The sequence below is a fragment of the Campylobacter gracilis genome (assembly GCF_018374135.1).
GTDB lineage: Bacteria > Campylobacterota > Campylobacteria > Campylobacterales > Campylobacteraceae > Campylobacter_B > Campylobacter_B gracilis_A.
Genome location: NZ_JAHAFS010000002.1, coordinates 115,344 through 169,715 on the forward strand (window position 1 = coordinate 115,344; position 54,372 = coordinate 169,715).

General features: G+C 48.7%; 44 protein-coding genes and 2 pseudogenes (1 of these 46 cut by a window edge). 15 read left to right on the plus strand and 31 right to left on the minus strand.

Annotated features, from left to right (window positions below; translation table 11 throughout):
• Positions 1–395, minus strand: partial view of an alpha-2-macroglobulin gene (locus tag KH703_RS01650; protein WP_304293565.1) — the start only. Its footprint begins 4,777 nt before the window's first position; only the first 395 of its 5,172 coding nucleotides appear in the window; the start codon lies at positions 393–395; its stop codon lies beyond the left edge, outside the window.
• 47 nt (positions 396–442) lie between these two features.
• Positions 443–4,099: a transglycosylase domain-containing protein gene (locus KH703_RS01655; protein WP_304293567.1), complete on the minus strand. Its 3,657-nt coding sequence runs from the start codon at positions 4,097–4,099 to the stop codon at positions 443–445.
• 41 nt (positions 4,100–4,140) lie between these two features.
• Here KH703_RS01655 and KH703_RS01660 point away from each other — a divergent pair, with 41 nt between their 5' ends.
• Positions 4,141–6,195 (plus strand): ATP-dependent helicase, encoded by a 2,055-nt coding sequence (locus KH703_RS01660; RefSeq protein ID WP_304293569.1) that lies wholly within the window; start codon positions 4,141–4,143, stop codon positions 6,193–6,195.
• Between the two features lie 566 nt (positions 6,196–6,761).
• Here the strand turns inward: KH703_RS01660 and upp are convergent.
• From upp to KH703_RS01730, 14 genes are all read right to left on the minus strand, one after another.
• The gene (gene upp, locus KH703_RS01665; protein ID WP_304293646.1) at positions 6,762–7,388 is read right to left on the minus strand and encodes a uracil phosphoribosyltransferase; all 627 of its coding nucleotides are present in this window, start codon (positions 7,386–7,388) and stop codon (positions 6,762–6,764) included.
• 569 nt (positions 7,389–7,957) lie between these two features.
• The gene (locus KH703_RS01670) at positions 7,958–8,551 is read right to left on the minus strand and encodes a BON domain-containing protein (protein ID WP_304293571.1); all 594 of its coding nucleotides are present in this window, start codon (positions 8,549–8,551) and stop codon (positions 7,958–7,960) included.
• A gap of 378 nt (positions 8,552–8,929) precedes the next feature.
• Positions 8,930–9,703, minus strand: coding sequence for an SDR family NAD(P)-dependent oxidoreductase (locus KH703_RS01675; RefSeq protein ID WP_304293573.1), 774 nt, complete (start codon positions 9,701–9,703; stop codon positions 8,930–8,932).
• 251 nt (positions 9,704–9,954) lie between these two features.
• Positions 9,955–10,323, minus strand: a complete 369-nt coding sequence (locus KH703_RS01680) for a pyridoxamine 5'-phosphate oxidase family protein (protein ID WP_304293575.1) — start codon at positions 10,321–10,323, stop codon at positions 9,955–9,957.
• A gap of 98 nt (positions 10,324–10,421) precedes the next feature.
• Positions 10,422–11,102 carry a DNA alkylation repair protein gene (locus KH703_RS01685; protein ID WP_304293577.1) on the minus strand — a complete coding sequence of 227 codons (681 nt, stop codon included), beginning with the start codon at positions 11,100–11,102 and terminating at the stop codon, positions 10,422–10,424.
• A gap of 244 nt (positions 11,103–11,346) precedes the next feature.
• Positions 11,347–13,143 carry a Mur ligase family protein gene (locus KH703_RS01690; protein ID WP_304293579.1) on the minus strand — a complete coding sequence of 599 codons (1,797 nt, stop codon included), beginning with the start codon at positions 13,141–13,143 and terminating at the stop codon, positions 11,347–11,349.
• An 842-nt stretch (positions 13,144–13,985) separates the two neighbouring features.
• Positions 13,986–14,717, minus strand: a complete 732-nt coding sequence (locus tag KH703_RS01695) for an alpha/beta fold hydrolase (RefSeq protein WP_304293581.1) — start codon at positions 14,715–14,717, stop codon at positions 13,986–13,988.
• Positions 14,707–14,925: a type II toxin-antitoxin system Phd/YefM family antitoxin gene (locus KH703_RS01700; RefSeq protein ID WP_177389042.1), complete on the minus strand. Its 219-nt coding sequence runs from the start codon at positions 14,923–14,925 to the stop codon at positions 14,707–14,709. The genes KH703_RS01695 and KH703_RS01700 overlap by 11 nt, the downstream gene beginning before the upstream one ends.
• A gap of 60 nt (positions 14,926–14,985) precedes the next feature.
• Complete coding sequence (locus KH703_RS01705; RefSeq protein WP_304293584.1) at positions 14,986–16,017, minus strand: D-alanine--D-alanine ligase; 1,032 nt, start codon at positions 16,015–16,017, stop codon at positions 14,986–14,988.
• 23 nt (positions 16,018–16,040) lie between these two features.
• On the minus strand, positions 16,041–16,595 hold the full coding sequence (ruvA, locus tag KH703_RS01710) for a Holliday junction branch migration protein RuvA (protein ID WP_304293585.1): 555 nt from the start codon (positions 16,593–16,595) through the stop codon (positions 16,041–16,043).
• On the minus strand, positions 16,592–17,155 hold the full coding sequence (locus tag KH703_RS01715) for a hypothetical protein (RefSeq protein ID WP_005870378.1): 564 nt from the start codon (positions 17,153–17,155) through the stop codon (positions 16,592–16,594). The genes ruvA and KH703_RS01715 overlap by 4 nt, the downstream gene beginning before the upstream one ends.
• Positions 17,156–17,157: 2 nt before the next feature.
• The gene (locus tag KH703_RS01720; protein ID WP_177389034.1) at positions 17,158–18,087 is read right to left on the minus strand and encodes an MlaD family protein; all 930 of its coding nucleotides are present in this window, start codon (positions 18,085–18,087) and stop codon (positions 17,158–17,160) included.
• A 473-nt stretch (positions 18,088–18,560) separates the two neighbouring features.
• Positions 18,561–19,331 (minus strand): ABC transporter ATP-binding protein, encoded by a 771-nt coding sequence (locus KH703_RS01725; protein WP_304293589.1) that lies wholly within the window; start codon positions 19,329–19,331, stop codon positions 18,561–18,563.
• Positions 19,328–20,431 carry an ABC transporter permease gene (locus KH703_RS01730; RefSeq protein ID WP_304293591.1) on the minus strand — a complete coding sequence of 368 codons (1,104 nt, stop codon included), beginning with the start codon at positions 20,429–20,431 and terminating at the stop codon, positions 19,328–19,330. The genes KH703_RS01725 and KH703_RS01730 overlap by 4 nt, the downstream gene beginning before the upstream one ends.
• 80 nt (positions 20,432–20,511) lie before the next feature.
• Between KH703_RS01730 and murJ the strand changes: the two genes are divergently transcribed.
• From murJ to KH703_RS01750, 4 genes are all read left to right on the plus strand, one after another.
• A complete protein-coding gene (gene murJ / locus KH703_RS01735; protein ID WP_297997867.1) occupies positions 20,512–21,909 on the plus strand; it encodes a murein biosynthesis integral membrane protein MurJ in 1,398 nt (465 codons plus the stop codon).
• Entirely contained in the window at positions 21,896–23,326 is a 1,431-nt protein-coding gene (gene cysS, locus KH703_RS01740; protein WP_304293593.1) for a cysteine--tRNA ligase, read from the plus strand. Before murJ ends, cysS begins: the two co-directional genes overlap by 14 nt.
• A 1,011-nt stretch (positions 23,327–24,337) precedes the next feature.
• Positions 24,338–26,059 carry an ABC transporter ATP-binding protein gene (locus KH703_RS01745; protein ID WP_304293595.1) on the plus strand — a complete coding sequence of 574 codons (1,722 nt, stop codon included), beginning with the start codon at positions 24,338–24,340 and terminating at the stop codon, positions 26,057–26,059.
• Between the two features lie 525 nt (positions 26,060–26,584).
• Positions 26,585–27,736, plus strand: a complete 1,152-nt coding sequence (locus tag KH703_RS01750; protein WP_304293597.1) for an MFS transporter — start codon at positions 26,585–26,587, stop codon at positions 27,734–27,736.
• Between the two features lie 10 nt (positions 27,737–27,746).
• Here the strand turns inward: KH703_RS01750 and KH703_RS01755 are convergent, their stop codons facing one another.
• The gene (locus tag KH703_RS01755) at positions 27,747–28,937 is read right to left on the minus strand and encodes an MFS transporter (protein WP_304293600.1); all 1,191 of its coding nucleotides are present in this window, start codon (positions 28,935–28,937) and stop codon (positions 27,747–27,749) included.
• A 118-nt stretch (positions 28,938–29,055) separates the two neighbouring features.
• Here KH703_RS01755 and KH703_RS01760 point away from each other — a divergent pair, with 118 nt between their 5' ends.
• The 5 genes from KH703_RS01760 (at position 29,056) to recG (ending at position 36,795) form a co-directional block, all read left to right on the plus strand.
• On the plus strand, positions 29,056–29,976 hold the full coding sequence (locus tag KH703_RS01760; protein ID WP_304293601.1) for an SPFH domain-containing protein: 921 nt from the start codon (positions 29,056–29,058) through the stop codon (positions 29,974–29,976).
• The gene (locus KH703_RS01765; RefSeq protein WP_304293604.1) at positions 29,973–30,515 is read left to right on the plus strand and encodes an NfeD family protein; all 543 of its coding nucleotides are present in this window, start codon (positions 29,973–29,975) and stop codon (positions 30,513–30,515) included. The genes KH703_RS01760 and KH703_RS01765 overlap by 4 nt, the downstream gene beginning before the upstream one ends.
• Positions 30,508–31,557: a dehypoxanthine futalosine cyclase gene (locus KH703_RS01770; RefSeq protein WP_304293605.1), complete on the plus strand. Its 1,050-nt coding sequence runs from the start codon at positions 30,508–30,510 to the stop codon at positions 31,555–31,557. The genes KH703_RS01765 and KH703_RS01770 overlap by 8 nt, the downstream gene beginning before the upstream one ends.
• Positions 31,558–32,101: 544 nt before the next feature.
• On the plus strand, positions 32,102–33,361 hold the full coding sequence (locus tag KH703_RS01775; RefSeq protein ID WP_304293606.1) for a pitrilysin family protein: 1,260 nt from the start codon (positions 32,102–32,104) through the stop codon (positions 33,359–33,361).
• 1,778 nt (positions 33,362–35,139) lie between these two features.
• The gene (gene recG / locus KH703_RS01780; RefSeq protein WP_304293647.1) at positions 35,140–36,795 is read left to right on the plus strand and encodes an ATP-dependent DNA helicase RecG; all 1,656 of its coding nucleotides are present in this window, start codon (positions 35,140–35,142) and stop codon (positions 36,793–36,795) included.
• A 695-nt stretch (positions 36,796–37,490) separates the two neighbouring features.
• On the opposite strand, the gene ychF is transcribed toward recG, so the two are convergent.
• The 13 genes and pseudogenes from ychF to secA form a co-directional block, all read right to left on the minus strand.
• Positions 37,491–38,594 carry a redox-regulated ATPase YchF gene (ychF, locus tag KH703_RS01785; protein WP_304293608.1) on the minus strand — a complete coding sequence of 368 codons (1,104 nt, stop codon included), beginning with the start codon at positions 38,592–38,594 and terminating at the stop codon, positions 37,491–37,493.
• A complete protein-coding gene (locus KH703_RS01790; protein WP_304293610.1) occupies positions 38,595–40,055 on the minus strand; it encodes a leucyl aminopeptidase in 1,461 nt (486 codons plus the stop codon).
• On the minus strand, positions 40,030–40,647 hold the full coding sequence (locus KH703_RS01795; RefSeq protein ID WP_297960895.1) for a DedA family protein: 618 nt from the start codon (positions 40,645–40,647) through the stop codon (positions 40,030–40,032). The genes KH703_RS01790 and KH703_RS01795 overlap by 26 nt, the downstream gene beginning before the upstream one ends.
• Before the next feature lie 2 nt (positions 40,648–40,649).
• A complete protein-coding gene (locus KH703_RS01800; protein WP_291937052.1) occupies positions 40,650–41,198 on the minus strand; it encodes an adenine phosphoribosyltransferase in 549 nt (182 codons plus the stop codon).
• A gap of 3 nt (positions 41,199–41,201) precedes the next feature.
• The gene (locus KH703_RS01805; RefSeq protein WP_304293613.1) at positions 41,202–41,438 is read right to left on the minus strand and encodes a hypothetical protein; all 237 of its coding nucleotides are present in this window, start codon (positions 41,436–41,438) and stop codon (positions 41,202–41,204) included.
• A 650-nt stretch (positions 41,439–42,088) separates the two neighbouring features.
• A pseudogene (locus KH703_RS01810) lies at positions 42,089–42,331 on the minus strand (RpiB/LacA/LacB family sugar-phosphate isomerase); the annotation flags it as partial.
• 309 nt (positions 42,332–42,640) lie between these two features.
• A pseudogene (locus tag KH703_RS01815) lies at positions 42,641–42,805 on the minus strand (RpiB/LacA/LacB family sugar-phosphate isomerase); the annotation flags it as partial.
• Positions 42,806–42,814: 9 nt separating this feature from the next.
• The gene (gene lepB, locus KH703_RS01820) at positions 42,815–43,660 is read right to left on the minus strand and encodes a signal peptidase I (protein WP_304293615.1); all 846 of its coding nucleotides are present in this window, start codon (positions 43,658–43,660) and stop codon (positions 42,815–42,817) included.
• Positions 43,661–44,518 carry a bifunctional methylenetetrahydrofolate dehydrogenase/methenyltetrahydrofolate cyclohydrolase FolD gene (gene folD / locus KH703_RS01825; RefSeq protein ID WP_304293617.1) on the minus strand — a complete coding sequence of 286 codons (858 nt, stop codon included), beginning with the start codon at positions 44,516–44,518 and terminating at the stop codon, positions 43,661–43,663.
• 301 nt (positions 44,519–44,819) lie between these two features.
• A complete protein-coding gene (locus KH703_RS01830) occupies positions 44,820–44,954 on the minus strand; it encodes a membrane lipoprotein lipid attachment site-containing protein (RefSeq protein WP_304293619.1) in 135 nt (44 codons plus the stop codon).
• A 354-nt stretch (positions 44,955–45,308) separates the two neighbouring features.
• Complete coding sequence (locus KH703_RS01835) at positions 45,309–46,499, minus strand: ABC transporter permease (protein WP_304293621.1); 1,191 nt, start codon at positions 46,497–46,499, stop codon at positions 45,309–45,311.
• A 280-nt stretch (positions 46,500–46,779) separates the two neighbouring features.
• Complete coding sequence (locus KH703_RS01840) at positions 46,780–46,995, minus strand: hypothetical protein (protein ID WP_304293622.1); 216 nt, start codon at positions 46,993–46,995, stop codon at positions 46,780–46,782.
• A gap of 270 nt (positions 46,996–47,265) precedes the next feature.
• Positions 47,266–49,884 carry a preprotein translocase subunit SecA gene (gene secA, locus KH703_RS01845; protein ID WP_304293624.1) on the minus strand — a complete coding sequence of 873 codons (2,619 nt, stop codon included), beginning with the start codon at positions 49,882–49,884 and terminating at the stop codon, positions 47,266–47,268.
• Positions 49,885–50,006: 122 nt separating this feature from the next.
• On the opposite strand from secA, the gene lolA reads away from it, so the two are divergent.
• The 5 genes from lolA (at position 50,007) to KH703_RS01870 (ending at position 53,390) form a co-directional block, all read left to right on the plus strand.
• The gene (gene lolA, locus KH703_RS01850; protein ID WP_304293625.1) at positions 50,007–50,519 is read left to right on the plus strand and encodes a LolA-like outer membrane lipoprotein chaperone; all 513 of its coding nucleotides are present in this window, start codon (positions 50,007–50,009) and stop codon (positions 50,517–50,519) included.
• Between the two features lie 6 nt (positions 50,520–50,525).
• Entirely contained in the window at positions 50,526–51,086 is a 561-nt protein-coding gene (locus tag KH703_RS01855) for a low molecular weight protein-tyrosine-phosphatase (protein ID WP_304293627.1), read from the plus strand.
• Positions 51,087–51,151: 65 nt separating this feature from the next.
• Entirely contained in the window at positions 51,152–51,604 is a 453-nt protein-coding gene (locus KH703_RS01860) for an FxsA family protein (RefSeq protein WP_304293629.1), read from the plus strand.
• Positions 51,601–52,530, plus strand: a complete 930-nt coding sequence (hemC, locus tag KH703_RS01865) for a hydroxymethylbilane synthase (protein ID WP_304293631.1) — start codon at positions 51,601–51,603, stop codon at positions 52,528–52,530. The genes KH703_RS01860 and hemC overlap by 4 nt, the downstream gene beginning before the upstream one ends.
• A 95-nt stretch (positions 52,531–52,625) precedes the next feature.
• Positions 52,626–53,390, plus strand: a complete 765-nt coding sequence (locus tag KH703_RS01870) for a hypothetical protein (RefSeq protein WP_304293632.1) — start codon at positions 52,626–52,628, stop codon at positions 53,388–53,390.
• A gap of 181 nt (positions 53,391–53,571) precedes the next feature.
• On the opposite strand, the gene KH703_RS01875 is transcribed toward KH703_RS01870, so the two are convergent.
• A partial coding sequence (locus tag KH703_RS01875) for a hypothetical protein (RefSeq protein ID WP_304293634.1) occupies positions 53,572–54,372 on the minus strand: 801 nt, incomplete at its 5' end.

A 54,372-nucleotide genomic window follows, 5' to 3' on the forward strand; every position in this document is an offset into this window, starting at 1 on the left:
TGCGCGCGGTAAATTCTAGTCGCTTGCTGTAGCGCGTCCTTGCTAACCGCATCGTTAAATTTAATTGCCACTAACCCCGGACGCAGAAGCGCGATATGCTCGGTGCTAAAAGGCTCTGTCTCAAACTCAAAGCGCACCCCGCGCGCCTCGCACGAATAATTAACCCCGGCGCTAAGCATCGGCTTAGGATAGAGCCTGATTGAGCTCTCGCTCACGCTTTCGTAGGTGCCTGTGATTTTGGGAGTGCATTTTAAGATCTGCTTTTGCGTGACGCTAAATCCACTGCCGTCCACCCCGCTAATCTCGTAAGCCCCGCTAGCGTATTTGATCTCTACGCCTGCGGCAAAGCTAGCCAAAGCGCAAAATAGCGCTGCGCTTAGTAGTTTTGTCTTCATAAAATTCCTTTGCAAAAATTTTATGAAATTATATACAAATTAACCTTTTATTTTCTTTCATTTACTCTAAAATTTGCTTTAGCGAAATTTGCATTTTCATCCAAGCAGCCAAGCTCGAAATCCCCTGCGCCGAGGTTAAGCGTAAAAGCCTCGCCGTTAGTGCGCGCAAAATATTCTCCCGTTTTAACTTTAGAATTTGCAGGCGCTAGGCTTTGCGTAGTAAAATCTCGTGCCGTGAAATTTTGCTGCGAGGAATTTCGATCCGCGAAATTTTTCGCTGTGAAATTTTGAGCCTCCAAATTCTGCTCTGCAGAATTTTGCAAGATAGAATTCTGCGACATCAAATTCTGTGTAGCTGGATTTTTAGTTATAAAATTCCATCCCGCAGAATTTTGCTTCGTAAGATTTTGTGATTTTAAATTCTGTGGCGCTGAATTTTCTCGCATAGAATTTTGTGCTGTAGAATTCTGTTCTGCAAAATTTTGCTGTACTAAATTCCGCTTTAAATTATCTTGCTGCGCCGCGCTAGAATGCTTGGAATCCAAATCCGCGGAATTCTCCCCCGTAAACGCAGTGGAATTTAGCGCTATAAACTCCCGCGAACCGCCGCTTAGCCTGATATATACCCGCTCGCCGAAAACCGCCGTGCACTGCACCTTTAGCCGCAAAAAGCCGTCCGCGCCGGTCTCGTAGGTTTTGGCATTGATGTCGTTTAGCACGGGCTTTACGGCGGCAAATTTAGCCGCACACCTTCCTGCGCGTACCTTTTGCGGATCGACCAGCCCGTGTTTTAGCAGATAAAAAAGCTCGCTCGTGCCGTAAATTTCGCACTCCTCGTTGGGCTCAACCCCATCTATAGTAAGATCATCGGCACTTTGCGCACACTCCTTTTCGCGGTACGCGTCGGTGCATACCCGCCGCAAGCTCACGCCCGCGGGACGCGCAAACTCCACTTCGCCTAGCATGCCCGATTTATCGAGGAAGGCAAACATATTAAACGCCACTTTTGCGGCACTTACGCCGCCGCTAAGATCCCTGGTCTTGGAGCCGTCGAAGTTGCCGAGCCACACGCCGAGGGTAAATTTCGGCGTCAGAGCGACGGTGTAGAGATCGCGCGCATCGGCGCTCGTGCCAGTTTTAAACATCATAGGCGGCGCATTTAGGGTGTTTTGCCACACCGAGCCTAGGTAGGAGCGCGGCGCGTTTCTTAGCATCTGCGTTACGATGTAGACGCTCTGTGGGGTTAAAATTTTAGCATCGTCGCCGATCTTTGCGCCCGCTATTTCGAGCTTTCGTAGCTTTCCGCCATTTGCAAATGCACTGTAAAGGCGAGTAAGATCCATTAGGCTCATCGAAATGCTTCCCAGAGCGATACCTGCGCCGTAATAATCCTTGCTAAACTCCGTCAGATGCACATTTGATAGCATCTCATACAGCCCGTCGCCCTCAAGCATCAAATTTAGCTTCACCGCAGGGATATTCAGGCTAAGGCTTAGCGCGTCCGTCGCACTCACCGCGCCCATGAAGCCTTGGTTGTAGTTACGCGGCACGTAGCCCGCGAAGATTATCGGCGCGTCGATCAGCTTTTTTGAAGGGGTGATGAGCCCGTGCTGCAGGGCCTTAGCGTAGATGAAGGGCTTTAGCGTAGAGCCTACATTTTTTTGCGAGCGCACGCCGTCGTTTTGCCCCTCATTGGCACTAAAATCGTGGCTGCCGACATAGGCGATCACGCTCATGCTTTCGTTGTCGATCAGTACCGCAGCGCCATTTCTAACGCCCTTATCGCGCAGAGAGAGAATCTCGCTTTTTAAAAAGCCCTCAAGCGCGATCTGGGTTTTTAGATCTAAATTTGAATAAATTTTACCCTCGCTTAGGCGCACAAGCTCCTGCGCTCGCGCAGTTTGCTCCTGAGGCTGCGCGCCCCCTTTAAAGTTTTCGAAATCTTCCTGCGTCTTGGCGTTCGGATCGGAATTTATCTGCACCTGGGCGGCTAAAGCGAAATTTTGCGGCACCTTGGCGTTGGGAGCGGAATTCGCCTGCGATTCGGCGCTTGCAGCAGAAGCCGTCTGCATTTTGGCATCCGAAGCGGAATCTGTCTGAGCATTAGCGTTCGACGAAGCGAAATCCGTCTGCGCCCTAGTGTCCGAAGCGTAATTTATTTGCGTAATAAAATTTACACGCAACCGCTCGCCAGAGCTTGTATCTGCGCTAAAATTTTGCGGCAAACGCGCGGTATCTTGCCGATTGTTTAAATTTAGATCTTGCGAATTTTGCGGCTCTTGGTGCGGATGTGCGGCACCTATGGCATTCTGCCGCTTGTTTAAATTTATATCCGCACTCGGATTTTGCGGCGAATACTCGGTTTGCGATTTATTTGAATTTGTATCTGCGCTAAAATTTTGCGGCAAACGCTCAGCATCTCGTTGCTCGTTTAAATTTAGATTTTGTGGCGAATGCGCGGCATTAATTAAATCTTGCCTCTCATCCAAATTTGCGCCCTCTCGTTCATTTTGTTTTACGCTTTTTGATTCATTCGGTTTTGCGCCTGCCTGTGACTCTGCGACTTCGCGCTCGTTTAAATTTAAGCTCGTTTGTTCGCTTAAATTTAAACTCTTCGGCGCATTAGTTTTAAAATCCGCCTCTTTGGGATTTATTTCTTTCACATCCACTCCCGCCTGCGTGTTTGCGACGCTTGATAAATTCGTCCCAACCTTCGCCGTAGCCGTAAAATTTGTTTCGGCACTAGCCGCGTCCGAAAAATTTGACTCTGCTGCCGCGGCTCTGTACGCAGACGAGCCTGCTTGCCCCGCTGCTCCGCCAGGCGCTCCGTTAGAATCAAAATTTTGAGTGAAATTTACGTAATCTTTGGCGGTAAAATTTTGCATTTTATAATTGCTAAACGCTAGCAGCGCATAATGCGGCGCGTAATTGGGCGCTGCATAGCGTCTGGGCGAAAACGGCTCTGCGATGGCGCGCTCGTACTCGCTTTGCGAGATCACGCCGCCCTGCCGCAGCTGCGAAATTAGGCGGTTTTTAAGCGCGTTGATGTTTGATCTGCGGTCTAGGCGGTTTTTGTTCGGGTTTTTTGGGATCACGCTAAGAAGCGCGATTTGAGCGTTGCTAAGCTCGCGCAGGTCCTTTTTGAAGTAAAAATACGCCGCGGTTTTGACCCCTTCGATGTTGCCGCCGTACGGAGCGAGGTTGAAATACATCCCCAAAATTTCATCCTTGCTGAAGTGCCACTCCAGCTGAAAGGCGTTGAAAATTTCGATGATTTTGTTTTTGTAACTGCGCTGTTTGGGGCGCATCATACGCGCGACCTGCATCGTAATCGTCGAAGCTCCGACGCGCTCGACGTTGCCCTCGCTTTTTTTAGTAAAATTTTGCGTAAAATTATACGTAGCCGCGCGCAGGATTGAGGCTGGATTGACGCCGAAATGGTAGTAAAAATACCGATCTTCAAAGTAGATTGCGCTTTGTTTCAGCCGCGGCGGTATCTCGTCTGCGGCTGCGTAGAAGCGCCAAATTTGATCGTCGCTGATCTGCATATTTAAAATTTCGCCGTTTCGGTCATATAAAATTCTACTCTTCTGCTTATTTAGCATATCCAAATTTAGCGGATAAAGCGCGTCCAAGATCAAAAACATGGCGAATGCAGATGCGCAAAATAGCGCGATTTTTAACGTAAATTTTAGAAATTTCATCGCGCAATTATATCAAAGAATTTTAATGATTTTAGGCTATAATGGCGCCTTTTTGCAAAGGAATAATCTTGGACGCTCTAGCTAAGCTAAACACCGAACAATACGCCGCCGCAACCGCTCCTGCGGGGCACAATCTAGTAATCGCAAGCGCAGGCACGGGCAAAACCAGCACCATCGTCGCGCGGATTGCTCATCTACTAAATCTCGGCACGAGCCCTAGAAAAATTTTGCTTCTTACTTTTACGAACAAGGCCGCGAGCGAGATGATAGCGCGCTTGCAGCGGCATTTTGATAAAAAAATCACCTCCGCAATCGTCGCGGGCACCTTTCACGCCGTATCCTACGCCCTACTTCGCGAGCTGGGCAAAGGCGTGATCCTAAAGCAGCCCGCCGAGCTAAAGACGCTGCTAAAAAGCCTCGTAGAAAGGCGTAAATTTTATCACGTAAGCGACGCACGCCCCTACGGCGGGGCGTATCTTTACGACGTGTACTCACTGTATCAAAACAAGGAGATGAGCGCGGATTTTGCGACGTGGTTTAGCGAAAACTACGAAGATCAGGCGGAATTTGCCGAAATTTACGCAGATATTTTGCGCGAGTTTGAAGAGGAAAAGGCAAAATTTAACTACGCAGATTTCAACGACGTATTGCTAAAGATGCGCCGTGAGCTGCAAAAGGGCGCGCCGCTGCGATTTGATGAAATTTTAGTGGACGAGTATCAGGACACAAACTCGCTGCAAGGAAGCCTCATCGATGCCTTTGCGACGAAAAGCCTTTTTTGCGTCGGCGATTTCGATCAGAGCATCTATGCTTTCAACGGCGCAAACATCGACATCATCGGCAGCTTCGGCAAGCGCTTTGCGGACGCTAAAATTTACGCGCTGAATATCAACTATCGCTCAAGCTCGGCGATTTTGGCGCTTGCAAACCGCGTCATCGCGAACAATCCGCGCCTTTACGAAAAGAAGCTGATCGTGGGCCGCGAGGGAAAATTTAGCGCGCCTAGGCTGCATGTTTACGACGATACGGCGGCGCAATACGCCCACGTAGCCGCACAGATCGCGCAAAGCAGCACTCCGCGCGAAAAGATCGCCGTCATCTTCCGCAACAACTCCAGCGCCGACGGCGTCGAAGTAGCGCTTAAGGAGCTCGGCATCGGTGCGAAGCGAAAAGGCGGCGTGAGCTTTTTTGAAAGCCGCGAGATCAAGGCCTTTACGGACATCTTCGCGATGATAATAAACCCAAAAGATATGATGGCCTTTATAAGCACGTGCGAATACGCAAGAGGTGTCGGCAGCGCGCTAAGCAAGGAGCTTTTCGACGCGTTAATCGCGCTTGGGCACGGAAGCATTCACGCAGGTCTTTTGCGCCCCGACGAGAGCGTTAAAATTTTTGAAAAAAAGAGGAAAAACTATCAGCTCGGACTTTTTGACGATGTGGATATTATCGGCTCGGTATCGCGCTTTGAAGCTTTGGAATTTGACGAGTTTTTTCGCTCGCATCCGGTGCTAAAACATAATAAAATCACCGAGGGCGGCGCCGTATTTTTGCACGAAATTTATAAAATTTTTAAAAAAAGTGGCTCAGTTGCGAGGTCTGCTACGCTAATCTCGCAGATCAAAAACTCGCGTCTTTTCGCGCTTGTGGCGGATTTCATCACGACAAAACGCGCGACGCTAAAAAACGGTAAGATAGACGATGAGCGCAAAAAGGATGAGATCTCCCGCATCTACGATAAATGCGGCATTTTAGAGCAGATCGCCGGCAAATACGCGGATCCGCAGAGCTTTTATAATTTCATAACTCTGGGCGCAAAGGAGATGAGCGAGGGCGAGGGGGTGAATCTGCTCAGCGTGCACGCAAGCAAGGGGCTTGAGTTTTGCAGCGTCTATCTCATCGATCTGGCGCAAAATCGCTTCCCGAACCTCAAACTAATGGCGATGGGCGGCAGCCTAGAGGAGGAGCGGCGGCTCTTTTACGTGGCGGTTACCAGAGCGCGCGACGAGCTGGTGCTAAGCTACGCGAAATTTGATAAGATCAGAAAAGTTAGCTACGAGCCGAGCTGCTTTTTAAGGGAAGCGGGGCTGGTGAAATAAGCGAAATTTGCTCGCTAAATTTTGAAATTTCATTTTAGCGCGGGCGGATCGTTTGGGTAAGAATTTTATTCCTCGCGTACGCCTGACGCGCCGCCCTGCTTCTTTATCGGATTGTTATGATAAGAATTTTGCCGTGTGATTTGTAAATTTTACGATTTGTAAATTTTGCAGTGCGGACGTTGTGCGATATTTTACAGAGGACTAAAATTTGAAATTTTGATTATGCTCCGCCGCCGTATTTTATACATCGCGGAGCTCAAATTTTATTTAATAAATTCCAAAATGCCATAAATTCTACGACGAGTTAAAATTTTAAAGCGCATTAAATTTACGGCGCTGCGAAATTTAAAATTTCACTACGTATTGCGCGCGCTGTAAAGAATACGCGCCCTACCGAATTTATTGGTGTGACGGAATTCCGCGCCGCCGCGGCCCACATATTTGTTAAATAGATTTCGCGTCGCGTAAAATTCCATTGCCGGTAAAGTTTGCTGCCGATCAATTTATACCTCATAAAATGCTGTCCGCGCAAATTTAACGCAGCCAAAAGTCCTTCGCCGCGTAATTCACATCGTATTAAACACCCTATCTCCTGCGTCTCCGAGACCCGGCACAATATATTTTTGCTCGTTTAATCTCTCGTCGATCGCCGCGGTAAAAACCTCGACCTGCGGGTAGATCTCGCTAAATCTATGAAGCCCCTCGGGCGCTGCGATGATGGAGATAAATTTGATCTTTTTGACGCCGTTTTTCAGCAGAAATTTCACCGCATCGATCGCCGTACCGCCAGTCGCAAACATCGGATCGATGATGATTGCGGTGCGCTCTGCGGCATCGGCGGGCAGCTTGGCGTAAAAAAACTCCGCCTGCGCGGTCTTTTCGTCGCGCTGAAACCCCAGAAATCCAACGCTAGCATCGGGTATAAGCTTAAATACGCTATCCAGCATCCCCAGAGCGGCGCGCAAAATCGGGCAGATCATGATCTTTGTGGCGAGCTTATACGCGCTGGTCTGCGCCACAGGCGTGTGCACGCTCACCTCGCGTAGCGCTAGATCGCGCGTCGCCTCAAACATCATCAGGTAGCTGATCTCGTCGACGAGCATGCGAAACTGAAACGGATCGGTCTCTCGATCGCGCAGGATCGTGAGCTTATGCTCGATCAGCGGGTGCTTGATTAGCTTAACGTTAGGCAGCTCGCACGCGGTTTGGTGCGTACATTTTTGGCTTTGGCTCATTTTCTCTCCTTAAATTTACTAAATTTTGCGCCCTCTTGGGCTATTTTAATTATATATTTTGATGCGAACTCCCGCGCCGTGGCGCTAAAATTTTACCGATAACGGCGGCACGACTTTAAATTTATCTCATTTTCGCTCGCAATGCGTGCGGTTGCGACGTTTAAATTTAACTCGGCGGCACGCTTTAAATTTAGCGCTTTTATTTTGTCCGCTCGCGTCGCCTTCAATTTAGCCGCTCTTTAAATACGGCACGCTTTTTAAGGCACCTAGCGTTTTAATACGACGGGTGCTTGCGGCGTAAATTTCATCTGCGAAATTATCGTCTGAGGCGGCTTTAAATTTACTTAATGCTCGCACTCGTGAGCTAAATTTTAAAATTCCCCGCTATCTTGCGCGCCGATAAAATTTTAATTTCATAGATGCGGACGCTGTGCAAGCGAGCTAAATAAACCGAGCGTATCTTTTAAATTTAACTCGCCGCAAGCCGTTAAATTTTAACGTGCCGCGGGCAATCAAATTTAACAGCCCTACTCCTTCACCACGCGCAGGAACGAATACACGTCCTGCACCCCGGGCGCGTGCGTCGCGTACCAGATCGCGTGCTTTTCGTGCTCAATGTCGCTCACCACGCCGCTAAATACCACGTCGCAGCCTACGATCGCCACGCGCACCGCAGTACCCGAAACGTCGGTATCGGAAAAGAGATTTTTCTTTAAATTTGTAAAAATTTCAAACGAATTGCACGGATATTCGGGCTTTTTGACGCGCAGATATGTATGCACGCGCTGCACGCCTTCCGTCTCATGCGCTAAAGCAAGTAGCGGCTCGCGCATCGCTTCGCTATCGAGCAGCCCGATGAGATAGACCTCGCCGTAGAAGCACTCGACCTCCAGATCCCAGCTGCTAAGGCCTTTGGTAAATAGAATTTTGCTTTGGATTTTAGTCTGGATGAGCTTGTCGCTAGCGACCTCGCTCACGCTGCGGCGGTCGCGCGCTACAGAGTAGATATCATATACGCTAAGCGCGTTGCCCGCGGGCGCCAGCGGAGCCGCACACGAGCTAAAAAGCACCGCGCTCGCGCTCAAAAATACCGCCAAAATCGCTAGAAACAAAACCCTCAAACCCTCTCCAATCTCGTTTAATTTCTAATTATCTAAAGCCGCTCGCTAGCTTCACTTTTTTAAATTTAGCCCCGCAGGCGCCATTTTACCGCAATTTGAAATTCTGCTCCGTGAGATTTCACCAAAGCCGTATGCTGCAAAATTTTACAATGAAAATTTTAAAATTTACGTTGCAATTCCCACAGCTTACGGAATTCTGTGCTTTCTTCGCTGCGAAATTTCACGCGCAGTATTCATCGCCATAATTTTACTCGGTTAAATTTTTCATTACAAAATTTGCCGCTGCGAAATTCTACGAGGTAAAATTTCTCGCGGCGAAATTCGCCACTGTAAATTTTATATTTCAAAACCCGCGCCCAAAATTCCGCCCGGTCGCGGCTAATTCGTCGTAAGTCCGCCGTCTATCGCAAATATCGCGCCGCTGACCCATTTCGCCTCGTCCGACGCCAAAAACACCGCCGCATCGCCGATGTCCTGCGCGCTACCAATTTTGCCGAGCGGATAGATATTTTGCACCATTTGCTCAAACGCTTCGCGTCCCTGCGGGCTAAGCGCGCTTAAATTTCGCTCAAACTGCGGCGTTAGCACGCTCCCTGGCGCTATGGCGTTGACGCGTACGCCGAGTTTGCCGACCTCGAAGGCAAGCGATTTGGTGAAAGAATTTAGCGCGCCTTTGGTGATCGAATACGCCGTCGTGGTGCGCCCTACGAGCATTCGGTTCGCAAAATACGACGAGATATTGATCACGCAGCCTTTTCTAGCCGCAAGCGCGCCCAAAAGCCCCTGAGTAAGCAGATAAGGCGCTTTGATGTTTAGGTTTAGATGAGCGTCCAGCAGCGCTTCGTCTGTCGCCTCAAACGGTACGAATTTTCCCAGTCCGGCGTTATTTACTAGGATATCTATCTTAGGAGATTGCGCTAAAATGCGCTCGCAAAGACCTTTTATCGTTTTGCTTTGCGCCAAATCCGTCTCTATCGCGTAAGCTTTCACGCCGTAACCGCCCAAGGTCTCCTGTGCGATTTTTAATTTCTCCTCGCTTCTGCCGAGCAGGATCAAATTTGCGCCCTCTTCGGCAAAACACTTTGCGATGCCAAGCCCTATTCCGTCGCTTCCGCCCGTAATTACGGCAGTTTTTCCCTCTAATCGTTTCATACTTTTCCTTTCAATGCGTAAATTTATGCTCTAAAAATTTGAGCGAGATTTATGGATCTCGCAAACTTCGAAATTTTGTAGGCTTTGAAATTTTACCTACTTTAGAATTTCGCTCGCTTTATAATTTTGCGGCGAAGTGAAGTTTCGTCGATAAAATTTTACTAATTTTAAATTCCATCGATAAAATTTCACGGCAAAATTCCATTGCAAAGCTCGCGGTAAAATTCTGCCTAAGCCGCGCGCCACACGGCTTACAGCACCTGTTTTACGCTGCTAGCCGTGATTTCAAGCAGCCTTGTAGCAAACGGAAATTTCGCCTTCGTTTCCTCAAACTCCGCACCACTATCAATAAAGCGCGCCGTGCCCTTTACCACAAAGCCGCGCCCTGCGCCGAAACTGCCTGCTAGCTCCTTTGTAGCGACGCTAAGCTCGATGTTTGGATTTGCCTCCACGTTGCTTTGCGTCTTTTTCATACCCGCAGCCGGGATGAGGATGCGGTCCCCCTTAATGACGAGATATCTGTTCCATGTGTTGCTGATGTGAGCTTCGCCGTGCGCGCAGGTAGCGATACCCACGGCGCATTCATAATTTAAAATCTCCAAAAATTCCTTGCTAAACATTTCTTCTCCTTAAATTTGCGTTTTAAAGCTCGCGGTTTTGGCTGGCAAGCCCCGCGCGCAACTGAAATTCTAACTGCCTCCGCCACTTTCCGCCGCGGTTAAATTTTATATTTCAAAAGCGCATCTTTTTCGGCTTTGCTTACGCGAAAGCTATCGCGGATCTTCGATATCGCCTTGTTTTGGATAAATTTAACCGCCTGCTTGCTCTCCAAAAACGCAAGCGTGATCTCGCGCTGTTTAATAAACATCTCGGCTATCGCCCACGCCGCGCCCATCTGCACGTAATACCGCTCGTCGTTTTCGGCGGCGCAAATTTCAAAAAATTCCTTAGGCGAGATCGCGTCCATATTTTGCATAAAATAAACGTATAAAAATCGCCTCTCAAACTCGTCAGCACCGCTTTTAGCCTGCTTTAGCAGCGCGTCCGCGAAAGCGGCGTCCCTGAATTTCGGAGCGAACATATCGCAAACCGCCCAATTAGGCATCGTTTTGATAAAACTGCTCGCAAGCGCAAATTTCGCTTCATCCTGCTTTAAAAGCATGACGAAAAAGCCTTTTAGCACGAACTCCTCGTGAAAAAAGGGCTCGTAATTTTGCAGCTCGCGCCGCGCCTCGTCCGCTCCGCCCAAAGCGGCGAAGCTTTTGCGAGCAAGTGCGCGCAGTGCGGGAGTGCGCACGCCCAAAATCTGCGGCGCCGGTATTAGGCGCTGCGAAAATTTCGCCAACTTCTCCTCGCTTAGCGCCCGCAGCTGCTTAAGCATCTTTTCTCGTAAATCCATGACTTTCCTTTAAATTTTGATTGCGAATTTTACCAGCTCGAACGCGAGCTGATCTCGGCGCGCCGAAATTTCGCCGCACAGGCTATCTATTTAAACAGATCGCGCCGCACGCTCAAACTAATCGCTCGATAGATCGCGTTTAAGTCGCCCGCCGCACTCACTCAAAGTCTTTTGCCTAAAAAACGCGACTGCTAAATCGCGCAGTATGCCGCCTGGGCAAAATAAGCCGTATCGCTAGAGCCGCTTAAATAAAGCTCGGCGCGTCGTTTGAAAACAAAATTAGATCGCCGCTGCGCGTATTTTCGCCCAAAACCCGCTGCAAATCGCGCTTGTCTTTCAAAACAATAGTCTTTGCGGGGTCGATCCTGCTTTGCAGCACCTCGGAATTTAGCTCGCCCGTAATGATCGCGAGATCAAAAATTTCATCGATCTTGGCAGCCAGCGTCTCATTGTCCTCGCGCGTGCTCTCGACGATGCCCGGCGTGATGATGACCTTGCGCCCGCCGTAGCTTCGCATCAGCTCGTAGCTTTGCAGCATGCCGCTTAGATTGCCGTTGAAGCTATCGTCAATGATGATCTTGCCGCCCGCATCGAGCCGCGCGAGGCGGTGCTCGACGGCACCGACGCGTGCGACGCGGCTTTTGATTTTATCTACGCTAAGCCCTAAAAATCGTGCGATCTTTATGCACGCGGCGAGATTTGCGGCGTTAAATTTACCCAAAATCGGCGCGAAAAACTCATGTCTCTCGCATAGTTCTCTCCGCCCGTTTGAAATTTTACGCTCGTTTGCGGCCTCTTGCGCGCCCTGCTCTTTATCGCCGCAAATTTTATCGTCACTAGCGGCGCGGGCGGCTTGTTCGTAAAATTCTTGCTCGCCCCGCTCGGCGTGGGATATGGAATTTACGTCGTTAAAATCGGCGCCGTAATTTTTAGAATTTTTGTCTTTTTCCGTGTATATCACGCTGCTTGCATCTAGGCTTAAACCGCCCTGCCCTTCGCTATCCGCAGCGGATGTTTCTGCATGCAGCGTGGAATTCTCTCCGCTTGCGAGGGGCTCATCATCGCTCAAGCTAAGGCTAAATTTTATTCCGTCCAGATCCGCGCTGCAAATTTCCAGCCCTTCGTCGTAGATCGTGACGCGCTCGTCCGCGCTTTTTTGCGTGGAGCTGTGCAAAAACGCATGCTTTAGCCGTGCGCTTGTGAGCGCTTCGAGCTTGGTTTTGCGGATGTTTTCTATGCTTTTGAAATACTCGATGTGTTGCGCGCCGATCTCGCCCACGACGACGATCTGCGGCGCCAAAAACTCGGTGATCTCGGCGATGTCGCCGCTTAGCCTGGCGCCTGCTTCGGCGATGTATATCTGCGTATCTGCGGGTAGCGCCTCGTTTACGTCGCGCACGAGCCCTGCCAGCGTGTTTACCGAACGCGGCGTCTTGTAGCAGCGAAAGTCGTTTTTTAAAATTTGATACAAGAAGTTTTTAATGCTCGTCTTGCCGTAGCTCGCGGTGATCTGAATGATCGTAAGAGAGGGCATCTGGGCTAGTTTTTTGCGCGCGGCAGCCTTAAATTTCGCAGCCTGCGCCCGCTCGTAAGCAAAGCTCGCCGCAAGGCCCGCGCCAAGCGGTAAAAAGATCGGCAAAATCGGGCCCCCCGCGGCATAAAATGCGGCATTAAAGCTAAACACACAAACCGCCAAAATCGCAAAAAATCGCTTCACGCGCGGCGTAAAGACGAGCTTTTTATCTAGCCCTCTTTGCCAAAAATAAAGCGCTAGCGCATAGGCCGCGACGATTAGAATTTTAGCGGCGTGCAGGGCATAAAGGGACGCGGCTCCGAATTTAGCCGCACCCAAGCTCGCCGCAATCTCGCAGCCAAAATACGCCGCGAGCGGCAAAATCAAAAAATAGAGGTGCCACGCGGGTTTGGTGAAGTGAAAGATGATGCGCGCGGGCTTGTACGAAAACCACTGCAGGCAGGTGATCAGATAAAAGCCCAGCAGTAGGACGAATGCCGCGTGCGCGATCAAAAATACTATATTCATCTTTTAAAATTCCTTTTTATAAGTTTAGGTGCCCGCCTTGCGAGCCTGTGCGGGCAAAGGGTGCGAGCTCGGGCTAACCGACATCCGACTTCATTTGCAACTTTTACGAATTCTCGCTTTGCAAATTCTATTTTTGCAAACTTCGCTGGCTCGTAAATTCACGCGCTCTTGTGAGCTGCACGAGCCACGCTAGATAAATTTACGCTGCCGCGCGCCGCCCCTGTTTTCGATACCGCGCAGCATCTATCTTTCGCGACCTGAAATTTTCGCACGCTGCGTATCTTGCGATATAGCGCCCTATCTCGCGCGATTATTTGCATTATTTACGGCACATAGGCCTTCTGTCGCGGCAAATACATGGCGCGGTTATGCGACTAAATTTAATCGTCCGCTTTGCGGCGCACGCGCGCGGTTTCGCCTCATTTATACGGCTGCCGCAATCGCGAGCGCAGAGCAGAAACAATCCGCTGCGGCGTTAAAATTTAACGCGGCGCGCCGCAATTTGAGCTTTGCGTTTTATACTACGCGCCCAAAGAGCGTATTTTACGCCGCTAAATTTTAAATATGTGCCGCATACGCGCGGCTTTATAATTTAAATTTACGCTTTGGTTTGCGATCTTTGACGCAAACAGATTGCAAAATTTTAAAACGCGGGAGAACTGCACTAAAGCGCCGCATTGAAACGCTTTTTAAAATGCACTCGCTGCACCTCGCTTTTCGCACGATCTGTTTTTATATCTAAAGCGCGATTTTTAGCAGCGCTAAAATTTCGCGGCTAAATTTTAAAATTTACACCAAATCGCGTTTTGTTTTAAATTTAGCGCGGCGCCAAATCGTTAAATTTAGCTGCTGCTAAGCTCCTTTTCGATCTGCTCGCCGATAAAATCCGCGCTCTGCAAAAAGAAAAAGTGATCCCCCGCCAGCGGATAAAATTTGCTATTTTTGACGAGCGAGTGGATCAGCTCGCCGCTTTTTAGGCTAGTGGCGCGATCGTCCTTGCCCCAAAAGATGAGCGCATTTTGCGGGCTTAGCGCGGAAAAAATATCGCGGAAGTCCTCATTTACGACGTTTTTTAGCGTCTCGTACATCGTCTTGCTCATACCTGCGGCGTCCTTGCTCGCAAACGCACGCCAAAGCCCCGCCAGTCCAAGTCTTTTTAAAATTTTAAAAATTGCGATTTTAGCGCGCACCGCAAAGGGCTTGGGTTCGATGATACCGGCGCTGCTTAGCAGTATGAGATTGCGCGGAGCTAGCAATGCGGCGATCTTGCCGCCGAAGCTGTGCCCCATGATCGCTGCGGGCTGCCTGCCAAAAGCTGCGATAAAGGCGCGCATAATCTCCGCGTAATCCTTGCTGCCAAGGGCGCGCGCGGGCTGGGAGCTGGCGCCGAATCCCGGCAGATCTACAAATACCGCGGCAAAGCGCTTGAACTTGCCCTCAAACGCGCGCTGCATAAGCTTTTTATCCGCTCCCCAACCGTGCAAAATCAGGATGTATTGCTCGCGCTGCAGGTTTGAAATTTCGTAGCTGATTTTGTAGCTCTCGCCGCCGCAGACGAGCTCCTTACTCGCCACCACCGCTCCTTTTGGCGTAGACGGCTTTGAGTAGCTCGACCGCTTTTTCGAGCCGCTCAAACTCGCTCATACTGATCATCACGGCTTCGAATTTGTTGTTTTTGACGATCAGGGCTTTTTTGATCTCTTGGTTTTTGATCTTGTTTAAAACGGTGCTGAAGTTGCGCACGATCTCGGTAGCGGTGTAAATTTCGTCTTGATTTATCATAACTCGACCTTTTAGAGTAAAATTTTACGCAAAATTTAGCGTAAAATTTTAAACGATTGGCTATTTATTAGCGGTGATTTTGGTGATTAGCTCGTAGCTTACAGGTATCTGCCTCATCGGCGGCAGCGATGAAGCAAGAGCTGCTAAGACCTCGGAGAAATCATCAAATAGGTAATTTGCAAGACTACCTGGGTTCGGATTTATCTCGTTTAGATAAATTTCACCCTCTTTTTCAAAAAAATCGCAGCGAATGAGCGCGCCATCGAATGATCCTGCGTTATAAAGCCGCGCAAAGGCGTCTTTCATCTTACCCTCTAGCAAAGCGCCAGGACGAGCGGGCTCGATCGCGCCACTACGCGAAAAATCCAAATATTTACGATCGAAATTTAAATAGCCCTCCTTTTTCGGCTCTTCTATATTCGAAAATACGATTTTGCCGTCTATTTTAGCGCCTGCAAGATTGAATTCCTTTACGTTTTCCCAGTACGGCTCTACGATCGCGCTGTCGTCCAGCTCAAAAGCCTGATCCAGCGCGTAGCTAAACTCGCTTTCGTTCTTGGCTATCGAAATTCCGATGCTAGAGCCCAAATGAGCGGGCTTAACGATGATCGGAAAATTAAAATTAGGCAGGCTAGTACGATTTACGATCTCATACGGCAAGGTTTTTACATTTGCGATTGCGGCTAAGTGCTTGGTTAAAATTTTATTATAGCTTAGCACGCTAGCTTCTATGCGAGGTCCGATATAAGGGATGCCAAAAAACTCAAATAGCGCTGCCATTTTGCCATCCTCGCCGTCGCAGCCATGGATTAGATTGATATATGTGCCGACTTCTAGCATGCTTTTGCTAAACATTCCGCTCTCAAAAAATCCGCCCGCACCGATACTAAGCTCTTTTGCTTTAGCATAGCCGCCCTGCTTAAAATATGCCGCGCGCATATTTTTATCCTCAATGCGGTAAAATTTACGATTTTTATCGCAAAATACAAACTCCAAGTCCCAGCCTTTTAGGGCATTTTTGACGGCAATTGCCGAGATGATACTTACTTCGTGCTCGTAGCTTTGAGCTCCAAAAACTATGCCAAATTTCATTGTTTTCCTTCAAATTTTATTTTCTACGCTAATTTTTTTAACGCCTCTTTGACAAGATCTGACGTATTTGTGCTACTGCATCCCGCTAAGATTTGATTGATCTTATCGCGCTTAAATCCAAGGCTTTGTAGCGCGGACGCTGCTTCGTTTTTATAAGTCTCGCTAGGACCGAATTCCATTAGCTTCGCATCGCCCAGTTCAGCAATGATCCGTCTAGCGGTCTTTGGGCCGATACCCGGAACTGAAGTTAGCGTCGCAGCATCCCCCGTAGCTACGCAACGCGCGAAATCCTGCGGAGCGAGCGTCGAACAAACTGCCATCGCCGTGCTTGCACCTACACCGCTAAGCTTGATTAGGGTTTCAAACATCCTTTTTTCACTCTCGTCTAAAAACCCATACAGCAAATCGGCATCCTCGCGCAGAATTTGTACGCACGCAAGCTCGGTCAGCTTGCCCTGCGCGAGCTTCGCGGAGGTATTTAATGACAATGAAAGAGCGTAGCTCACGCCGCTAGCGCATTTAATGACGCAAGCAGTGGGCTCCTTGCGCGTGATAATTCCTTCGATCGCCGCTATCATCTAAGAGCCTTTAAAATTTCATTTATGCTCTCATTAAGCGCTAAATTTAGAGCATTATAAATGCTTTGCGAGCTAGGATCAGGCACGAAAACGCGCTTAGTAACGATGCCAGATTTTATACTTTCTAAAGAATTTAAAATTTCATACCCCATCGTGACGGTTGCCTGATCGTTATTGATCTGAAGCGCTACGATACTAGTTTTTAGGCGCAAATCCCGCTCTTTTGGCACGAAGATCGGATTTAGCGAGCAAGTGGAAAATGCCGCATCAAGCAGTGCCTTATATACCATTTCGCTAGGCATCGTGATAAATTTGGCGTCGCTTGCGAACCGCGTTCGGTTTCTAAAATCCACTATTAAAATATCCCGCCTATCGACGAGATCTGTCGCCGTAATGGTGTCGATAAAGATATTTTTGCGCGCACCGCTAGGATTTACGCAGCGCTTTTGATCATAACGCAGCTCGTAGTAGGTGTATGGCTTAGCCTGCTTAGCTAAGCAGCCGCCTAAAAATATCGCTGCTAGCGTCGCAGCAAGCGTAAACTTTATAAAATTTTTCATCTTTATTCCTTTTTATCGTCGCGATCCGCGCCTTTAGAAGTGTCTTTGAAAAAGAAATCGTAAGGATTGTCCTCTAGCCTAAACATCGCGCCTTGGAATTCTCTAAGCGATTTTTTGAGCTCGCCAAGAGTGTTTTTTGCCTCCTCAAGCGTAGGATCCAAGATCGCTTTTAGATTGTACTCGCCGCGATCGATACGCTTAGTGATAATGCCTGCGGTTTTATCCAGCGAATTCGATAGATTGGCAGCACTCACGGCAAAAGCGTTTAGATTATCTAGCAGCGCGTCTAGCTCCTTCTCGCGCTCGTTTAAATTTGCTATGAGAGTATTTACGTTAGCAAGCAGCGCGTCTAGGCTTTGGAATTTTTTCTCATCGCTTAGCTCGGCGCTAAATTTATCCATCGAAGATAGAATTCTATCCACTTTATCGGTATTTTGCTTAGACAACAGCCCGTTAATCTTAAAGATCATCTCACTCACGCTATCGGTGATGACTTCGGCTTTGGAGCCGATTTTATCAAGAAGCGTTTTATCCAGCGCAATTATCGGCTTTTTATCATTCGGTGGGAAAAGCTTGCCGCTTCCTTTCGTGATATTTATAAACGCGATTCCGCTGATGCCTTGAGATTCTACCTTAGCGACGCTATCTTGTGAGATCGGTAGCTTGCTTTTTACTGAAATTTCAATCTCAATAATCGCATTTTCGATATCGGCAAAGTCGATACTTTTGATGATGCCCGCATTTACGCCGATAAATTTAACCTCAGAATTCTCCTTAATGCCTACGGGAAGCTCTTTTGTGTGGATATAGTAGGAGCGGTAGCTCTCGCCGCGGTCGGTCTTAGTAAGCATCCACCACATAAACGCCGTAAGAGCCGCGACGCAGATCATAACAAATGCGCCTACTATCGTGTATGAAGTTCTATTTTCCAATCTTTTCTCCTAATTTCAGAGCATAAAATTTAAGCCCTGCGATATGCCTTAAAATAGCCATTTGGGCTTAAATTTTAAAACTTAGCTTTTTCTCAAATAGCCGCAAAATTCGCAGAATTATCTGAGTTTAAATTTTAAAGCTTAGCGTGCATTTTGAAATTTCAAAATATCACCGCGCCGTATTTTAGCGTAAAATTTTGCCGTCCCGGTTTAATTTAGCGCGGTTTGTTCGCTAAAATTTCAAAATTTATGCGCTATCCAATAATGCGCCCTTAAATGCGACCCGCCTAAATTTTAAAATTTCAATTGAGCCGCTAATGTCTAAATTTTAAAAATTTAAGCTCTGCGGAGCCTGGAATTCCTCGCTAGGTTTAAAATTTAAAATTTTCCCGCCGCTATTTTAAAATTTTAGCTCCTATCTATCTAAATTTTACCTGCCGCGATCTGTATTTTGGCTAGATAAATTTCAAAGCTCAATCCCTTTGCCGCATCTTAAATAGCTCTTCAAGGGGGTTATTCTCCATGTTTGAAATCTCTTTTATGCTTCCTTCAAAGGCAATTTTTTGATTATCCACGATCAAAAATCGATCCAAAATGTCAAAGATACTATCCACGTCGTGCGTCACCATCACGACCGTGACGCCAAGGCTGTCTCTAAGCTCGCAAACAAGCCTATCAAGGGCTCTGGCGCTGAGCGGATCAAGCCCCGAGTTTGGCTCGTCCAAAAATAAAATTTCAGGGCTAAGTGCTAGCGCGCGAGCCAGCGCTACACGCTTTTTCATACCGCCGCTAAGCTCGTTTGGTCTAAGCGCGGCGGCTTCCTTTTTAAGCCCCACCTTTTGGATCCAAAACATCGATAGCTCATCTATCTCGCGCTCGTTAAATTTAGAGTATTCGCGCAGCAGAACGCCTACGTTTTCGAGCACGCTCATCGAGCTGTAAAGCGCGCCAAACTGAAACATCACGCCGCATTTTAGGCGGATCTCGTTTTGCTCCGCCTCGCTCGCGCGCCAAATATCGCGCCCGAAAATTTTAATCTCGCCGCTTTGCGGACGTTTTAAAAATATAAGGGTTTTCATTAACGTCGTTTTACCGCTTCCGCTGCCGCCTAGGAAGCCGTAAATTTCGCCATTTTTGACGCTAAAGCTCACACAATCGTGCATAACGCGCGATCCGTATGCAGTAGTAACATCGCGCGCGACTATAATTTTAGCGCTTTCGCTAGATTGCACTTGCTCGCTCATAACCCGATTTCCGAAAACAAAACTGCAAATACCGCGTCGATCGCGATAACCCAAAATATCGCGTTTACGACGCTAATGGTGGTGTATTCGCCGATGCTTTGGGTATTTCCTTTGACTTCAAAACCCCGCATACAGCCGATGATAGCGATGAATGCCCCGAAAAACGGCGCTTTAATCATACCCACTAAAAAATGCCTAAGCTCTACAGAAGCCTTAAATCTATCCAAATAATTGCTAAAGGCTATGTCTAAATACGCGTCACACACGATCATCTGAGCAAAAATACTTACCGAATCTGCGATAAAAATGACTAGCGGCATGATTAGTACCATCGCGATAATGCGCGGCATCGCAAGAAAATAAAACGGATCAAAGCCCATCGTCCTCATCGCATCGATCTCTTCGGTGATCTTCATCACGCCGATCTGTGCCGTAAAGCTCGAAGCCGAGCGACCCGCGATAACGATAGCGGCGATTAGAGGCGCTACCTCACGAAGCGTCAAAGCACCCATTATATCGATGATGTAGATGCTGGCGCCAAATTTAGAAAGCATATCCGAGCCTATGTAAGCAAGCACGATACCGATCAAAAATGCCGTCAATGAGACGATGAAAAGCGCGTCTATTCCGCTATCTTTGATGAAATTTACGGTTTCTTTGAAACGGAATTTCATCGGATGAATTATAAAAGCCGCGAGTTTGGAAAAAAACTCGCCCAAAAAGCTAGCAAGGCTTAGCAAGCCTAGAATTCCAAGATGACAATAAAGTCCAATCTGCGCTAAAAAATTTAGCCTACGAGATTCGGGTACATAGCTAAAATCGATCGTTTTATCATCCATAAAGCTTAGAATTTTGGCGGCTTTGCAGCTATCCTCCACAAGGCTTACCCGCTTGCCGGCAAGGGCGTTTTTGATCATCAGCGCCATGAAATAGTCTAAATTTGAAATTTCGCTTAAGCTTAGCTCCAGCTCGTTTAGATTTTTTACCGCTTTTTTTAGTGCAAGCAGCTGCGATCGCGAGCTTTTGTAGTTCCACTGCCCGCGTAGCGATAGGGTATTTTTCCCGCCCGAGCTTTCGAGCGAAAAGGCTAAATTCCGCAAAAATTTCTCTCCAAAATCAAAAAATAGGGGAAATTATAATATAATCAACCTTGGCATTTTATAAAATTTAATGGAGATTTATGCTCAGAGGCTTTTTTACAAATAGCGCAGGCACGCTGGTTTCGCGAGTTTTGGGTTTTGTGCGCGACCTGCTTACCGCATCGGTTTTGGGCGCGGGAATTTACAGCGATCTATTTTTCGTAGCGTTTAAACTGCCCAATCTTTTCCGCAGACTATTCGGCGAGGGAGCTTTTACGCAGGCGTTTTTGCCCAGCTTTACCGCCGCGCGTAAAAAAGGAATTTTTGCCGCAGCGGTGCTAATAAAATTTAGCATTTTCATCGCGCTTTTAACGGCGCTCGTGCTGCTCGCCGCGCCCGTTTTTACCAAAGTTTTGGCATACGGATTTAGCGCCGAGCAGATCGGTCTTGCGGTGCCGTACGTGCGGATAAATTTTTTCTATCTCACGTTCATCTTCGTCGTTACGCTCTTTGCTTCGCTGCTTCAGTATCGCGACCACTTCGCTACGACGGCGTTTTCGACCGCACTTTTAAATTTGGCGATGATCGCGGCGCTTCTGCTAGCTCGCGGTAAGGACGGCGCTACGGCGGTGCTTTATCTTAGCTTCGGCGTCGTAGCGGGCGGGCTTTTACAGCTTGCGGTGCACGTTTATGCGCTGAAGTTCACCGGTATGCTGCGCGTCTTGGCTGGCGGCTTTGCGCGGCTTGCGCGTGGCGATAAAGCGCAAACGCAGGGCTTTTATAAAAATTTTTTCGCGGGCGTACTCGGTGCGTCGGCACTTCAGCTAAGCTCGTTTATAGATACCTTCTTTGCGAGCTTCCTTGCTAGCGGCAGTATCAGCTATCTTTACTACGCCAACCGCATATTTCAGCTGCCGCTCGCGCTTTTTGCGATCGCGCTTAGCACAGCGATCTTTCCGCGCATGAGCAAATTCGTAAAAGCTCACGACGACGCGCAGGCTCTGGCGCTTGTCGAGCGCGGATTTTACTTCCTTTTGGCGCTGCTCGGACTCTCTGCGATAGGCGGCGTGATGCTGCGAAACGAGATCACGCAGCTGCTATTTGAGCGCGGAGAATTTACCCGTCAAAATTCCATAGAATGCGCCGCGGTTCTTGGCGCATATATGGTAGGGCTCGTGCCGTTTGGGCTGTCTAGGATTTTTTCGCACTGGCTGTATGCGAATATGAAGCAGAAGCTAAGCGCGAAAATTTCGATCTGGTGCGTCTTTATAAACGTCGCTTTGTGTGCGCTGTTTTTTAAACCCTTTGGAGCCGTAGGGCTTGCGTTTGCAAGCACGATAACGGGGGCGTTTCTACTCGGCTTCAACCTCTATTTTTTTGGATTTAATAACTTTTTGGCTATAATCCGCGCAAAAAAAATTATTGCGATCGCAGCGCTTTGTGCGGGCGAAGCGGCGATTTTATACATTTTAAAAGGCTTGTATTATGGTAATTTATGATAGTTTGAGCAAAAAGAAGCTCCCGTTTGAGCCCATTAACGAGGGGCTGGCGCGCATTTACGCCTGCGGCCCGACCGTCTATGACGACGCGCATCTTGGGCACGCAAAAAGCGCCGTGAGCTTCGATCTGCTGCGCCGCGTACTGCAAGCAGAGGGCTATGAGGTAAAATTTGCGCGAAATTTCACCGACATCGACGATAAAATTTTAAAAAAGATGGAGCAGAGCGGCAAGAGCCTCGAGGAGATCACGGAATTTTACACCCGCAGATATTTGCAGGATATGAGCGCGCTAAACGTCGCGGACGCGAGCATTTCGCCCAAGGCGACCGAAAATATCGCTGCGATCTGCGAGCTCATATCCTCGCTTCTTCAAAAAGGCTTTGCCTATGAGATCGCTGGTGACGGTATCTACTTCGACACGCGCAAGGACTGGGATTATCTAAGCCTTAGCGGCAAAAAAGAGGGCGCCGGCAAAAACATCGCCCGCGTCGCCTCAAACGATGCCAAGCACGATGAGAAGGACTTCGTGCTGTGGAAATTTGACGAGAATTGGTTTGATAGCCCATTCGGCAAAGGGCGCCCCGGCTGGCACAGCGAGTGCGTAGCGATGATTTTGGCGCACCTTGATAGCGGAGACGCGAAATTTTGCATAGACATTCACGCAGGCGGCGCCGATCTGCTCTTCCCGCATCACGAAAATGAAGCCGCGCAGTGCCGCTGCGCCCGCCATAGAGCGCTAAGCAAATACTGGCTCCACAACGGCTTCGTGCAGGTAAATAACGAAAAGATGAGTAAGAGCCTAGGCAACTCCTTTTTTGTAGGAGACGCTCTAAAAATCGCACCCGGTGAGGCGCTGAGATTTTATCTCTTAAGCTCGCATTACAGGGCAAATTTTAATTATTCGGTGACCGATCTGCTTGCGAGCAAAAAGAGGCTAGATAAAATTTACCGCCTTAAAAAGCGTGTCCGTGACGTTCTAGCTCCCGCTGCAGGACAAAATTCTGCGTCTGAGCTGCCTGCTGCGGAGGTTAAATTTAGATCGGAGATGATGGAGTTTTTAAGCGACGATCTCAATACTTCAGGTGCACTTGCGGTGCTTGATAGCTTCGTAGCAAGCGCGAACGAAGCGCTAGATCGCGCGCCAAAAGATAAGGCGCTAAAAGCCCGTATCGCTGCGAATTTGGAGTTTGCAAAGCAGACGCTTGGAATTTTATATGAGGATGAGACCGAATACTTTCGCTTCGGTGTGAGCGAGCAGCAAAGAGCGCAGATAGAGGAGCTGATCAAACAGCGCGCGCAGGCGAAAGCGGAAAAGGACTTTGCGGGCGCGGATGCCATCAGGGCGCGCCTTACGGATATGAAGATCGAAGTAATGGATACGCCTGGCGGCACAGTTTGGGAAGTCGCAGCGGAGTAAAACGTAAAATTTAGCGCAAAATTTTACGTTAAATTTTATGACTTTTACGATGCAAAGCGTAAATCCGAATACTAATCCGCGCGTAAATTTTAGTGCGATTTTTATCTGAAGCATTGCTATGCCGCGGCGCGATTTTATTTAGCGATACGGTGCAGGAGCGATGTGTGACGTGACGCGACGACAGAAGCGCGAGGCGGATAGCGATTTTCATTCGTCGGCGCAGCTGATACGGCGGCGCGATATAGCGCGGTACAGCGGTGGCGCTACGTGCCTGGCTGTGCGTAAATTTCAGTGCGATTTTTTATGACAATTGGCGATGCAGAGTTGTGTCGCAGCGCAGTGAAAGCAGCACTGCGGCGCACCTGTGCGTAAATTTTAACGCAACTAAGTGCAGTGGAATGCGCTGCGGCGACGCGCAAATTTCGGCGCGATTTTTATTCGGCGATATTATACGTGTGTGTGCAGCGACGAAAGTCACGATTTCATTCGGTAACGCTGCTGATATAGTGGCGAATGCACAAGGCAGGCTGCGATTTTCATTCGGTAGCGCGGTGTGCGAAAGCGCAATGCGGCGCGACGATGCGAAGTCGCAATACGCGATGTATATTATATTACGATACGGCCTTTGAGTGCTTTATGACGCCTCAAAGCGTTCAGCGTTTTAAAAAAATGGCGTGCGAAAGTGTTTAGAGATCGCGATAAATAAAAACTCGCTTGCTTTAAGCACTTAACGCTTTAAAAGCGGCAAACAAAAAAGCTAAATCTCGGCGTCGTCCGCACGGTCACCGCATGCGAGTGAGTTGATTTAGTGAGCTTGCGAAGCGCAAATTAATCCCGCGCCACCCTATAAATTTTGTGCTGCCTAGCGGTCGAAATTCTAAAATTTAAGGAATTTTAAAATTTCAGAATTTTTGAGATTTTAAATTTTAAAATTTCAAGAATTTCAGAATTTCATAAATTTTGGGATTTCAGGATTTTAAATTTTAAAAATTTTATAAAAAAGGATTGTATTTGAACGGTTTTAAAACTTTACTATCGCGCTTTAAGCCCTATTTTAGGGATTACAAGCCGCAGTTTGCATTGGCGATTTTGGGTATGGTGATGACGAGCGTGGCGACTGCTGCGAGCGCGAAGCTGGTCGAGCCCGTTTTAAATAAAATTTTCGTCGAAAAAAACGAGCCGTATCTCTATACGCTTCCGATCGCGATCATCGTGGTTTTCGCGATGAAAAGCGGCGGCGCGTTTATGCAAAACTACTTCACCGCCTTCATCGGTCAAGACACGGTGCGCCGCTTCCGCGACAGGCTCGTCGCAAGCCTCGTGCGGCTGGACGTGGATTTTTTCAACCGCTTCCGTACGGGCGAGCTCATCAGCCGCACGATCAACGACATAGAGCGTATCCGCGTTGTGGTTTCGAATATGATCCCCGATTTTTTCACGCAGATCATTACGATTTTGGGGCTTTTGGGCGTCGTGATCTATCAGAGCCCAAAGCTTTCGTTTTTCGCGCTCGTGGTCTTTCCGTGCGCGATATATCCGCTCTCGCGCCTTGCAAAGCGGATGAAAAAAATTTCGCGCGAGTCTCAAGAAAAAACCTCCGATATCTCCTCGGCGCTCAGTCAAATTTACTCCAACATCGAAATCGTCAAGGCAAGTAACGCCGAGAGCTTTGAAGTGGAGAAATTTAACGCCGAAAACAGGAAATTTTTCGGTCTAAATTTAAAGGCGGTCGTAACGACGTGTCTAGTAAGCCCGATCATGGAGATGCTAGGCGCCGTGGGCATCGCGGTGGTGATCATCGTCGGAGGGCAGGAGGTCATCGCGGGTCAAATGAGCATCGGCAGCTTTTTCAGCTTCCTTACGGCGCTTTTTATGGTTTACACGCCGATAAAAAAGGTCTCCTCGCTATACAACAACATGCAAGACGCCATCGCAGCGAGCGAGCGGACGTTTGAGCTGATCGACTTGGAGCCTACGATAGTCGGAGGCGGCAAGCAGATGGGCGAGATAGGCTCGGTGAGCTTTTGCGACGTGTCGCTAAACTACGGCGACAAAGCGGCGCTGAAAGATATAAGCTTTGGCGTCAAAAAGGGCGAAATTTTAGCGCTCGTCGGAAACAGCGGCGGCGGCAAAAGCTCGGTCGTGAACCTTCTGATGCGCTTTTACGACGCAAGTAGCGGTAAAATTTTATTCAACGGCAACGACGAGATCGGCGAGTTTAGCATCCCTAGCCTGCGCGAAAATATCGGCCTCGTAAGCCAGCGCGTCTATATTTTCAACGACACGATCGCGCAAAACGTAAGCTACGGCGCGGAATTTAACGAGCAGCGCGTCATAGAGGCGCTCAAGCTCGCCAACGCCTATGAGTTCGTAAGCTCGATGAAGGATGGAATTTACACCGTGCTTAGCGAGTTCGGCGCAAATCTTAGCGGCGGGCAGCGCCAGCGTATCGCAATCGCGCGCGCGCTGTATAAGGACCCGCAAATTTTAATATTCGACGAGGCGACTTCGGCGCTGGATAACGCAAGCGAAAAGGAGATCTCAAACGTCATCGAAAAGATCAAACAAAGCAAAATCGTCTTTGTAATCGCGCACCGCCTCTCCACGATCGAGCGCGCCGATAATATCGCCGTGATGAAAAACGGCCGCATTCTCGCCATCGGCACCGACGCGAAGCTGACGGGCGAATGCGAGGAGTATCGCAGCCTAAAGGGGATTATGCAAAACGGTTAGAGCTTTAAAATTTTACCCATTTTGCGCCCCGGTTTTGCTCTATGAAATTTTAAAATTTTATCTTTGAAGCAAGCCGCATAAATTTATCCGCAAAAATTGAAATTTTACCTTGAAATTTAGCCGCGCGCGGGAATTTAGCAGCTCGTCGCTTTGGCTGCAGTGCTTTTTAATAAAGCTCGTCTCTTTGATGCGACGAGGCACGACTGCCGGAGCTTAACTTTTGGATTAAAATTTTATCTTGAAATTTCAGCGCTTCGTTGCGAGCCCGCCTCTAAATTTAAATGCCGGCGCCGTTTTAAACTCGCTGCGGTAAAATTTTATCGCGCGCTGGGCTTTTCGGCGCACTACCTGCACTTGATCTTCGGCATCTGAGATAAAATTTTGGCTTTATTTTCCTTTATAAATTTTCGCATCTTTTTAAAATCCCTATCAGAATCGAAATTTTTCAAATATTTTTATATAAAAACCGAGCTTTAATCAATAAAAGGCTACAATAACGCCAAATTTAATTCCAAGGAAAAGTCATTGTTTGAATCCATGCGCGCGGCACGCTCTCTAAGCCCCCTATTTCTGGGCATTTTCTTTATGTTTATCGGCGACGCGCTAGTCATCGCAAGCGCGGGCATCATGCTAAAAGAATCCGGCCACAGCGAGCTTGAGATCGGACTAATTTCGGCGTTTTTCTTTTTAGGCGCGATCTTTAGCGGTTTTTTCGTGCCTTCGATAATCGGCGCGCTCTCGTACGTGCGGGCATACGCGGTCTTTACGGCACTTTTCGGAATTGCTGCAATGCTGCATGATCTTGGCTCAAACCTCGTATATTGGGCGATTTTGCGCTTTATTTTGGGCTTTTGCTACTACGCGCTTTTGATGATAATCGAAAGCTGGATAAACTCAAAGATCACAAACTCCATCCGCTCCCGCGTGCTCGCGATCTACGAAGCGGTTTTTTACGGCGCGTTTGCGATAGGAGTTATAATTTTGGCGCTAAATTTCGGAACGATGAAAGTTTTCGTGCTAAGCGCATTTTTTATCATCCTAGCGCTGCTACCGGTAAATTTAATCCGCTTCAATCCTCCTAGAGTCCCCGCTCGCATGCGAGTTTCGATGCCGCAAATTTCGATCGTGCCGCCGCTTGCGTTTGCGACGGTGGTTTGCGCGGGCATTTTGATTAACGGCTTTTTTTCGATGGCGAGCGTTTTCGTGCTAAGCGCGGGGTTTGGAGTCGGCTCTGTGGGCGCATTTATGGGATCGGCGATGGCAGGAGGTTTCTTAGCGCAGCTCGTCTGCGGTACTATTTCAGATAAGTTTGGTCGCAAACGCGCCATAATGATAGTTTGCGTCGTGGGTCTTACTTCCTGCGCGGCGCTATTTTTTGCCAAAAGCTTCATCCTAACGTGCGCACTTGCGCTACTGCTGGGCTTTGGCGCCTTTCCTTTATATTCACTTGCCATCGCGCGCGCAAACGACTCCATCACCGGCGAGGGCGCATCTCGCGTACAAATTTCGGCGGCGATGCTCTTTATCTATTCGAGCGCGTCGCTCTGCTCGCCTTTGATAATCGGCGCGATGATGAAATTTTTAGGCGCAAACGGCTTTATCTGGGTATTTTTCGCAGCGATGAGCTTTTTATTTATATTTGCTATTTTCCGTCCCGAGATCGCGCCTAAAAGATAGCTTTAAAATTTTAAATTTTTTCGTAGATCAAAAATTTATAATAAAACGCCGCGATTGCAAACATAAAGCCCATGCCGAATGTGATTTGCGAAAGCGAAAATCCAAGCTCGAAAAAAAATCCGATCGCAGCCGACACGAGCGTCGCGACGATGAAATACGCCATGTCGTTGTAGGCGATAACGCGCCCGAAAAACTCCCTATCGACGTGGCTTTGCAGCTGCGTAAAAGAATACGACCACACCGTCGTGATAAAAAATCCCGCTGCGATCATGCCCGCAAACGAAAGCCAGTAGTTAAACTCCAGCGCCGCCCACAGCGCGATGCCCGCAAACTGCCCCAGCAGTAGCCAAAAAAACGTATGTTTATTTACGATCTTGCTTAGCCATATCTGTCCGAAAAACGCAGCCGCCGAGCGCGACATATTCATAAGCCCGATGACTAGCGAGGCGCTTAAAATTTCTTTGTATTTATACTTCGCAAGAAGCGCGATGAGATTGTCGTAGGTGGTGACGGCGACGAAGGCGTGAAGGACGATGAGATGCACCACCAAAGGATGCGAGCGCAGGTAAGAAAAGCCCTCCTTTAGCATCTTAAACACAGACCCTGGCGCGTTTTTTGCAAGGTCTTTAAAATTTAGCCGCAGCAGGATAAAAAATGAAAAAACGTATAAGCAAAAATCCAAAATAAATGCCGCTCGCACGCCGAGATAGTGGATAAAAATACCCGCGCTCGCCATTCCGAAAGTATATGTGATCGTCCAGATAATGCCCGTCATCTCGTTAGCAAGCTTGAGATAAGGACGGCTTAGAAATTTCGGCAGAGTAGATGATTCGGTTTGAAAAAACAGCGTGCCTGCGACGCTGCGCACGACTACGATCAGAAGCAACAGCCACAAATAATCCAAACTATCGATAAAAATCAGCATGAAAATACTGATCATCTCGGTTATAAACATCGCCGTCATCAGCGGCTTTGGTTGAAATTTATCCACGATGATGCCGTTGATGGGCGCTAAAAAAACGTTCGGCACGAACGAAACGACGCCCACCGCCGTAATCGCCCACACCGGCGCGCCAAGCTCAATAAGCAGCGTAGCGACCCCGACGACCGAAAACCATAAGCCGAACATACATATAAAACCCGCCGAAAAGAGCAGGCGGTAGTTGCGTGAATGGCGAAGCAGCACGATGTATCTGATCATAAAATTTTATCCCGTAAATTTAATATAAAAAATCTAGCGAAATTGTATCACGACGCGCCTTAAAAGCCAAAATAAGCTAAAAATGCTATAATTGCGAAATTTTAATTCAGGAGTGAAAATGGAAGGGTTCGTAACTACGGTAATAGTATTTTGCGTCCTCATCGCGGCAATTCTAAAGATGGGGGTTAAGATCGTCTCTCAATCGGAAATTTTAATTATCGAGCGGCTGGGTCGCTTCCACAAGGTGCTCGACGGCGGCTTTCACATTATCGTGCCGTTTTTTGACGCGGTGCGCGCGAAGATGAGCGTTCGCGAGCAGCTCGTGGACATCAGCAAGCAGCAAGTCATCACCAAAGATAACGTCAACATAAGCGTCGACGGTATCGTGTTTTTGAAGGTCATCGACGGCAAGATGGCGCTTTACAACGTCGAAGACTACCGCCGTGCGATTTCAAATTTAGCGATGACGACGCTACGTAGCGCGATCGGCGAGATGAGCTTAGACAGCACGCTTAGCTCGCGCGATCAGCTAAATTCCAAGCTGCAAATCGCTCTGGGCGACGCCGCGGACAACTGGGGCGTAAAGATCATGCGCGTGGAGATTTCCGAAATTTCGGTACCGCACGGCATCGAAGAGGCGATGAATATGCAGATGAAAGCCGAGCGCGAAAAGCGCGCGATTGAGCTTAAAGCCGAGGCCGAAAAAGCAGCTCTCATCCGAAACGCCGAAGCACTAAAGCAGGAGAAGGTGCTCGAAGCCGAAGCGATCGAGCGTATGGCGGATGCTAAAAAATATGAGCAGATCGCGCTCGCGCAAGGTCAAAAAGACGCGATGGACAGTATAAATTTAGCGATGAGCGCTTCCAGCTTTGCGGCGGAATACCTGCTCGCGCAGGGTCGCGTAAACGCTTTCAGCGAGCTGTCCAAAAACCCGAGCAAAGATAAAATTTTGATCCCTTACGAAACGAGCGAGCTTCTAGGCTCTCTTAGCGTGATTAAAGAATTCCTCGGCAAAAACGGCGCGAAGGAGCTCAAATGAACGCGCTGATTTTTATCATAATCGGCGTGATTTTGGCGATCGTCGAGCTTTTGGTGATGGATTTTACCTTTATATTTTTCAGCGCCGGATTTTTCATCACGGGGCTTTTGAGCTTCGGTTTTCATCTTGATTGGGACGTACAAATTCTGCTTTCGTTCGTGCTATCTTTCGTGCTTCTGATCGCACTTAAAAGGCCGCTAAAATCACGCTTTTTCAAGCCCGAAGAGAAGCATGAGGATAACTTTTTAGACGAAAGCGGCATAGGCACCGTCAAAAACGGTATGGTTTATTTCAAAGGTACGTTTTGGAAAAGCGATGAAATTTCAGAGCTTAACGAAGGCGACCGCGTCGAAATTTTAGGCGTAAAAAACGGCCAGATCGTGGTTAAAAAAGATAGCAGTCGAAATTCTAGCGGTGCAGACGGCGTAAATTTAAATAGCGGCGACGCAAATTTAAGCGGCGCGGATAGCACGAGCGCCGACGATAAAAATTCCAACGCCGCCGCAAGCGATGCAAATTTAAAGGGAGCCAATGGCTAGAATGAGCGCCGATGAGGCGCTAGAGCTGATCGAGCACGCCGATCTAAACGAGCTTGGGCGCGCGGCGTTTGCGCGCAAGCGCGAGCTGCACCCGGATCGCGTCACGACCTTCATCATCGATCGAAACATAAACTACACCAATGCTTGCATGGTAGATTGCAAATTTTGCGCATTTTACCGCCACGCAAGCGAGGCGGACGCCTACGTGCTGAGCTTTGAGCAGATTAGCGAAAAGATCGAGGAGCTCATCGCCGTGGGCGGCACGCAAATTTTATTTCAAGGCGGCGTTCATCCGAAGCTAAAAATCGAATGGTATGAGGATCTGGTGGAGTTCATCCACAAAAATTACCCCAGCATCACGATCCACGGCTTCTCGGCGATCGAAATCGATTATATCGCGCGTCTTAGCGGCATCAGCACGCTTGAAGTACTTCGTAGGCTGCAAGCCAAGGGGCTCTACTCAATGCCGGGGGCCGGAGCCGAAATTTTAAGCGATCGCGTGCGAGAGCTAGTAGCGCCGCGCAAAAGCGACAGCGCCACGTGGCTTAAAGTGCACGAGGAGGCGCACGGTATCGGCATGAAAACGACCGCCACGATGATGTTTGGCACGCTGGAGAGCACGCGTGAGATCGTAGAGCACTGGGATAAAATCCGCGAGCTGCAAGACCGCACGGGCGGCTTTCGAGCGTTTATTTTATGGAGCTTTCAGGGGCAAAACACCCGCCTTTTGCGCGAGCATCCAGAGATCAAAAAACAAAGCTCAAACCGCTACCTGCGCCTACTCGCCGTTTCGCGGCTATTTTTGGATAATTTTAAAAACATCCAAAGCAGCTGGGTCACGCAGGGCAGCTACATCGGGCAGCTGGCGCTGAAATTCGGCGCGAACGATCTGGGAAGCACGATGATGGAGGAAAACGTCGTAAAGGCGGCGGGCGCGAGCTTTCGGATGAGCAAGGACGAGATGATAGCGCTGATCCGCGACGTAGGCGAAATACCCGCCAAGCGTAACACCAACTACGATATTTTGGAGACGTACGCTTAGATGCGGGCTTTTGCGCGTTTGCGGCAGGAATTTATGCGCTTACAGCTAGAATTTAGCGGTAGAATTTTGTCTTAAAACAGATAGCGAATTTTTGCGATCATGGAATTTTGCAACGAAATTTAAAATTTTGATATCGGTACGGGTTTAAATTTACTGGCGCAAGCGGAATTTGCGCGGTAAAATTTCATTTTGCTGCGAAATTTCGCCTTAGAATTTTTCGGACGCGAAATTATACGCCGCAAGATAAATGCGGCGGAGACGGCGCGTGAGAGACATTGCGCTTACAACGCTTGCCGTATTTGAGTGCGAATATATTTCGTCTCATACTGCGAATACGGCGCGCTGTTTCAGGCGCTGAAATTTTACAAAAATGCGGCGCGATTAAATTTCAAATTTTAAAGTAGAACGGGCAAAACTGCCTTGGCACGAAATTTTAAAAGCGAGCCCCGGCGCAAATTTAAAAAGTGGCGCGCTTGGCTGCGTCAAAATTTTAAAACCGCGCCTGAAAGAACGATGAAATTTAAAAATTTTATAAAGGAAAACGATGGAAAAAAAAGAGATTTCACTTAAGACCAAAGGCGGCAAAAGCGCTAAAATCGACTTTTTGTATCAGTTCGACGATTCGCTGCCGGTGGCGAGCTTCAAGCTAATTTTTAAAGCAAGCGGCGCGGTGAGCGAGAAGACCCTGGGCCTTGCGCGCATCTGCGCGGGCATTTTGGGCGAGGGCTCAAAGACGCTAGGAGTGAGCGAATTTCACCGCAAGCTCGATATCCGCGCGGTCGAAATCAGCACCGCGAGCAATTTTGAAACCTTCGGCATCCAGCTAAACTGCCTAAAAGAGCACTTCGATTTCGGCCTAGACATGCTGCGAGAGCTGCTTAAAGAGCCCAATCTAACGCCCTCGGTGCTAGAAAAGCTAAAAATGCAAACCATAGGCGAGATCGCCGTGCTAAAAAGCGAGTTCGATTACATCGCGACATGCAACCTAAAAGCGCTTCTGTATCCGCGCACGAGGCTCGCTCAGCCGCTCATAGGCGACGAGGCGAGCGTAGAGCGGATCACGATGAAGGACGTGCGGGAGTTTTTCGCCTCGCTGAGTTTAGAGAATTTATACGTCGTTTTATGCGGCGACGTGAGCGACAAAAACCCGAAAATCGTAGAAATTTTAAGCCTCTTTTCAAGCAGCAAAAAGCGCGAGCTACCGTTTTTCACGCCGAGCGATGCGAAAAAAATAAAGATCCAAAAGGAGCAGACGCAGCAAGCCTACATCTACTTCGGCGCGCCCTTTACGCTGCCAAAGGAGCAGGAGTTCATCGCAAACACCGCGCTTTTCGTGCTCGGAAGCAGCGGTTTCGGCAGCAGGCTGATGGAGCGCATCCGCGTTAAGCACGGCCTTGCGTACTCGGTCTATGCGCGCGGCGATTTCGAGCTTAGCCGCCGCGAGTTTTGGGGCTATCTGCAGACCAAAAACGAAAATTTGCAAAACGCCGCCGCGCTCGTAAAAGAAGAGATCGCGAAATTTATCGCCTCGGGCGTGAGCGAAGCGGAGCTGAAAAGCGCTAAAAAATTCCTAATCGGAAGCGCAGTGCTGCAAAAAGAGACGATGTTTAAGCGCGCGGCGATCGCACAGAGCGAGTATTACAAGGGCTATGCATTCGGCGAGTTCGAGCGAAATTTAAAGCGCATCGAGACGCTAAAACTCGGGGCGCTCAACGATTTCATCAAGTCGCACGACGAGATCATGAACCTAAGCTTTTCCGTCATTTGCGACGAGGCCGCCGCGAAAAAGGGGCTTAAATTTTAGCCCGTCGCGGCACGTATCTGCGGTCGGGACAAGTGAGTAAATTTTAAATTTATAAAGCGGCGCGGGCAGCGCTAAATTTTACTTTTTCGCTGCGTTTGCGGACGGCTTGTGCGTTTAAATTTAAAACCGCGCCTGCGTCGCGCTAAAACTTGTGAGGCTTTGCAGAAACGGCTAAATTTGCGAGCCTTATAAGGGCGGCTAAATTTAAAGGCGCCGTGCGCGGCTCGGTAAAATTTCAGCGCACAAAATCAAAGCTCGATTTCGCACGCCGTCTGTGTGCCGCGCTGTGAAATTTAAAAGATGATGCACGCGTGCATCTCTTTCGGATCGTACGGTTCGCAAACTGCGCCGTGAAATTTCAAAAGCGATCGCGCTATGTTTAAAATCCGGTGCGCGCCGCAAAGACACGGTCGCTAAACAAAACACGCCCAAGGCGGCAAAATTTACAGGCGCAGCCGGCGAGTAAATTTGTCGCAATGGGCGAAATTTCGGCCAAATTTAAGCAAACGTTCGATGCAGCGCGTAAAATTTCGATCAAATTTAGGCGGGCGATTTCGCTTCAGCGCGTAAAATTTCACAGCGTAAGGGCTTAAACGCCTATCAAATTTAAAGGATGAAAATTGATTTTTGAAGCAAAAGACGCGGCGACGCTGCAAAAGGCGGGCATCACGACGCTTTTGGATCTGGCGCTGCTTCTGCCCAAAAGCTTCGACGATCTGAGCGTGGGGGATGCGCCGTGCGCGGGCGAGAGCACGGCGGAGGTCGAGTGCCTCTTCCAGCACAGGCGCGGCTCGATGCTCATCGTAACGGCGCACTGCCTCAGCTGGGAGCGCGAGATCAAAATCGTGATCTTCAACGCCAAAAGCTGGCACTTCGGCGCTTTTAAGCGCGGCAAAAAATTTTTCATCCACGGCAAATGCGACGAGAGCTTCGGCTCGTGGCAGTTCGTAAACCCAAAAATCGTGAGCGAAGTAGGCAGGATCGCGCCCAAATACAAAGCCGCGCTGAGCGACGCGGTAGCGCAAAACCTGATTAAAAAATATCTAAGCGCGGACGCGCTTTTAGCCTGCGGGCTGCGCGCGGACGAGGCGGCGGTACTGCTCGCGCTACACGAGAGCTCGCCGCGCAGCGTGCGAATGCTAGCCGCGCTAAATAGGCAGCTCAAAGAGGGCGGCGCGGAAAATTTCGGCGAGCGCGACGACGTTTTAAACAGCGACAGAATTCCGAGCAGCAGTGAAATTTTAAATGGCGGAATTTCAAGCAGCGATAAAATTTTAAATGACGACAGAATTTTAGGTAACGGAGAAATTCCAAGCTCGCAAAGCTCGGTAGCCGCCGAAATTTTAAACGGCAGATCAAAAAATGATGAAATTTTGGGCAACAAAATTTCAGTCCATCCGCAAGGCGATAAAATTCTTGCCTGCGAAGCAAGGCGCGGCGCGGCGAATGAAATTTTAAGCGGCGTAATTTCAAAGGGCGCGGAGACTTCACTCCTCCCAAGCCTCCGTGGCGGCGAGATTGCGAGCGATGAAATGTTATACGGCGATCAACCTTGGGTGTGCGGCGCGGAGATTTACAATGACGAAAATTTTGACGTCCAAAGCGACGATAATTTTCTTGCCGCATACGGCGCGAAGGCGCGTGAGGATGAAATTTCGGACGACCTCAAAGCCGATAATGAAGCGGCAGCGAACAGCGATAAAATTTCAAACGACCTAGTATCCATCGCCCAAACAGCGGCACGACCAGCAGACACTCAAGCTGCAGCCGCGCAATCCATGCTAGAGCATGTCGCAACTGAGCAGTCCGTAGCCGAGCAAACCGCGCAACAAAATTTAAGCGCCCAAGACGTAGATACGCAACCCGCAGCGGTTCAAACTTCAGACGTTCGAATTGCAGATTTGCAACCCGTAGCCCCCCAAACTCAAGAAGCAAGTGGAAAACCTACGGCAATCCAAACTTCAAGCCGAGTAGCGAGCGCGCAAGCCGCGACTACCCAAACTTTGAGCGCACAAGCTACAGGCGTGCAGCCTGCGTGCAACCAGACCGAAAAGCTTCAGACGGTAGTAGCCGTGCAGACCGCAACCGCAGAACCTACGATCGCTCAGACCGCAAGCGCCGCCGAGGCCGTCCGAGCCGCAGCCGTCACGCAAATGAGCGGTGCTGCGATTTTACGCACGCTGAAATTTGTCGAAATTCTAAACTACCTGCAAAAGCTAAGCGCGAAAAAAACGAGTTTCCCGGCGCAAATTTACCCGCTACACGACATTTCAGACTGGTTTGCCTCGCTTTCTTTTGAGCCTACGCGCGATCAATTAAGCGCGATAAAGGACATCGCTAGCGATCTGCAAAGCCCTCTAGCGCGCCGCCGCGTCGTCATGGGCGACGTAGGCAGCGGCAAGACGCTCGTGATCCTCGCGAGCGCGGCGATGAACTACCCGCGCATCAGCTATCTGATGGCGCCTACGAGCATCTTGGCCGAGCAGATTTACGCCGAGGCGCGCCGTCTGCTGCCGCCGCAGATCAAAGTCCTGCTCGTAAAAAGCGGCGATCGCGAGCCGAATTTCGCAGGCGCGCACCTTATCATCGGCACTCACGCCCTGCTCTACCACGAGCTCGCGCCGTCAAATCTTATAATGGTCGATGAGCAGCACCGCTTCGGCTCCAACCAGCGCGAAAAGATCGCGCGCCTCACCGAAAACGGCGAGTTTCGCGCGCATTTCATTCAGTTTAGCGCCACGCCGATACCGCGCACGCTGAGTATGATCCAATCCGAGCTCGTGAGCTTTAGCTTTTTAAAACAGCTGCCGTTTGAAAAGCGTATCAAAACCAAAATCCTACAAAACGACGGATTTGCGGGCTTTATGCAGGATCTGCGCCGCGAGCTCGCCGCGGGCAATCAAGCGATCATCGTCTATCCGCTAGTGCAGCAAAGCAAGAGTTCAGTCTATCAAAGCCTTGAGGAAGCGGCGCCGTTTTGGAAGGCTCAGTTTGCAGACGTGATGATTACCCACGGCAGCGACAAGGACAAGGAGGCGATCCTGCGCCGCTTCCGCGACGAGGGGCGACTGCTGATAACTACAACGATCGTCGAAGTGGGCATCTCGCTGCCGCGGCTTAGCATAATCCTAATCGTGGGCGCCGAGCGGATGGGGCTCGCGTCGCTTCATCAGCTTCGTGGGCGCGTCGGGCGCAAAGGCCAGGCGGGGCGCTGCTACCTCTACACCAAGCTCAAATCCCCGCCGCAGCGCCTGCGCAAGTTCGCAGCGACGCTGGATGGATTTAAGGTCGCAAATATCGATCTGAAAAACCGCCAGGGAGGCGATCTGCTGGGCGGCTCGGTGCAGCACGGCGCGATGTTTGCGTGGTATGATTACGAAGAGGACGTGACGGCGGCGGCAAAGCAGCGACTAAAAGAATTAAGGGCGCACTAGATCGAGCGACTACAAAGATCGCGTGCGTGCAGCTTACACAGTTCGGCGAGCACGATTTTTAGGCGAAGCTCCTCTGTGCACGACGGCGCCCGGGCGCGTGATTTGCACGTGCCCATCATCGCTTTGCTTTAAAAATATCGCGCGTCGCGAGCGAACTGTAGCAAGTCGTCGCGAATAGACGCCTCGCTGTCCCCCACTCCGATAGATCTTTACGCGCACAGTATTCGTGCCGCACAGAATTTTATATTATGAATTAAAATCGCTAGGCACCGATTTACAAGCCGTAAATTTAGATGCAGAACTCAAATACTATCGCGCGCAGATACGAGCTATTGCGATCTTTAGTAAAATTTTGCCCTTTAAATTTACGTTTACGCGCAGTTTTTACCGTGTATAAATTTTGGCGCATTATTTAGGAAATATTTCTTAGACATGTTTTGCCGGGCGAATTTAAGCGCAAATTTTGCGCGGATAACTTTACTTGCGTAAAATTTTAGCACAAGCAAAGTCCTCTAAAATTCGCCGTGAAATTTAACTAGGCTTTAGCGCGCGTCTCGTTTTGTTCTAGCGATGCGAATTTCAGCCAAAATCCGCTACTCGCAAAAATCAAAATTTATTTAGCCCGCGTTTGAGCTAAAATTTACAAAATTTTAAAGCTAGCGCAGACCGAATTTCAACGCACCTAAAACCAAATTTTAAACATTAAATCTAAAGTGCATCACGTCGCCGTCTTGCACGACGTAGTCCTTGCCCTCAAGACGCATCTTGCCCGCTTCTTTCGCCCTACTCTCACCGCCGCACGCGATAAAATCATCAAATCCGATCACCTCGGCGCGGATGAAGCCGCGCTCAAAGTCGTTGTGGATCACGCTCGCGGCCTTCGGAGCCTTCCAGCCCTTCGTGATCGTCCACGCGCGCACCTCCATCTCGCCAGCGGTAAAGTAGCTGATGAGGCTGAGCTTCGCAAAGGAGCGCTTGATGATTAACTCCAGCCCGCTTTGCTGCGCGCCCAGGCTTTGCAGCATCTCGTGCGTCTCCTCATCGCTTAGCCCTATGAGCTCCTCTTCGATCTTGGCACAGAGCTTGATCACTTCCGCGCCGCGGGCGTTTGCGTATTCTCTTACGCGCGCGACATATTCGTTATCCTGCGAGATGCCGTCTTCGTCCACATTTGCGCCGTAGATTACATCTTTGGCGCTAAGCAGGCGCAGCTCACGATTTAAAGCGATGTAGCTTTCGTCCTCTTTGAGCGCAAAATTTGAAGCGGGCTTGCCGTCGTTTAGATGCGCTAAAAGCTCGTTTGCCACGGCTAGCGCCTCTTTAGCGCCCTTTTGATTTGCTTTAGCTTCTTTACCGAGGCGCTCGATCTTGCGGCCAAGCTGCTCGATGTCTGCTAAAATAAGCTCGGTTTCGATGATCTCGATGTCGCGGATAGGATCGACGCAGCCTTCGACGTGAGTTATGTCGCCGCTTTCGAAACAACGCACGATATGAAGGATGATCTCGCACTCGCGGATATTTGAAAGAAATTTATTCCCCAGCCCCTCGCCCTTGCTAGCTCCGCGCACGAGGCCCGCGATATCGACGAACTCGATGGTCGAATGCACGATGCGACCGGGCTTAACGATCTGTGCTAGCTTACCGAGCCTGGCATCCGGCACGGGCACGACCGCTTTATTGGGCTCGATCGTGCAAAATGGATAGTTCTGCGCCTGCGCGTTTTGCGCGCCGCTAAGCGCGTTAAATGTAGTGGATTTACCGACGTTCGGAAGCCCTACGATCCCTACTGAAAGCCCCATCTACGCGTCCTTCAGCTCTTTGGCTAGAGCCTGCAAAAAATATAAGTTTGCTCTCACGCCCGCGCCCGTCGCGCCCGCAGCGTAATAGCCCCATGCCTTTTCCAGATACGCAGGACCCGCGATATCAAGGTGCAGCCACTTGTCCTTATACTCGTCTTTGATAAATTTATCTAAAAATAGCCCCGCGGTTATCGCGCCGCCGTATCTGCTGGAAGCGCAGTTGGAGACATCCGCGATACTGCTTTTAATTAGCTCGCGCAGATAATCGTTAAATTCCAAAATGCTAAATAGCTCGCCGCTGCAGCCGCTAAGATCTTTAAATTTACGTTTTAACTCCTCGCTATTTCCCATGATGCCGCTCGTGTATTCGCCAAGCCCCACGACGCAAGCGCCGGTAAGCGTCGCCATATCGATTAGCAGATCGGGGGCAAGATCCTGCGCGTAGCTTAGGCAGTCGGCAAGCACGAGCCGTCCCTCCGCGTCGGTGTTTCGCACCTCGATACTCACACCGCTGCGGCTAAGCAGCACGTCGTCGGGTTTATACGAATCGCCGCCGATCATATTTTCGGTAGCGCCGATAACCGCGTGTATCTCAAACGGCAGCTCAAGCTCGGCAGCGCCCTTGATGATGCCCATCGCAGCAAGCGCGCCGCTTTTGTCGCTTTTCATCGTAAGCATATAATCGCTTGGCTTCAGACTTAGCCCACCGCTGTCGTAAGTAAGCCCTTTGCCGACGAAAACGACGCGCTTTAGGCAGCGCTGCGGCTTATAGATAAGATGGATGAGGCGCGGCGGATGAGCGCTGGAGCGATTGACCGCCAAAAACGCATTCATATTCTGCTCGCGCAAAAAGTCCTCGTCGTAAATTTTAACGCTCACGTCGTCGTAGTTAGACGCCAAAATTTCAGCCTCGCTCGCCATCTTTTCGGGCGTGTAAATTTCAGGGATCTCATTGACGCCGTCGCGCGCAAAATTTGCGGCGTTTGCCATCACGGTACCCTGCTGCACGCCGTAGTTCATCTTTTGCACGTCAGGCTTAGCTCCGCTATACTCCTGCGTCGAGATTAAAATTTCATTCAAGCTGGAGTTTTTCTTCTCGCTTTTGTATTTATTAAACTCATAGCCGCCCAAAAGCACGCCCTCGACCATCGCCATCGTGCTTCTGCGGTCGCAGCCGCATTTGTAAAAGGCGATTTTAAAATTTTTGATCGCATAGCCCTTAAGCGCGTTGTATGCGCTTGCAAGTGCTGTGCGGACGCGGTCATATTCTAGCGCCTTAACGCCGACGTACAGCCGCCCGCTCTCGGCAAGCAGCAGATTGCCCTCGCCTTTATAGTTAAAGAGCGCAAACTTATCCGCATCTTTAATAAATTCGTGATTTAAATTTTTGTCCACGACCAAAATAACTTCAAAATCCGCCTCTATCTCGTTAATTTTACGATCTAGCAGTTTTACTTTCATCTCGTTCCTTTCGTGAGTTCATAAAGTGATTTTCCATACGTTTAAATAATCTAAAAAATAGATATAAAATTCCGCCTATGATAGGTATCGCAAAATACCAGTGTTGCTCGATTAATCGCAGCCCGCTCCAGATCTCCTCGCCAAAATACCACGCTAAAACCATCGTTACACCCGACCAGCACCAAGCGCTAAAAAGATTGATAATCGCAAATTTCTTTGCGCTGTAGCGAGTGATGCCGATACTCATCGGGATGATGACGCGAAAGCCATACATATAGCGCTGCATTAAAATTATCGGCCAGCCGTAGCGTTGCAAAAGTAGATGCGCGATCGCAAATTTTCGGCGCTGCGCCGCGAGCTTTTTACTGATATATTTTTTGTTGTAGCGACCGATATAAAAATAAAACTGATCGCCGCAAAATGCCCCAAGCCCCGCGACAAAGATACCTAGTGGCAAATTTATGTGCCCCTCGTGCGCCATGATACCGCCCAAAATCAGCGCGATTTCGCCTTCTAAAATACACCAAACAAAAAGCACGATATAGGCGTATTGGTGGTATTCTTGCAGTAAATTTTTAAGTAGCTCTTCCAAAATCACGCCTCTAAAACGCAATAAACGTTTGTGCGTCGCGAAAACTCGCCTAGATCGTTTAACTCGCGCAAATTTAATAAAAAGCACGCCTCGACGCACTTAGCCTGCGTCTGCGCGATGAGATCTAATGCCGCTCGTGCGGTGCCTCCGGTGGCGATTAGATCGTCGATGAGCAGTACCTTGGCATCCTGCACGCCTGAGAACGCATCCACATGCATCTCGACTTGATCGAAGCCGTATTCAAGGCTGTATTTTTGTGAAATTGTGATATAAGGAAGCTTCTTTGGTTTTCTAATCGGCACAAAAGCAACCCTCAACCTCGCAGCAAGTGCTGCTGCAAAAATAAATCCGCGACTTTCTATGCCTACTATGTAATCAAGTCCGTAATCGGCGTAGCGCTCGGCCAGATGATCAAGCAGGAAATTAAACGCCTCGCGATCGCCTACGAGCGTCGTGATATCGTAAAACAAAATACCGGGCTTTGGGAAGTCGCGCACGGTGCGGATCGAGCGAAATAAATAGCTTTTTTGCTCGCTGCTTAGGCTTTTCATAGCTTACCTCTTTTTCAATCTTGCGTTTTGGATTTTTAAGCTGCAGTTTTCGCTCTCCTCGTTTTGCAGGGCCTCGATGCCGAAGCGAAGGGCAGTTTTAAGCTTTTCGTTATCGCTTTTGAGCTTTAAAATTCTTTCTTCGCTCTTTCGAAGTAAGGCGTAAATTTTAGAATTTTTTCGGATCGATAGAATAAGTAGCGCTGCAAAAAATAGCGCTAAAACACCCAATGCTACGCTCATTGCTCGCCTCCTTCATTTGGATTTACAAAGCGCATAGTAGCGGAGGTTGTGCTAAAATAGACAGAATTTATGCTCCTAAAATGCGCACTAGAAAGATTTGCTCCATTTAAATTTACGCTCGCAATAGCAGAATTCGCATCTGTTAAACCCGCACTAGCGCAATTCATGCTTTTTAGCTTAACGCTCACACAGACGGAATTTGTAACCTTTAAATTTATAATTGCTGGGTTCAAGCCGACAAAATCTTTGCGGCTAGCTTTTTGAGCAAAATTTTTCTTGCAAACGCTCTCGCGCGTAAAATTTAACGTAGAATTTGCGCTAGTGGAATTTTTACCCAATGGATTTTTCTCATAAAAGATTATCTTTGTGTGCGTAGAATTTAAATCTATATGACGTGCACCGCAAAAGCCTATCAAGGAATTCTCGCCGGTAAAAAAGGAATTTTTATCGTTAAGGCTCCGCGCAAAATTTGACGCGGAATCCGTGTCGATAGGATTTTTGCAAGAAGGATTTTTGCCTGCGAAGCTTAATTTGGAATTTCGTCCGTTTAAATTAGCGTCACAGCTTTGTTCCACAAAATTTTGAGCGGAATTCTGCGTGAAATTCTCCCCATCAAATCCATGCGCGCAATTCGCACTACCGCAAACGCCTAGCTTTGCGACGCGCTTAATGTGCCTGCCGCCCGCAAAATCGGTACTAAAAAACGCCCTAATCATATCTTCAATCACTAGCGCGCCCATTAATCGCTCGCCGAAGGCTAGGACGTTGGCGTCGTTGTGCTCTCTAGCTAATCTTGCGCTCGTTGCGTCATGACACAGCGCGCAGCGGATGTGAGCATGGCGATTTGCAGCGATGCTGATACCGATGCCCGTACCGCAGATAAGAATTCCGTAAATGCCATAACTTGTGGAATTTAAAATTTTATCTTTGCTCGCATTCTGGCTTACGGCTGCGTTTACGCAGGTAGTCATGCTTTCGCTAGCGTTAAAATTTTGACGGCTAGCGTTTTTGATAGCGTTAAAATTTTCATTTTTCCCGCTACATTGTACGGCGTCGTTAAAATTTCCGCAGCCGTTTATGCTTGCGCCAAAATTTTTGTTGTCACTTGCTTCGGAATTTTCTGCAGCCGTAGCAGAATTTATGCCGTCGTTTTCTTTAAAATTTTCACTTCGCGCGCAGGCTTCACATTCGGCTAAAATTTTATCCGCCAGTGTGTCCGCAAAATCGGGGTAATCCACGCTCGCTTCAGCACTATGCGTGCCAAGATCGACCGCTTCGTAACCTAAAGCGGCGAGCGCTTTTTTGGCTTGCTCTTTGGCACGAAAGCCCGCATGATCGCTCGCTATGAAAATTTTATTTATTTGCATTGCCACTCCTTATTTTTGCTCATAGATCAGGCTCTCGTCGTTTTGCAAGGTATCGACGAAACGCCCGATTCGCTCCCAGCGGATCTTGCGATCGGCATCGATACTAAAATATGTAAACCACGGCTTACCGACGATCAGACGATAAGGTACCGGACCCCAAAAGCGGCTATCGGCGGAATTATTTCGATTATCGCCTATCATAAAATACTCATCCTGCGGCACTTTGATGTAAAAGGCATTAAAGCTTATCCCTGCAGCTTCGAAGCTATGAGGAATTTCACTTAAACTAATGGGTTTCATAGAAAATTCGCCCTTCTCAAGTGCAATTTTGACATTTGTTAGCATCGAGTTCCTAGTATTAGGGTCGTAGTGAATGCCTTTGAACTTATACGGCTCTTTGACATATTTTTCGCCGCCCAAAATCACAATGTCGCGAGCATCATAGTTTGCGGCAATGAACTCGTCGCCTTCATGCGGACGAAGATAGAAATTATTCAGATCAAATATCACCTCGTCGCCGCCTACGGCAAAATTTCGCTTTACAAAGTGCATTTTTTCATTAAGCGGATAGCGAAAAACCACGATATCACCGCGCTTCGGACCCTCGCCGCGGATGATATGCCCGTCGCCATCGCTATCAGGAGCCACCTGCCACTCCACAAAGGGAATATGCGGGGTCGGGATGCCGTAGCTAAATTTTTTAACGAATAAAAAATCGCCCTCCAAAAGCGTAGTGCGCATCGATCCGCTAGGGATCACGAAGGCTTGCGCAACAAAAAGAATGACGAATAAAACGACGATGACCGTCCCCGTCCAACTTGATAGAAAGTGATAAATTTTGCTTAGTATTTTCATTTAGGCTCTTTGTCTTAAGCGATTTTTCGCCGATTTTATCGTATTGCTCAAAAGCATCGCAATCGTCATCGGCCCCACGCCTCCGGGCACGGGCGTGATGAACGAGCATTTTGGCGCTACCGCGTCAAAATCAACGTCGCCCCTTAGTTTGCCGTCCTCGCCGCGATTGATCCCCACGTCGATCACTACCGCGCCTTGTTTTACCATATCGGCACCCACAAAATGCGCCTTGCCGACCGCCGCGATCAAAATGTCAGCGTCTGCACAAAGCTGCTTTAAACCTTTCGTCTTGCTATGAACGATAGTGACGGTGGCGTCGGCATTTAACAGCAGGCTCGCCATCGGCTTTCCGACGATATTACTGCGACCTAGCACCACAGCGTTTTTACCCGCGATCTGCACGCCGTACTCCTCAAGCAGGCGCATCACGCCAAGCGGAGTGCAAGGCACAAAACCGTCCGAAAGCCCGCTAGTAAGCTTGCCTACGTTTATCGCACTAAATCCATCCACATCCTTTTGCGGGCTTATTTTTTCTAAAATTTTATTCGTATCAATGTGCTTTGGAAGCGGTAGCTGCACCAAGATGCCGTCGATACTTTCGTCTTCGTTTAAATTTTCTATCAGTTCTAAAAGCGCCGCCTCGCTCACGTCGGAGTTCAAACGGTGCGCTACGGAGCGGATCCCACAGGCGGCGCAGGCTTTTTCCTTACTCGCGACATAGGTCTTACTAGCCGCGTCCTCGCCCACCAAAATCACCGCCAGCGCGGGCTCTACGCCCTTTGCGGCAAGATCCGAAGCGGCCGCTTTGATCTCATCTTTTACCTTCGCGCTTATGCTTTTGCCGTCGATTAAAGTCATTTAAAGCCTTTTTGAAAAATAGGGAATGTTACCCTAAAATTTATAAAATTTAGATTTATTTCGCGGATTTTACGGGAATTTGAAAGAATTTTAAAAAGAATTTCGTCCTGCTCAAATAAGCCTAAATTTTATCGTCATTATAGACGGATGGACGCCTTGTCTCCGCTACATTCAGGCCGAGACGCTGCTAAGGCTCGTATTGCAGGCTTGAGAGCTTTTGTCCACGAATAAGCAAGAACTACAATGTTTCCATTTTCTCGCCGTTAAACGTCTCGTATCGTCGCCCACCGCGCAATATACGCTATGCATAATAGTAGCCTGTATAATGGTGGCCGGGCGCCTTATTTTGCTCTGGCTTTGGGACATCTTGCGGTCCGCTTCTAGAGCAGCCGCATAGAAACAGCGCCGCGCACAGAAACAAAACGATCTTTTTCACCATAGATCCTTTCAAAATTTTTATGATTTCATCTTTGAGTGGTTGCAAAATTTCATAAAATTTTTCAAAGCACTCATAAAAATTTTATCCCCTTTGAAATTTAAAATTTTGGCGAATTCTAACGACACAAATTTCGTCAAAATTTAGACTTCGCGCAGCTTATAATCTCGCGAAAGAATCAAAATTCTGGCGACTCAAATCGTATTTAGTGCAATTTTACACGATGCGCGTCGTTCAAGATCGCGTAGCTTCTGTCTTGCGAGCCGAAATGCCGCGCAAAACACACTGCTAAATACAACCGCGCCACTTTGGAATTTTAAAATTTCGCCGAATTTTAAAGGTGCCGCGTTAAATTTACTCGTTACGCAGTGTTTGCAGCACGTCGATTTGCGTGGCTTTTTTGGCCGGATACCATGACGAAAGCGCCACGATAAGCACCGCGCCGATTAAAATCATCGCCAAATCGCCTAGTGAGAGCTCCATTGGCAGCTTCGAGCTTCCGTAGACGTCGGCCGGCAGATTTACGATGTCGAAGCTTCCGAGCAGCCACACGCCGAATAAGCCCAAAATGAGCCCGAATATGATGCCGCCGCCGCCGATCGTGGCTCCGAGCGCGAAAAAGGTTCGCTTAACCTCCTTTTTACTGGCACCCAGGCTAAGTAAAAGCGCGATCTCTTGGCGGCGGTTCATCACGGTCATCAGAAGCGAACTTACGATATTTAGGCTCGCGACCAGGATTATCAGCATCAGCACGATGAAAAGCGCGCGTTTTTCAAGCGCAAGGGCGCTGAAAAAATTGCCGTTTTGCTGCCACCAGCCCACGGCGTTAGTGCCGCTAGGAAGGCTTTTTTTGATGCGCTCCAGATCCTTAAACGGATCGTTTGAAAAAACATGCACGCCGTCGAAGGTCCCCTCGTCGTAGCCTAAAATTTTGGCTAGATCGCTCGCGTCCGCGTAGGAATACGCCTTGTCGTAAGCGATCAGCCCCGAGCTGAAATCCGCGCGCACATCAAAACGCTTCATCTTAGGGATCAGCGCAAAGCCGCCCGGATCGCTCTTCGTAAAGATCATCGTGATTTTGCTGCCCTCATCCAGAACAAACTCGTCCTTAATCCCGCGCCCTATCATGATGCCGTAATCCGTTAGATTGGCGTCTTTGGCGCCTGCTGCGACGACGGAGTTGATGCGCTTTTCATCGTTTAAATTTACGCCGAAAATCAGCCCGCCCTCGAGCCTGTCGCCGCCTTTAGCGATAACTTGCGAGCTAATATATGGGCTAAAGATCAGATCGGGAAAGTCCGCCCGCAGCCCCTCCACGTCGTCTTTTGAAATACCGCCGCGAAAGTGGCTGTGGATCGTGATCGGGTAGTTCATCGTAAAGAGTTTGCGCTCGAATTCTTTATCAAAGCCGTTCATTATCGCCATCGCGACGATCAGCACCGTAAGCCCCACGCCGACGCCCAAGAACGCAAGCAGCGCCGAGAGCGTAATGAAGGGCTGAGAGCGGTCGAATCTGAGATATTTGAATAATAAATACTTTACCAAAAAGCCGTCCTTGTAAAATTTCACATAAAATTTAGCGCTAAATTATATGTGAAATTTTGAGTATTTTGGAATTTTAAAATTCCAAAAATAGATTTTGCGCCTTCAAATATAAAAGCTCCGGCGGGCTCTGAAAATTTAAAATCGCACCGAGATCTACTTATATGAAATGAAATTTACCCCAAGAGATATCGGATACGGTAAATCAAACAGACCTCTTTAACAAAACTTCGAAATTTTAAACCCGAATTTTAAATTTTAAAATTTCAAACGCCTCGAAATTTTAAAATTTTAGAAATTCCGAATTTTTTAGAATTTTGAAATTCTTAAAATTTAAAGGCGAGGGTCTGCTTGCAAGCTCGACCGCATCGCATAAATTTAAAATTTCAAATGCCGCGCAGTATCCTAGCCACGCACTAAATTTAAGTATCACGCGCTGATTGGCTTGCGTTTTGTCGCACGGTGCGCCGCAACAGCGCTGCGAAAAATATGCAGCCAAGCATTGAATACGCTTTGAAATTTTAAAATTTCAAAACTAAAGTTCCGTCCTCTCGCATAGCTTTGCGCGCCGTCTGCACTGCCTAGCGATCAAGCTCTTTTAAAATTTCCATCCGTGCCGCCTCGCGATCGAGCCCCTTTAAAATTTTATGATGCTTTCCGCCCTCGACCGATCCGCTAAATACAAAAAAGCAAGGTTGAGAAGCGCCGATTGCACAATGCTCGCAATCAAGATCACCGATCGCGCGATACTTAGGACCGATCGCCGCGCCTACCTCGCAAAGCCGCCTTTTTTAGGGCCGCCCTTGCCGTGGCAGTCTTTGTATTTTTTGCCGCTGCCGCAAGGGCAAGGATCGTTTCGCTTAGGCTTTTTGTCACCGAACTCATCGGGACCCTTTAGCTGCGCCTCATTCGTGCTTGCGGCGGCGAGTTCTTTGGCATTTGAGCTCTCCATGCGCTCCTGCATCGCGCGCTGTTCAGCCTCGATCTCCTCCTTAGATTTAAACTGGATCGAATGCAACAAGCAGATGCTATCGGATTTGAGGCGCATTACAAGCTCCATAAAGAGATTGTAGCTCTCCTTTTTATACTCCGTAAGCGGGTCTTTGTGGTTGTAGCCGCGAAGCCCGATGCCCGCTTTTAGGATATCCATCTGATACAGATGCTCCCGCCAGTCGCGATCTACGATCTGCAGATAAAGCATCTTTTCGATACTTTTACGCTGCTGTGGATCGATCGGCGCCATCTTGTTTTCATACGAAACGGCAAGCGCGCCGACGATCTTTTCTTTTAGCTCTTTGAAATCATCGACCTTCTCAAGTTCGCTGTTTTCGAGCACCTCGCCCGTTTCTTGAGCGATTTTAGCGACAATCGGGAATTTATTGACCTCTTTGATATTTGCGCCGTCGAAAATTTCAAGCTCCTCAAGCACGCTAGAGATGTACTCCTCGCGGTTTTGGATGATTTTATCTTTCAGATCGTAGTCGGGATCCAAAAGCTCGTTGCGATATTTATAGATCGTCTTGCGCTGCTCATTTGCGACGTCGTCGTATTCTAGGATATTTTTACGCGCTTCAAAATGCAAGCTCTCAACCTTTTTCTGCGCGTTCTCTACTGCGCGCGAAACCATGCCTGATTCGATATGTTCGCCATCTTTTAGCCCCAAGCGATCCATGATATTTTTAATCTTGTCGCTGCCAAAAATTCTAAGCAGATTATCCTCCAAGCTCAAGAAAAATCTACTCTCGCCCGGATCGCCCTGTCGCCCGCTTCGTCCGCGGAGTTGGTTATCGATGCGGCGGCTTTCGTGGCGTTCGGTACCTAAAATATACAGCCCGCCCAAAGCACGCACTTCATCGTCTATGCGGATATCCACGCCGCGTCCCGCCATATTCGTAGCGATCGTCACCGCGCCTTTAGCGCCCGCCTCGGCAATAATCTGCGCCTCGCGCTCGTGATTTTTGGCGTTTAGTACGGAGTGCGCGATATTTTCTTTGACCAAAAGCTCGTGCAGCTTCTCGCTTTTTTCGATCGACGCCGTACCCACTAGTACGGGCTGACCTTTGGAATTTAGCCGCTTGATTTCGTTTATGACGGCGTCAAATTTCTCGCGCTCGGTCTTGTAGATAAGATCGTTTTGATCCTTTCTGATAACCGGCACGTTCGTAGGGATCGAGACCACTTCGAGTTTGTAAATTTGAGAAAATTCCGTCGCCTCCGTCTGCGCCGTACCCGTCATACCGGCGAGCTTTTCGTAAAGGCGGAAGTAGTTTTGAAAAGTAATGTCGGCAAGAGTTTGGCTCTCCTCTTGGATTTGCACGCCCTCTTTGGCTTCAAGCGCCTGATGCAAGCCTTCGCTGAATCTGCGACCCTCGCTAAGACGACCCGTAAATTCATCCACGATTATGACCTGCCCGTCGCGCACGACGTAGTGCACATCCTTTTCAAATAGATAATTTGCTTTAAGCGCTTGATCAAGGTAGTGGCTAAGCACGGCATTTTCGAGACTATAGAGATTATCGACGCCAAAAAGCTTCTCAGCTTTTGAAATCCCTGCCTCCGTAATCAAAACGGCGCGGTTCTTCTCATCTACGGTAAAATCACCCGTCGCCTTGCCTTTCGGATCGGCTGGCGCCTCGCCGCGGATCATCGCGCGCGCTACTTCGTTTGCCTTAATATAGCCGTCTAGAGTGCGGTTCGTAGGGCCAGAGATGATAAGTGGCGTCCTGGCTTCGTCGATTAGGATGCTATCTACTTCATCGACGATTACGAAATGATGCCCGCGTTGCACCTTTTCATCCGCGCTAAATTTCATATTATCGCGCAGGTAGTCAAAGCCAAACTCGTTGTTTGTGCCATAAGTGATGTCGCACGCGTATGCAGCCTTGCGCTTGGCGTCATCGTATTCGCCGCCTACGATCACACCGGTGCTAAGCCCTAAAAATTCATATAGCTCGCCCATTTGCGCGGCATCGCGCTTAGCTAGGTAGTCGTTTACGGTCACAACATGCACGCCCTTGCCCTCCATCGCGTTTAATACTACCGCCAGAGTCGCTACGAGGGTCTTTCCTTCGCCCGTTTTCATCTCGGCAATCGCGCCGTCGTTTAGCACCAAACCACCTATTAGCTGAACGTCGAAGTGACGCATATTTAGCACTCTTTTGCCCGCCTCTCGCACGATAGCAAACACTTCGTTAAGCACGTCATCCGTGCTCTTTTCGCCCGCGCGAACTTGCGCTCTTAACGCTTCAAATTCCGCCTTAAGCGCCGCATCGTCCATCGCCGCGTAGTTTTCTTCAAGCGCACTGATCTGCGCCGCGCGCTTGGCGTATTGTTTGACGATCCTATCGTTTTTAGTACCGAAAATCCCGTGAATGACCTTTTTAAACATTACCGAACCTTACTTTTAAAATTTTTAACCGCACATATTAACATATTTTTAGTTTTTATTTAATTAAATCCTAGAAAAACGGCTATAATACGCGCAAATTTCCAAAAATAAAGGTCAAATTTATGAAAAAAACTCTTATTTCTTTAGCGGCAAGCTGCATTTTTGCATTCGCAAGCGGGATAGAATTCGACACACTAAGCGCAAATTTTTCGCAAACCGTGCAGAGCGACGATGCAAAAATCAGCTACGGCGGCGATTTTAGTGCCACAAAAGAGCACGCCGTGTGGCATTACAAGACCCCTACGATAAAAAATATATTTTTTAGCTTCACAAAGGTCGTCGTAATCGAGCCCGAACTCGAGCAGGCTATCATCACGAATATCAAAGAAACGCCGAATTTAACAGCGATCCTAGCGAACGCAAAACCCAATAAAAACGGCGTTTATGAGGCGAGCTTCGACGACGTGAAATATCTAATCGAGCTAAAAGGTGATCTGCCGAGCAAAATCAGCTACACCGACAAAATGGACAATAAGGTCGTCATTAATCTAAGCAACGTCCGCAAAAACGCGCCGGTAAATGAGGCGATCTTTAAGCCCGCAATCCCGAAAAACTACGACATCATCACGCAGTAGACGCGTGTGAGGCTACTTTTCGTCTGTCACGGTAACATCTGCCGCTCGCCGATGGCGCAGTCCGTGATGCAAAATTTTATTAATCAAAGCGAACTTAAAGCGCGCGTGAGCGTGGATTCTGCGGCGACGCACACCGATGAGATCGGCTCGCCGCCCTACTACGAAACGCAGCGCGTGCTAAAAGAGCAAAAGGTGCCGCTCGTAGCGCATCGCGCCGTACAGGTCACTCCCGCGGACTACGAGCGCTACGATCTAATTCTTTGCATGGATGATGAAAATATGCGCTCGCTGGGGCGAATTTTTCGCGGCAAGGATATGGCTAAGGTAAAATTTCTTTTGGAATTTGAAGAGGGGAATTTTGCAGACTGCGATGCGCTAAATTTTAAAGGCGCGGTAAAGCAAGCCGGCTTAAATTTAAAAGGCGCCGGTTCAAATTTAACCCATCCCCAACGCCTACAAATCGCCGATCCATACTACACGCGCGATTTTGAGCGCTGCTACGCAGATATCAAGCGCGGCTGCGAGGGGCTCTTGCGATACATTAAAAATTCAGACGGAATTTGCTAAAATCCGCGATTAAATTTTAGCGTCATTAAAGAGACGCGGCTTAAAGCGATAATTCAAGGAAAAATATGTTTAGGCTTTTGATCGTTCCGTATCTGATCATAGAGGTATTTACGACCTATTATTTCGTAAGCGCAAATGGCTTCGCGGCGTATGCGGTGGAGATCGTCATAAGCGCGATTTTAGGCGGTTACGTCGTAGCAAACCGCTCGTGGATGGGCTTTTTTAATCTAATGAAAATCTCGCCGAAAGAAATTTTAAGCGGCGTGGGCTTCGTCGTAGGCGGCGTTTTTCTAATAGTGCCCGGGATTTTTAGCGATATTTTGGGCGTTTGCGTACTTATCGCTTCGTTTTACTGCGTCACCAGCGACGTGCCTAAATTTAACACCGGCAGCGAAAATTCCGAAAAAAGAGAGCGAAGATTCTGGCGACGCAGCCACGCAAGCGACGACGTAATCGACGTTGAGGTGATCGAAGAGAACGAAATCGAGATTCGAAAAAGTATAGGAGAGAAAAAATGAAAAATTTGATCATCGCTACTCGCGGCAGCGTGCTTGCGCTGTGGCAGAGCGAACATATCGCATCGCTACTTAATGCCCGCGGCGTCCAAGCGCAGCTAAAAAGCATGAAAACCAAAGGCGATAAAATTTTAGATACGCCGCTTGCAAAGATCGGCGGCAAGGGGCTTTTTACGAAGGAGCTTGAGGAGAGCATGCTTCGCGGCGAAGCACACATCGCCGTTCATAGCCTAAAAGACGTGCCCGTGGAGTTTCCGCAGGGACTCGTGCTAGCGGCGATCTGTGCTCGCGAGGATGTGCGCGATGCGATGATCAGCGAAAAATACGCCGAATTCGGCGAGCTACCCCACGGTGCAAAAGTCGGTACCACAAGCCTTCGCCGCAAGATGCAGCTGCTTAGCATGCGACCTGATTTAGAGATAATCTCCTTGCGCGGCAACGTCCAAACCCGCCTGCGAAAGCTCAAAGACGGGGAATTTGACGCGATCATCTTAGCGATGGCGGGCATCAACCGATTAAATTTACGCGCCGAGGTAAAGCACGTAACGCCCTTTGAAATCTCGCAGATGATCCCTGCGATGGGGCAAGGAGCGCTCGGCATCGAGGCGGTGGACGAGCCGCAAATCCTGCGCGCGATAGAATTTCTAAAAGACGAACGCGCGATCATCGAAACGACCGTGGAGCGGGATTTCGTTAGGGTTTTGGAGGGGGGTTGCCAGGTGCCGATCGGCATCAACGCGCGCCTTGAGGGCGAAAATATCCACATCGGCGCGATCGTGGGCCTACCCGACGGCAGCGAGAGCATCCGCCAAAGCATCGTCGCACAAAAATCGCAATACCAAAGCGTAGGCACGGAGCTCGCGCGCGTTTTTATCGAAAAGGGCGCAAAGCAGCTTCTCGCGCGCGCCGAGGAGATGGCGAGCCTCTAAAAGGCGAAATTTACGTAGTTTTAAAATTTGCAAAATTTTGAAATTTCTAGAATTTATGGACTTTTTAAATTTATAAAATTTCCAAAGGTTAAATTTTGAGCTTATTCAGATTTTTTAAAACAGCGGGATTTTCAAAAATTTTTGCCTCGCTCATACTTTGTGCAAGCTGCGCGTTAAACCTAAACGCGAGCTCTAATGAAGAGCTCGTCCGCTCGCTATTTAGCGACGCAAACTTCGATAAAAATCTTTATTTCAAAGGCGAGATGAGAAGCTATTTAAAGCGCAAATTCTACGCGGCAGATAATTATAGCGAAATCACGGTTGCTCCGCTTGGACGCAGCGACGAATTTAGCGAAATTTTTCACGTATTTTTGGGCTCTAAAGAAAAGCACTTCGATCTTTACGTCTATACTAAGAAGGACGGGATCTACGCCGTGCGAGTTCTAGCGCAAACCGCCATTATTGAGGCTATCGTAAGCGAATATGAAAAATTTAACGAGGCGCAAAAACGCGAATTTGAGCAAAGAACCGATGCGGATATCGTAAATTTAAAGCTAATCTTAGCGCCCGATAAAGAGCTTATGGAGTTTGGGAAACAAAACCTAGCGGCATTTGAAAAAATTTACGAGCTTTACGCAGGCGGCGAGTCCGAGCGCGCAAAGGCGGAGATCAAAAGCCTGCATCTCTCTCACGCCGAGACGGAGGGCAAAAAATTTATGCTGCTTATCGGTGGGATCACCGATAACTCCGTGGGCTTTTTGCGGGTGCAAGATGAAGCTGACCTGCCGCAAATGAGCCCTAGCGAGTTTATAATGATAGAAAAAATTGCGCCGAATTGGTATCTTTTTAAAACCACATAAAAAGCCGCGCCGCAAGCGGATTTAAGGCTTCGCGGCGATCTAAATTTAAAAGCGTTACCCGCGTCTTAACTATACCGCCGATCAAATTTTAAATTTAAACAGACGATCTGTAAATTCCGCACGCCGTAACTTTTGAGAGAAATTTTAAAAATTTTTTGAAGTCTACATTTAAACAAAGCGGTTACAAAGCGCACCGCGATAAATTTAAACATGGCGGCGAAAGAGGCTTAAACATAGCGCTCAAACGATGCACATAAAAACGCCGGTCTGACTTAGACTTAAACTGCGCAAAGTCCACTCCCGTCGCGTCCAAAACCGCCCGCGAATAAAAATAGAGGCTGTAAAATAGCTCATCATCGTAAAAGTGCTCCTCCCAGAGCTCCTCGTCATTCTCATCGCTCTGCGGCCACAGATATTTTTCCGCAAGCATATCCGAAAAGTTCGATAGCGGCGCTGCGTGCGAGATCTTATCGGCATCATCGCAAATCTCAATCATAAACGCAAAAAATCCGCCGAGCCGAGCCGCAATAAAGCCTGCCGCATCATTTTGCCAGCTTTTATCCGCATTTCTATCCGCCGCGTTCTGATTATTTCCGCCGATTTCTTCCGCCGCGGCGTTTTGATTATTTTTATTCGCGTTTTTGCACGCCACAGCGCGCGCCTGCATAAAGATACGCGCCAAAAACGGCAGCGCAAAAGGGGTTGCGTGCCAAAGCGTGCTTTGATGCTCTATCTCGTTAAAAATCTTATCAAGCGCGTCCTGAAGGGCCTTGGCATCAAATTTTTCCCGATCGCTCGCATCCGAGCTCTTATCCGCCGCGCTCGTTTTAAATTTACTCGCCTGGCTCGCTTTAAATTTTATCGCCGCGCTATCTGCGCTCTTAAATTCCGCCTTGCCGCACTTCGCCGTGCCCGTTTTAAGCTCCGTCTCTCCGCCCGCTTTAAATTTCGCCGCCTTGATATCCGCAATTTCAAATTTTGC

Coding starts and splice junctions, on each gene's coding strand:
- KH703_RS01655 (WP_304293567.1), bottom strand. CDS start 4,099: ATGAAATTTCTAAAATTTACGTTAAAAATCGCGCTATTTTGCGCATCT.
- KH703_RS01660 (WP_304293569.1), top strand. CDS start 4,141: ATGGCGCCTTTTTGCAAAGGAATAATCTTGGACGCTCTAGCTAAGCTA.
- KH703_RS01675 (WP_304293573.1), bottom strand. CDS start 9,703: ATGAAACGATTAGAGGGAAAAACTGCCGTAATTACGGGCGGAAGCGAC.
- KH703_RS01680 (WP_304293575.1), bottom strand. CDS start 10,323: ATGTTTAGCAAGGAATTTTTGGAGATTTTAAATTATGAATGCGCCGTG.
- KH703_RS01685 (WP_304293577.1), bottom strand. CDS start 11,102: ATGGATTTACGAGAAAAGATGCTTAAGCAGCTGCGGGCGCTAAGCGAG.
- KH703_RS01690 (WP_304293579.1), bottom strand. CDS start 13,143: ATGAATATAGTATTTTTGATCGCGCACGCGGCATTCGTCCTACTGCTG.
- KH703_RS01700 (WP_177389042.1), bottom strand. CDS start 14,925: ATGATAAATCAAGACGAAATTTACACCGCTACCGAGATCGTGCGCAAC.
- KH703_RS01705 (WP_304293584.1), bottom strand. CDS start 16,017: ATGAAATTTGGCATAGTTTTTGGAGCTCAAAGCTACGAGCACGAAGTA.
- ruvA (WP_304293585.1), bottom strand. CDS start 16,595: ATGATAGCGGCGATCGAAGGAATTATCACGCGCAAGGAGCCCACTGCT.
- KH703_RS01715 (WP_005870378.1), bottom strand. CDS start 17,155: ATGAAAAATTTTATAAAGTTTACGCTTGCTGCGACGCTAGCAGCGATA.
- KH703_RS01725 (WP_304293589.1), bottom strand. CDS start 19,331: ATGAGCGAGCAAGTGCAATCTAGCGAAAGCGCTAAAATTATAGTCGCG.
- murJ (WP_297997867.1), top strand. CDS start 20,512: ATGCTCAGAGGCTTTTTTACAAATAGCGCAGGCACGCTGGTTTCGCGA.
- cysS (WP_304293593.1), top strand. CDS start 21,896: ATGGTAATTTATGATAGTTTGAGCAAAAAGAAGCTCCCGTTTGAGCCC.
- KH703_RS01755 (WP_304293600.1), bottom strand. CDS start 28,937: ATGATCAGATACATCGTGCTGCTTCGCCATTCACGCAACTACCGCCTG.
- KH703_RS01760 (WP_304293601.1), top strand. CDS start 29,056: ATGGAAGGGTTCGTAACTACGGTAATAGTATTTTGCGTCCTCATCGCG.
- KH703_RS01765 (WP_304293604.1), top strand. CDS start 29,973: ATGAACGCGCTGATTTTTATCATAATCGGCGTGATTTTGGCGATCGTC.
- KH703_RS01770 (WP_304293605.1), top strand. CDS start 30,508: ATGGCTAGAATGAGCGCCGATGAGGCGCTAGAGCTGATCGAGCACGCC.
- KH703_RS01775 (WP_304293606.1), top strand. CDS start 32,102: ATGGAAAAAAAAGAGATTTCACTTAAGACCAAAGGCGGCAAAAGCGCT.
- recG (WP_304293647.1), top strand. CDS start 35,140: ATGCTAGAGCATGTCGCAACTGAGCAGTCCGTAGCCGAGCAAACCGCG.
- ychF (WP_304293608.1), bottom strand. CDS start 38,594: ATGGGGCTTTCAGTAGGGATCGTAGGGCTTCCGAACGTCGGTAAATCC.
- KH703_RS01790 (WP_304293610.1), bottom strand. CDS start 40,055: ATGAAAGTAAAACTGCTAGATCGTAAAATTAACGAGATAGAGGCGGAT.
- KH703_RS01800 (WP_291937052.1), bottom strand. CDS start 41,198: ATGAAAAGCCTAAGCAGCGAGCAAAAAAGCTATTTATTTCGCTCGATC.
- KH703_RS01805 (WP_304293613.1), bottom strand. CDS start 41,438: ATGAGCGTAGCATTGGGTGTTTTAGCGCTATTTTTTGCAGCGCTACTT.
- lepB (WP_304293615.1), bottom strand. CDS start 43,660: ATGAAAATACTAAGCAAAATTTATCACTTTCTATCAAGTTGGACGGGG.
- folD (WP_304293617.1), bottom strand. CDS start 44,518: ATGACTTTAATCGACGGCAAAAGCATAAGCGCGAAGGTAAAAGATGAG.
- secA (WP_304293624.1), bottom strand. CDS start 49,884: ATGTTTAAAAAGGTCATTCACGGGATTTTCGGTACTAAAAACGATAGG.
- lolA (WP_304293625.1), top strand. CDS start 50,007: ATGAAAAAAACTCTTATTTCTTTAGCGGCAAGCTGCATTTTTGCATTC.
- KH703_RS01860 (WP_304293629.1), top strand. CDS start 51,152: ATGTTTAGGCTTTTGATCGTTCCGTATCTGATCATAGAGGTATTTACG.
- hemC (WP_304293631.1), top strand. CDS start 51,601: ATGAAAAATTTGATCATCGCTACTCGCGGCAGCGTGCTTGCGCTGTGG.